General features: G+C 70.1%; 38 protein-coding genes and 2 pseudogenes. 31 read left to right on the top strand and 9 right to left on the bottom strand.

Features of this window, described 5'->3' with window-relative positions:
* Positions 1-35 precede the first annotated feature (35 nt).
* Both AB0958_RS13735 and AB0958_RS13730 read right to left on the bottom strand, forming a co-directional pair.
* A complete protein-coding gene (locus tag AB0958_RS13735; RefSeq protein ID WP_366890586.1) occupies positions 36-464 on the bottom strand; it encodes a hypothetical protein in 429 nt (142 codons plus the stop codon).
* A 59-nt stretch (positions 465-523) separates the two neighbouring features.
* The gene (locus AB0958_RS13730) at positions 524-1,306 is read right to left on the bottom strand and encodes a hypothetical protein (protein ID WP_366890585.1); all 783 of its coding nucleotides are present in this window, start codon (positions 1,304-1,306) and stop codon (positions 524-526) included.
* Between the two features lie 541 nt (positions 1,307-1,847).
* Between AB0958_RS13730 and AB0958_RS13725 the strand changes: the two genes are divergently transcribed.
* The gene (locus AB0958_RS13725) at positions 1,848-2,540 is read left to right on the top strand and encodes a transglycosylase family protein (protein WP_366890584.1); all 693 of its coding nucleotides are present in this window, start codon (positions 1,848-1,850) and stop codon (positions 2,538-2,540) included.
* A 385-nt stretch (positions 2,541-2,925) separates the two neighbouring features.
* The gene (locus AB0958_RS13720; RefSeq protein WP_132889031.1) at positions 2,926-3,141 is read left to right on the top strand and encodes an I78 family peptidase inhibitor; all 216 of its coding nucleotides are present in this window, start codon (positions 2,926-2,928) and stop codon (positions 3,139-3,141) included.
* Between the two features lie 50 nt (positions 3,142-3,191).
* Here AB0958_RS13720 and AB0958_RS13715 read toward each other — a convergent pair whose 3' ends face one another.
* Both AB0958_RS13715 and AB0958_RS13710 read right to left on the bottom strand, forming a co-directional pair.
* Complete coding sequence (locus tag AB0958_RS13715) at positions 3,192-4,211, bottom strand: phosphatase PAP2 family protein (protein WP_366890583.1); 1,020 nt, start codon at positions 4,209-4,211, stop codon at positions 3,192-3,194.
* Between the two features lie 238 nt (positions 4,212-4,449).
* A complete protein-coding gene (locus AB0958_RS13710; protein ID WP_366890582.1) occupies positions 4,450-5,739 on the bottom strand; it encodes a mannosyltransferase family protein in 1,290 nt (429 codons plus the stop codon).
* A gap of 259 nt (positions 5,740-5,998) precedes the next feature.
* Here AB0958_RS13710 and AB0958_RS13705 point away from each other — a divergent pair, with 259 nt between their 5' ends.
* The gene (locus AB0958_RS13705) at positions 5,999-7,609 is read left to right on the top strand and encodes an MFS transporter (protein WP_366890580.1); all 1,611 of its coding nucleotides are present in this window, start codon (positions 5,999-6,001) and stop codon (positions 7,607-7,609) included.
* Positions 7,610-7,681: 72 nt separating this feature from the next.
* Positions 7,682-8,875, top strand: a complete 1,194-nt coding sequence (locus tag AB0958_RS13700; RefSeq protein WP_366890579.1) for an acyl-CoA dehydrogenase family protein — start codon at positions 7,682-7,684, stop codon at positions 8,873-8,875.
* A 37-nt stretch (positions 8,876-8,912) separates the two neighbouring features.
* Here AB0958_RS13700 and AB0958_RS13695 read toward each other — a convergent pair whose 3' ends face one another.
* A complete protein-coding gene (locus AB0958_RS13695; protein WP_366890578.1) occupies positions 8,913-9,350 on the bottom strand; it encodes a cell division protein SepF in 438 nt (145 codons plus the stop codon).
* 255 nt (positions 9,351-9,605) lie between these two features.
* Between AB0958_RS13695 and AB0958_RS13690 the strand changes: the two genes are divergently transcribed.
* From AB0958_RS13690 to AB0958_RS13620, 15 genes and pseudogenes are all read left to right on the top strand, one after another.
* Positions 9,606-10,706, top strand: coding sequence for a DUF5685 family protein (locus AB0958_RS13690; RefSeq protein WP_366890577.1), 1,101 nt, complete (start codon positions 9,606-9,608; stop codon positions 10,704-10,706).
* Positions 10,707-10,931: 225 nt separating this feature from the next.
* Entirely contained in the window at positions 10,932-13,202 is a 2,271-nt protein-coding gene (locus tag AB0958_RS13685; protein ID WP_366890576.1) for a nitrate- and nitrite sensing domain-containing protein, read from the top strand.
* The gene (locus AB0958_RS13680) at positions 13,199-13,627 is read left to right on the top strand and encodes a roadblock/LC7 domain-containing protein (RefSeq protein ID WP_366890575.1); all 429 of its coding nucleotides are present in this window, start codon (positions 13,199-13,201) and stop codon (positions 13,625-13,627) included. Before AB0958_RS13685 ends, AB0958_RS13680 begins: the two co-directional genes overlap by 4 nt.
* The gene (locus AB0958_RS13675; protein WP_366890574.1) at positions 13,624-13,980 is read left to right on the top strand and encodes a DUF742 domain-containing protein; all 357 of its coding nucleotides are present in this window, start codon (positions 13,624-13,626) and stop codon (positions 13,978-13,980) included. The genes AB0958_RS13680 and AB0958_RS13675 overlap by 4 nt, the downstream gene beginning before the upstream one ends.
* Positions 13,964-14,614: an ATP/GTP-binding protein gene (locus AB0958_RS13670; RefSeq protein WP_366890573.1), complete on the top strand. Its 651-nt coding sequence runs from the start codon at positions 13,964-13,966 to the stop codon at positions 14,612-14,614. The genes AB0958_RS13675 and AB0958_RS13670 overlap by 17 nt, the downstream gene beginning before the upstream one ends.
* A gap of 428 nt (positions 14,615-15,042) precedes the next feature.
* Positions 15,043-16,800, top strand: coding sequence for an FAD/NAD(P)-binding protein (locus AB0958_RS13665; protein WP_366890572.1), 1,758 nt, complete (start codon positions 15,043-15,045; stop codon positions 16,798-16,800).
* A gap of 84 nt (positions 16,801-16,884) precedes the next feature.
* On the top strand, positions 16,885-17,715 hold the full coding sequence (locus tag AB0958_RS13660; protein WP_366890571.1) for an LLM class flavin-dependent oxidoreductase: 831 nt from the start codon (positions 16,885-16,887) through the stop codon (positions 17,713-17,715).
* A pseudogene (locus AB0958_RS13655) lies at positions 17,712-18,523 on the top strand (DUF1684 domain-containing protein). The gene AB0958_RS13660 and the pseudogene AB0958_RS13655 overlap by 4 nt, the downstream one beginning before the upstream one ends.
* 229 nt (positions 18,524-18,752) lie before the next feature.
* The gene (locus AB0958_RS13650; protein ID WP_366890570.1) at positions 18,753-19,652 is read left to right on the top strand and encodes a S1 family peptidase; all 900 of its coding nucleotides are present in this window, start codon (positions 18,753-18,755) and stop codon (positions 19,650-19,652) included.
* 349 nt (positions 19,653-20,001) lie between these two features.
* Positions 20,002-20,679 carry a hypothetical protein gene (locus AB0958_RS13645; protein WP_366890569.1) on the top strand — a complete coding sequence of 226 codons (678 nt, stop codon included), beginning with the start codon at positions 20,002-20,004 and terminating at the stop codon, positions 20,677-20,679.
* A 56-nt stretch (positions 20,680-20,735) separates the two neighbouring features.
* Entirely contained in the window at positions 20,736-21,566 is an 831-nt protein-coding gene (locus AB0958_RS13640) for a restriction endonuclease subunit S (RefSeq protein WP_366890568.1), read from the top strand.
* 163 nt (positions 21,567-21,729) lie between these two features.
* On the top strand, positions 21,730-24,213 hold the full coding sequence (locus AB0958_RS13635; RefSeq protein WP_366890567.1) for a class I SAM-dependent DNA methyltransferase: 2,484 nt from the start codon (positions 21,730-21,732) through the stop codon (positions 24,211-24,213).
* 52 nt (positions 24,214-24,265) lie between these two features.
* A complete protein-coding gene (locus AB0958_RS13630) occupies positions 24,266-25,456 on the top strand; it encodes a restriction endonuclease subunit S (protein WP_366890566.1) in 1,191 nt (396 codons plus the stop codon).
* Between the two features lie 56 nt (positions 25,457-25,512).
* A complete protein-coding gene (locus AB0958_RS13625) occupies positions 25,513-28,875 on the top strand; it encodes an HsdR family type I site-specific deoxyribonuclease (protein ID WP_366890565.1) in 3,363 nt (1,120 codons plus the stop codon).
* 44 nt (positions 28,876-28,919) lie between these two features.
* Positions 28,920-29,660, top strand: coding sequence for a SprT family zinc-dependent metalloprotease (locus AB0958_RS13620; protein WP_366890564.1), 741 nt, complete (start codon positions 28,920-28,922; stop codon positions 29,658-29,660).
* Here the strand turns inward: AB0958_RS13620 and AB0958_RS13615 are convergent.
* Complete coding sequence (locus AB0958_RS13615; RefSeq protein WP_366890563.1) at positions 29,581-30,150, bottom strand: ATP-binding protein; 570 nt, start codon at positions 30,148-30,150, stop codon at positions 29,581-29,583. The two genes, AB0958_RS13620 and AB0958_RS13615, sit on opposite strands and share 80 nt — an antisense overlap.
* A gap of 159 nt (positions 30,151-30,309) precedes the next feature.
* On the opposite strand from AB0958_RS13615, the gene AB0958_RS13610 reads away from it, so the two are divergent.
* From AB0958_RS13610 to AB0958_RS13565, 10 genes and pseudogenes are all read left to right on the top strand, one after another.
* The gene (locus AB0958_RS13610; protein ID WP_366890562.1) at positions 30,310-31,176 is read left to right on the top strand and encodes a helix-turn-helix transcriptional regulator; all 867 of its coding nucleotides are present in this window, start codon (positions 30,310-30,312) and stop codon (positions 31,174-31,176) included.
* Positions 31,173-31,379 carry a DUF397 domain-containing protein gene (locus AB0958_RS13605; protein WP_366890561.1) on the top strand — a complete coding sequence of 69 codons (207 nt, stop codon included), beginning with the start codon at positions 31,173-31,175 and terminating at the stop codon, positions 31,377-31,379. Before AB0958_RS13610 ends, AB0958_RS13605 begins: the two co-directional genes overlap by 4 nt.
* 200 nt (positions 31,380-31,579) lie before the next feature.
* Positions 31,580-34,345, top strand: coding sequence for a cyclophane-containing RiPP biosynthesis TPR protein HaaT (gene haaT / locus AB0958_RS13600; protein ID WP_366890560.1), 2,766 nt, complete (start codon positions 31,580-31,582; stop codon positions 34,343-34,345).
* A gap of 127 nt (positions 34,346-34,472) precedes the next feature.
* Positions 34,473-34,676, top strand: coding sequence for a HaaA family cyclophane-containing RiPP peptide (haaA, locus tag AB0958_RS13595; RefSeq protein ID WP_366890559.1), 204 nt, complete (start codon positions 34,473-34,475; stop codon positions 34,674-34,676).
* 12 nt (positions 34,677-34,688) lie between these two features.
* A complete protein-coding gene (locus AB0958_RS13590) occupies positions 34,689-35,849 on the top strand; it encodes an FxsB family cyclophane-forming radical SAM/SPASM peptide maturase (protein ID WP_366890558.1) in 1,161 nt (386 codons plus the stop codon).
* A gap of 92 nt (positions 35,850-35,941) precedes the next feature.
* Positions 35,942-36,421, top strand: a complete 480-nt coding sequence (haaN, locus tag AB0958_RS13585; RefSeq protein ID WP_366890557.1) for a cyclophane-containing RiPP N-acetyltransferase HaaN — start codon at positions 35,942-35,944, stop codon at positions 36,419-36,421.
* 558 nt (positions 36,422-36,979) lie between these two features.
* A complete protein-coding gene (dnaE, locus tag AB0958_RS13580; protein ID WP_366890556.1) occupies positions 36,980-40,432 on the top strand; it encodes a DNA polymerase III subunit alpha in 3,453 nt (1,150 codons plus the stop codon).
* Positions 40,429-41,454, top strand: a complete 1,026-nt coding sequence (locus tag AB0958_RS13575; RefSeq protein WP_366890555.1) for an ImpB/MucB/SamB family protein — start codon at positions 40,429-40,431, stop codon at positions 41,452-41,454. The genes dnaE and AB0958_RS13575 overlap by 4 nt, the downstream gene beginning before the upstream one ends.
* 119 nt (positions 41,455-41,573) lie before the next feature.
* Entirely contained in the window at positions 41,574-42,434 is an 861-nt protein-coding gene (locus AB0958_RS13570; RefSeq protein WP_366890554.1) for an alpha/beta fold hydrolase, read from the top strand.
* Positions 42,435-42,634: 200 nt separating this feature from the next.
* Positions 42,635-42,819 (top strand): annotated as a pseudogene (locus tag AB0958_RS13565) (GNAT family N-acetyltransferase); the annotation flags it as partial.
* Positions 42,820-42,841: 22 nt separating this feature from the next.
* Here the strand turns inward: AB0958_RS13565 and AB0958_RS13560 are convergent.
* Entirely contained in the window at positions 42,842-42,976 is a 135-nt protein-coding gene (locus AB0958_RS13560; protein WP_366890553.1) for a hypothetical protein, read from the bottom strand.
* 140 nt (positions 42,977-43,116) lie between these two features.
* On the opposite strand from AB0958_RS13560, the gene AB0958_RS13555 reads away from it, so the two are divergent.
* On the top strand, positions 43,117-43,731 hold the full coding sequence (locus AB0958_RS13555; RefSeq protein WP_366890552.1) for a class I SAM-dependent methyltransferase: 615 nt from the start codon (positions 43,117-43,119) through the stop codon (positions 43,729-43,731).
* Positions 43,732-43,735: 4 nt separating this feature from the next.
* Here AB0958_RS13555 and AB0958_RS13550 read toward each other — a convergent pair whose 3' ends face one another.
* Positions 43,736-44,239, bottom strand: a complete 504-nt coding sequence (locus tag AB0958_RS13550) for a DUF402 domain-containing protein (RefSeq protein WP_366890551.1) — start codon at positions 44,237-44,239, stop codon at positions 43,736-43,738.
* The gene (locus AB0958_RS13545) at positions 44,220-45,149 is read right to left on the bottom strand and encodes a GNAT family N-acetyltransferase (RefSeq protein WP_366890550.1); all 930 of its coding nucleotides are present in this window, start codon (positions 45,147-45,149) and stop codon (positions 44,220-44,222) included. The genes AB0958_RS13550 and AB0958_RS13545 overlap by 20 nt, the downstream gene beginning before the upstream one ends.
* 70 nt (positions 45,150-45,219) lie before the next feature.
* Between AB0958_RS13545 and AB0958_RS13540 the strand changes: the two genes are divergently transcribed.
* Positions 45,220-45,588, top strand: coding sequence for a GntR family transcriptional regulator (locus AB0958_RS13540; protein WP_366890549.1), 369 nt, complete (start codon positions 45,220-45,222; stop codon positions 45,586-45,588).
* Positions 45,589-45,819: the final 231 nt, after the last annotated feature.

Genomic DNA, 45,819 nt, shown 5'->3' with positions numbered 1-45,819 from the left:
GCCACCGATGACGGTGGCCGCCCCTCACGCATGGGTCACATGCCCCGGCGCGGGCCCGGCGGAAGCGCCGCCGGCACCGGCGTCATCCCGGGGTTGTGGGAGCGGCCGAGCGGCCCGATCCGCTGCCACTGCGGTGGCTGCGGTGGCTGCGGTGGCTGCGGCGGCTGGTCGACGCCGTGCCGGGCGCTGTAGGCACCCGCGCTGTACGCGCCGTACGAGTTCCCCTGGTACAGCCCCGGGGCGTGGACGCCGGTGCTGAACGGGGCGGTCCCGAAGGCGGTGAACCCCATCGCCTCCTCTCCGCTGCGGTCACCCGGCAGCGTGCGGAAGCTCTTGACCCACTCCGCGTAGAGCGAGTCGTAGATCGGCGTGGCCGAGTGCCCGCGTGAGGCCTCCTGAGCCACCCGGGCGGACGGAACGGTGGAGAAGGACGGCCGGCGAGGCGGAAGGTCGTATGCGTGCACGTATGTCCAAACGACCGGATGAGCGAAGGGATGCGGCTCGTCTTCGCCCGGGGCGGCCCTCAGACCCCCGCGAGCGGCAGCGCGGCCGCCACCAGCTTCCCGTTCGCCGCGGCCTTGTCGATCGCGTCGCGCAGCAGGTCCTCCCGGGGCTGCCGCCCGATCGACCCCACCGGCGCCGCGAACATCAGCACCTGCTGGTGCTTGTTGGCCGCCGCCCGCCACCCGTCCGTCACCTGCAACGGCTGATGCGCCTGCCACCAGGCCACCGGCTGCCCGCCGTTCGCCCCCGGCTGGAGCACCGCGTGCAGCTGACCCACCGCCAGCAGCACCGACCACCCGTGCAGCACCGGCGGCACCGCGGTGAGCTGCGGCACCGGCATGAAGCCCTGCTCGATGAGCAGCGGCAGGAAGTCGTCGCCCACCCCGTCCGTGCCGGGCCGCACGATCGGCGAGGTCGGCTCGACGACGAGCGCGGGGTGCAGCTCCCCGGCGATCAGCACGAGCCCGCTGGTCACCCCGAGCACCGCCTGCTCGGGCATCGACCGCTGCTGTCCGCCGGGCGCGCTGTCACCGCTGATCGAGCGGACCGCGCCCTGCAACTGCTCCTCGGTGACCTGGACGACCTGCGAGGGCAGGCAGGTGGCGTGGGCGAAGGCGAGGACGGCGGTCTCGTCCCCGACGAACAGGACGGTGCTGGTGCGCTCCTGTTCGGAGTCGCCCGGGGTGCGGCAGGACGTGCAGTCGTAACTGCCCGGGGCGTTGTCTCCGGCGAGCAGCCGGTCGGCTTCTTCGTCGCCGATCTCGGCGCGTACCTCGTTGCTGACGTCGAGCATGCGCGGCACGGTGGCTCCCTCGGGATGCGGTGCGTGAAGGGCCGGGTGGCCCCCGGTCCGTGAGCCCCTCGGGGTTGCGGGCTCATGAAGAAGACAACGGGCGATCTGTGGTGGGGGTCACGCATCAGGGGGATCGGGATCGAACCAACCACTGCGCACGGTCACCCTTCGTCCGGAATGGCCTACTCAAAGTCAACTCTTCGCAAGCCAAAGGGGTTTGACGCGGTGAACTGAATCACAGATCCGTCGAACCCGTGGTCGACAAATCCGGAAATCAAGGAATGTAGTGGGTGGCCGAAAATCGCCGCTACCTGCGGTAACGCCGAACTGGCCTGGCCCGACGGGGAGTTGGTTGATTTCGGGCGTTCCCCGTCTCTAGATTCCTCCGCCGTGTGCAACGAGCACCGCTCGGGTACGTCCGCCGGCCGAAGCAGGCAGAGCACCACCGCAGCACCGGCCGCGGCGGACGGGGCGAGTGCGGGGACCGCGTCCATCGCGCGGGGACCGCGCCTCGCCCAGGGGGAGCCCGGGTACGTGGAGAGGGAAATACATGTCCGAGTGTGCCGATACCACCCGTGAGACCGCCGCGAAGAACGGCTCCCGCAAGGGCCGTACCACCGCCACCCTGGCCGGAGCGGCGCTGCTCGCCCCGCTGGGCCTGCTGGCGGCGACCGGCAACGCCGCGGCGGCGGACAACGGAGTGTGGGACCGCATCGCGCAGTGCGAGAGCGGCGGCAACTGGCACATCAACACCGGCAACGGCTACTACGGCGGACTCCAGTTCTCCGCCTCCACCTGGCGCGCGTACGGCGGCACCGCCTACGCGTCGACGGCCGACCAGGCATCCAGGGAAGCGCAGATCGCCGTCGCCACCAAGGTTCAGCAGGCCCAGGGCTGGGGCGCGTGGCCGGTCTGTTCGGGACGGGCCGGGGCGAGCGGCTCGGCGCCCGAGAACGCCTCGGCGACCACGAGAAGCGGCACGGAGTCGGCGACGAGGTCGACGCCCACCCACACGTCGAAGCCCGCCTGGAAGCCGGCCCCCGCGGCGAAGGCTCCGCAGCGCTCGACCGGCCACAGCGGCCGCAGCTCGGCCCGGGGCGACTACACCGTCCGCGCGGGCGACACCCTGAGCCGGATCGCCGAGCGGCACGGCACCACCTGGCAGCGCCTCTACGCCGCCAACAAGGCCGTCATCGGCGACGACCCGAACCTCATCGTGCCCGGGCAGCGCCTCGCGCTCTGACGCGCGCCCCCGCCTCGCACACCTCGCCCCGCCCGGTCCGAACCGGGCGGGGCGAGGCGTGTTCCAGAGCCGACATGTGCATGTTCCAAAACAGCCGTCCCCTCAGGGGGGTTCTGTGTCGGGGGCGTGAAACTCTTATGCGGTGTCAGCTGCCCCGGCGGCCCGTGGATTCGCACTGAATTGGACCGAGGGAGAGCCCTGATCGTCGGTCCCGGTCCTTTCCGGCGGTTTTTCGTAAGACCGCGTGGACGGGAGGGAATTACGTTCGAATCCGCCAGGAAGGCGTACGGAACCCCTCGTACGGGTGACGCGGCACGACACAAACGCGTGGTGTGATTCTGTGACAGAAGTGTGACCGGCCCCGGACTCGGGATAGCGTGGCCGCATGGCACCGAATCCCGCTCCGAGCGAGGAGCCCCAGGACAGCCCGCAGGAGTACGTAGGCCTCGACGCGGGCGAAGCGGAACAACGGGCCCGGCGGCGGGGCTGGTCCACGGTGCGCTCGCTCCCGCCCGGCGCGATCATCACCATGGAGTACCGGGCGGGACGGCTCAACTTCGAGGTGCGGGACGGGGTCGTGGCACGGGCCTGGAAGGGCTGACCGTACGGCGGGGACGGGTCTGTGCGTACCGGGCCCCCGCCGCGGTGCGGTCAGCCGCCCGTCAGCGGGCGGGCCGTCTGCGCCGGAGTGCCGCGCGGCGGACGCTCGGGGTGCTGCGGGCGGCGGCTGCCCGCCGGGGTCACCGGGGTGCGCTCCGAGCGGGCCGTGTGCGGGCCCGGCGCCAGATGGATCGGGGTCCTGGGCGCGCGGGCCGAGGCGACCGGCTCGCGCTCCGGCGCCGTCTGCTCGACGGGCGCCGGACGCGGCTTGAGGACCACGGGGACCGGCACGGGCGCGGGCGCCGGGACGCCGCGGCGGGAGCGCCACCGGTCGCGCAGGTCGAGGATCCAGGTCTCCGCGCGGGCGATGAACGGCTCGCACCACGGCAGCGCCAGCAGGATCAGCAGTCCGGCGGCCCAGCCCAGCAACACGTCGCTCAGCCAGTGCGTACCGAGGTAGACGGTCGACATGCCGACGCCGAGGGAGGTCACCGCGGAGGCCGCGGAAAGCCAGCGGCGGGCTCTCGGGGTGGAGGCCAGATACGCCAGAATTCCCCACGTCACCACCGCGTTGGCGGTGTGGCCGCTGGGAAATATATCGCCGCCCAGGCCCATCTCGTTCGAGCCGATGACGGTCGCGTAGTGCGGACCGAGGCGCCCCATGCCGAGTTTGGCGGCGCCCACCGTGATGTTGAGCAGCAGCAGTGAGGCACCGAGTGTCAGCAGCGGGCGGATCGTGTGCTGCCGCCAGGAGCGCCAGCCGAGCCAGGCCGCGACCATCACGGCGGTGGGGCCGCGCTGGCCGAGGACCACGTAGTAGTCGACGAACCAGTGGATGGCCGCCCACTGCTGGTACGGCCGGAAGAACATGACCTGCCAGTCGAGCCGGACCAGCCACGAGGTGATCACGACGGCCCACACGATCGCCAGGTAGAAGGCCAGGGTCGCGGTGAACAACACGACCCGGTGCCGGCTCATCTTCGGCACATCAATGTGGGCCGGCCGTTCCGGCTCACGGTCCAGCCTGGCGAACACCCGGTCCAGACGGGTGAGGTTTCGTTCGGTACGCACCCAATCGACGTTACAGCGAGTGGCCTCTGTTCCCGGTCGAAACAGGGGCTTTGTGATGACGATGTGATGTGGGAAACCTCTCAGGAGGTCACCGAATTCCAAGGATTCGGTAATCCTCGGCGGGTCCGCCCTTCAATTCCTTTGATCATTCCGGGTCGTCGTTATATGGCGCTTATGAATTCGTTAACCGAAGCATGGGGTGGAATTCTCCGGCTGCTCATCGGGCCGAAGGAAATGATCATGGAGGCCCCGAGCCGTTCAGCCAGAACGCGCCATACACCGCCGTGGCCACCGCGACACCCGCCGTGACCAGGGCGGATCTGTTCGTGGGCAGCCGCGCGAGGGACCGGGCGAGCGGCAGCAGCAGCGGGAAGGCCGGCATCAGCAGTCGCGGCTTGGACCCGAAGTAGCTCGACGCGCACAGCGCCAGCGCGAGGACGACACCCGTGTAGACCAGCAGTGCGAGCGGCTGCCGCTGGCGGACGCCGGTCAGGTACAGCCACAGCAGCAGGCACACGCCGACAAGCAGACCCACTCCCGCCGGAGCGGACGCAATTGACGTGAACTTGTCGGCCACGAAGCGGGCGAACGCGTAGCCGCCGTCGAACCCGTTGCGCCAGCCCGCCTGGACGTCCAGGTAGCCGAGTGGACCCTTGCCGGTGCGACGGCCCACCCACAGGACATAGGAGGCGGCGCCCAGGGGAGCGAGAAGCATGCCGAGGGCGCGGCGCCAGGGAGAAGCGCCCGTCATCCGCGGGACGCGCCGGGCGTGCGCGGCGCTGGACGCCTCGGGGGCGCGTTCCCCCTCCTGTACGCCGTACGCACCTCCCACGCCCTGGTCCCGCGCGCCCCCGCTCCGTTCCCACCCGGACGAGTCCCGCACCCGCGGGTCCCGTCTGAAGGAGAGCACCCCCACCGTCCACACCGCCGCCACCACGGCGAGCCCCACCGGCCGGGTCAGGCCCGCCAGCGCGGCCAGGACGCCCGCGGTCGGCCAGCGGCCGGTCAGCACGGCGTACAGCGACCACGCCGCCAGGGCCGTGAACAGCGACTCGCTGTACGCCATCGACTGGACGATCCCGACGGGCAGCACCGCCCACAGCAGCACCGCGCAGACCCCCACCCGCCGCCCGTACACCAGGTCCGTCACCGCGAAGACCCCCCAGGCCGCCGCGAGCGAGGCGAGCAGGCTGACCGCGAAGCCGGCGCCGGCGTACGAGAGGGGGGTGAGCGCGTGCAGCGCCCGCTCCAGCCAGGGCAGCAGCGGGAAGAACGCCAGGTTCGAGTGGACGTCGCCGTTCGGCAGCCGCACCTCGTAGCCGTAACCCAGTTCGGCGACCCGTGTGTACCACAGCGAGTCCCAGCGCGCCGTCAACAACGTGTACGCGTTCTTGCCGCGCGCCGCGCTCCACACGGCGAGCGTGAGCAGGCCCAGGGCGCGCACGGCCGCGTACCCGAGCAGGGCGGGGGCCGCCCGCCGCAGTGCCGGGACGCTCGGTGCCGCCCCGGGCCTCTCAAGATCGGTCACGGACTCGATTATCGACGCGGCGGGGAACCGCGGAGCCCGGCGGGGCGTGGTGTGCGGGAGGACCCGTGGCGTACGCCACACAGTTCGGCGCGGAGTGTGAGAGGTCCGCCACGTGCCCGGGGAACGAACTCGCGTACGCTGACATGTCACTCGCGTTCGTCCGCGCGGGCCGGAGACCCCGCTCCTCTCCGGCCGTACGACGGGGAGTCCCCGCCCCGCCGATCCGCCCCACGCGAGGGACCATCTGGGAGGTACGCACATGTCCGGGACGACCACGGCTGCTGCCGTACGGCCGCGCCGGCGGGCGCCCGGATCCGCGGCCGGCGCCAACCGCTGGGTCGTCCTCGTCGTCCTGTGCGTCAGTCTGCTCCTCGTCGCGCTCGACGCGACCGTGCTGCACGTCGCGGTGCCCGCCGTCACCGAGGACCTCAGGCCCGGTGCGATGCAGCTGCTCTGGATCGTCGACGTCTACCCGCTGGTCTGCGCCTCGCTGCTGATCCTGTTCGGCACGCTCGGCGACCGCGTGGGCCGGCGCCGCGTGCTCCTCCTCGGCTACGCCCTGTTCGGCGTCGCCTCCGCGGCGGCGGCCCTGGCGCCCAGCGCCGGGACCCTGATCCTCGCGCGGGCGCTGCTCGGCGCGGGCGGCGCGATGATCATGCCCGCGACGCTGTCGATCCTCCGGCAGGTCTTCCCGGACCGCCGGGAACGGGCCCTGGCCATCGGCGTCTGGAGCGCGGTGGCGGCGGTCGGCGCGGCCGTCGGCCCGCTCCTCGGCGGCTTCCTCCTCGAACACTTCTGGTGGGGCTCCGTCTTCCTGGTCAACATCCCGTTGATGCTGGTCAGCCTCCCGGTGGGACGGATTCTGCTCCCGGAGTCCCGCGGCGACCGCGAGGGCCCCTGGGACGTGATCGGCGCGCTGATGGCGGCGGCCGGCCTGTTCGGCGTGGTGTTCTCGGTCAAGCGCCTGGGCGGCGGCGAACCGGCGGGCAGCGCGCTCACGCTGGCGCCGCTCCTGCTCGGCGCGCTCCTGCTGGCTCTCTTCGTACGTCGGCAGCGGCGCCGCGCCTTCCCGCTGGTGGACCTGAAAATGTTCGCGCGGCCCGCGTTCAGCACGGCCGTGTGCTGCATCGTGCTGGCGATGCTCGCGCTGGTGGGCCTTGAACTCATCGCCGCCCAGTACCTGCAACTGGTCCTCGGCCTGTCCCCGCTGCGGACGGGGCTGCGCCTGCTGCCGCTGACGCTCGCCGCGATGGCGGCGGGGCTGGCCGGGGCACGGATGCTGCGGCGCTTCGGGCCGCGCCGGATGGTGTGCTTCGGGTTCTTCCTGACCGCGGCCGCGGTGCTGACGCTGACGGCGATGGGCGGGGTCGACAACGCCGGCCTGCTGCTGCTCGGCTTCGTGCTCCTCGGCTTCGGCCTGGAGACCACGCTCTTCGGCGCGTACGAGTCGATGCTGAGCGAGGCCCCGGCCGCCCAGGCGGGCGGCGCGGCGGCGATCGGCGAGACGTCGTACCAGCTGGGGGCGGGTATCGGGATCGCGCTCCTCGGCAGCGTGATGAACGCGGCGTACGCGCCCGGCCTCGCCGGGGTGCCGGGCGTGCCGGAGCCGGCCTCGGCCGCGGCGGGGCATTCGCTGGGCGAGGCGTACGACGTCGCCGGGCGCCTCGGCGGCCCTGCGGGCGCGGCCCTGCGCCGGGCGGCCCGCGACTCCTTCGTGCACGGTCTGCACGTGACCCTCCTGGTCAGCGCGGGCCTGCTGCTCCTGGGCGCGGTGATGGCCCTGCGGCTGCCCCAGGTCATGCAGTGCGAGCAGGCTCCGGTGGAGGTCCCGGCCCCCAGGGAATCGGCCCGCTCGCGCGTCTCCGCGTAGGGCACCGCCCGAGAGGGCGGCCGGCGGGGTAGCCTGTCGTAACTAGCGGTGCTAGTTTTCGGGAGGGTTCTCATGTCCGCGTCCGTGAAGTTGCCTCCGTTCGACGCCGGAGATCCGCTCGGGCTCGACGATCTTCTGGAGCCGGAGGATCTCGCCGTGCGGGAGACCGTGCGGAGGTGGGCGGCGGATCGGGTGCTGCCCTTCGTCGCCGAGTGGTACGAGAGCGGGGAACTGCCCGGGATCAGGGAGCTCGCCAAGGAGCTGGGGTCCATCGGGGCGCTCGGGATGTCGCTCAGCGGGTACGGCTGTGCCGGCGCCTCCGCCGTGCAGTACGGGCTCGCCTGTCTGGAGCTGGAGGCCGCCGACTCGGGGATCCGGTCGCTCGTGTCCGTGCAGGGTTCGCTCGCCATGTACGCCGTCCACCGGTTCGGGAGCGAGGCGCAGAAGCAGCGGTGGCTGCCGGGCATGGCGGCCGGCGACGTCATCGGCTGCTTCGGGCTCACCGAGCCGGATCACGGGTCCGACCCGGCCGCCATGCGGACGTACGCGAGGCGCGACGCCGGCGGCGACTGGGTGCTCAACGGCCGCAAGATGTGGATCACCAACGGGTCGGTGGCCGGGGTGGCCGTCGTATGGGCGCAGAGCGACCACGGGATCCGGGGGTTCGTCGTGCCCACGGACACGCCCGGGTTCTCGGCGCCCGAGATCAAGCACAAGTGGTCGCTGCGGGCCAGTGTCACCAGTGAGCTGGTCCTCGACGACGTACGGCTGCCGGCGGACGCGGTGCTGCCGGAGGTCACCGGGCTCAAGGGGCCGCTCAGCTGCCTGTCGCACGCCCGGTACGGGATCGTGTGGGGAGCCATGGGCGCGGCGCGCAGCTGCTTCGAGGCCGCCCTCGGCTACGCGAGGTCGCGGGAGCAGTTCGGCCGGCCCATCGGCGGCTTCCAGCTCACCCAGGCCAAGCTCGCCGACATGGCGGTCGAACTGCACAAGGGGATCCTGCTCGCCCATCATCTGGGGCGGCGGATGGACGCCGGCCGCCTGCGTCCCGAGCAGGTCAGCTTCGGCAAACTCAACAACGTACGGGAGGCGATCGAGATCTGCCGTACGGCGCGGACGATTCTCGGGGCGAACGGGATCTCGCTGGAGTATCCCGTGATGCGGCACGCGACCAACCTGGAGTCCGTGCTCACCTACGAGGGCACGGTCGAGATGCACCAGCTGGTGCTGGGCAAGGCGCTCACCGGACTCGACGCCTTCCGGTGAACCCCGCGCGGGGGCAGGGCCGGTGAGCGGCCCTGCCTCAGCTCTGGTTGTAGAAGCCGTCCTCGCGGCGCGCGGGCTCGCCGCTGACGATCTCCGTGTGGGCGGGGGTCAGCAGGAAGACCCGGTTGGAGACCCGCTCGATCGAGCCGCGCAGGCCGAAGATCAGCCCGGCCGCGAAGTCGACGACCCGCTTGGCGTCGCCGGACTCCATGGCCGTGAGGTTCACGATGACCGGCACGCCGTCACGGAACAGCTCGCCGATCGCGCGGGCGTCCCGGAAGCTGTCCGGGGTGACCGTGCCGATCCGGCGGCCCTTCTCCTCGGCGGTGTCCGAGGCCACCTTGACCCGGGGGTCGGTGACCCAGGCGTCCCCGGGCTGCTCGGTCCCTTCGGAGTAGTCGTCGTCGTAGTAGCGCTCGTCATCGTTGTCGTCGACGAGGCCAAGCCAGGCACTCGCCTTGCGTACCGATCCCATGGACGCCTCCTCTCACAGCGGTCTTGCTTGCTTCCGCATCCCTATGGTCGTCCATGATGCGGATGGTGCGCCAAGTGGATAGACGCCGCACGGGGGGTTTGTGACGGTACTGGTGCAGAGCCAATCCGTCGAGAGCCCAGGTGCCCCAAGGCCCGCGACTCACACCTCTGCTGACTGAGAGTGAAATATGATTGTTCGCGGCGTACGGGTGATGAACAGTGCGTCAGGGTGAAGGGGCACGGGGGGAATTCGCGCATGTTCGGGATGGTCAGACCATGTGGTCATCGACTCGGGGACAGGTTCCGCGCGCAGTGGCTGGCGCACCTGTGCGGGCTGTGTCTCGCGATCCGCGGCGACCACGGACAGCTCGCACGCGTCGTCACGAACTACGACGGGCTGCTGATATCCGTTCTGACGGAAGCTCAGGCCGAGCGGCCGGCCGACGGCCGGCGCACGGCCGGACCGTGCCCGCTGCGCGGGATGCGGACCGCCTCGGTGGCGCACGGCGAGGGCGCGCGGCTCGCCGCCGCGGTCTCCCTGGTGCTCGCCTCGGCCAAGGTGCGCGACCATGTCGCCGACCGGGACGGGCTGCTGGGCCGCCGGCCGGTCGCGGCGGTCGCCCGCCGGGTCGCCGCCGACTGGGGGCGGGCCGGGGCCCGGAGCGGCGCGGCCGTCGGGTTCGACACCGGGATCCTGGTCGACGCCGTCGACCGGCAACTCGCCGTCGAGGCGCTCGCAGGGCCGGGCACGCCGCTGCTGACGGTCACCGAACCGACCGAGACCGCCACCGCCGCGGCCTTCGCGCACACCGCCGTCCTGGCCGGCCGGCCCAGCAACGCCGCGCCGCTCGCCGAGGCCGGCCGGCTCTTCGGCCGGCTCGCGCATCTGCTGGACGCCGTCGAGGACCGGGCGGCCGACGCCGCGGCGGGCGCCTGGAACCCGCTCGCCGCGACCGGCACCCCCCTGCCCGAGGCGCGGCGGCTCGCCGACGACGCGCTGCACGGGATCCGGCTGGCGCTGCGGGACGCGGAGTTCGCCGACGGCGGCCTGGCCCATCTGCTGCTCGTGCACGAACTGGGGCGTTCGGTGGACCGGGCGTTCGGGACCGTACCGGCCTGCTCGGCCCACGGGCCGGAGCCGAAGGCCCCGCCGGAGAAACGGGATCTTCTCGCGGGCTGCGGGATGTTCGCGCTGCTGTGCTGCAGCTGCCAGATGTGCTGCGCGGAGGAGTACGAGGGGCCCTGGTCGCGCAGGAAGCGCGAGGGCTGCTGCCGGGACTGCGACTGCGACTGCCCGTGCGAGGGATGCGACGGCTGCGACTGCTGCGACTGCTGCTGCCCGTGCGACGGTTGCTGAGCACACCGGTCGGCCGTCAATCCGGCGACCCGCCGGTCACCGTATACGGGGAGCGGCGGGTGCGGCCGTTCACCTAGGAATTCACCGAGATCATGTTTCCGGGACGTAAAACAAAAACATGATCGGGTGACCGCTGCCCGGAGAGGGTCGTTGGCCGGGGCGCAGAACCATTTCTCCGTCGGTTCCGCGCAACGACCGACCCGCCCCCCTGATGAAGGCACCTCCGTGTACACAGCCACCATCCGAACACGGCTCCTGAGGATCCTGGTCCTCGCCCTCGCCGTGCTGCTGACCCTGCTGGGCGCCGCCGCCGTCGAGCAGGTCTCCGCCTACCGCAACGCCTCCGCCACCGCGGACGACGCCCGCCTGGAGATCACCCTCCAGGGCCTGATCCACGAACTGCAGAAGGAGCGCGGTCTCACCACCGGATACGTCGGCGGCGTCCAGGAGTTCGGCGCCAGGCTGCCCGCCCAGCGCAAGGCCACCGACACCGCAAGGGACCGGCTCGACAGGGCGCTCCACGGACGCGACGACACGGCCGCCGACTCGGTGCGCGAGTCCCTCGGGCGGCTCGACGGGCTCGCCGGGATCCGCCGCCACGCCGACGACCGCACCGGCCTGGTGAAGGACACCTTCGACTGGTTCACCACCACCATCACCGTCCTCGACCGGCTCGACCTCGGCCTCGGCGACGTCCACGACGCCACCCTGCGCGACGCCTACCAGGCGCTGCAGATCCTCGGAAACGCCAAGGAGTACACGGGGGAGGAGCGCGCCATCGTGCTCGGCTCGGTACGCGCCGGGACGTTCCGCGGCGACGACTACAGCAGGTTCATGGAGATCCGGGCCGGCCGTCTGGCCGCCCTCGCCTCCTTCCCCCGCTCGGCCACCGACGCCCAGCGGCGCCGCCTGGACGCGGCCATGACCACCCCGGACGCGGAGCGCACCCTGGCCTACGAGAGCACCGCCGTGCGGGACGCCGGCAAGCTGAGGGGGCGCGACATCCCACCCATGCGGTGGTGGGAGGCGACCACCGCCACCATCAACGGGCTGCGCGGTGTCCAGGTCTCGCTCGGCGCCGACGTCGAGAACCGGGCCGGCGCCCTGGAGGGCACCGCCCAGCGGGATCTGCTCCTCTTCCTGCTGCTCGCCCTCGGCACCGTCGCGGCGCTCGGCGCACTCGCCCTCGACTGCGTACGGTCCGTCTCCGGACCCCTTGCCGAACTCGCCCAGCAGGCCCGGGAGACGGCCGGCCGGCGACTGCCCGAGGCCGTCGCCGCCGTCCAGCACGGCGGCTCCGGCGAGACCCCGGAGCCGCCCGCCCCGCTCGCCGTGTCCGCCCGGGCCGGAGCCGAGGTCAAGGAGGTCGCCGAGGCCTTCGACCGGGTGCAGCGGGCCGCCTACGACCTCGCCACCGAGCAGGCCGTACTGCGCCGCAACGCCACCGACTCGCTGGTCAGCCTCGGCCGCCGCAACCAGAACCTGGTGCGCCGTCAGATCGGCTTCATCAACAAGCTGGAGCACGAGGACGCCGACCCCGCGACCCTCGCCAACCTCTTCGAACTGGACCACCTCGCCACCCGTATGCGCCGTAACGCCGAGAGCCTCCTCGTCCTCGCCGGGGAGTCCAGCCCCCGCCCCTGGTCCACCCCGCTGGCCATCACCGACGTGCTGCGCGCCTCCCTCGCCGAGGTCGAGGAGTACCGCCGGGTCACCCTGCGCCGGGTCGAACCCGCCCACCTCACCGGTTCGGTGGTCGCCGAGATCGCCCACCTGCTCGCCGAACTGGTCGAGAACGCGCTGAGCTTCTCGCCGCCGGACTCGGACGTGGAGATCGAGGGCCGCCGCACCAGCGCCGGCTACCTGGTCGCCATCGTCGACCACGGCCTGGGCATGCCCGCACCGGCGATCGCCGAGGCCAACGTACGGCTCTCCGGCACCGCCAGCTTCATGGCCGAACCCACCCGGTTCCTCGGCCACTTCGTGGTCGGCGCGCTCGCCCGCAAGTGCGGGATCGAGGTACGGCTGGGCGAGGCGCCGGCCGCCGGAGTGGTCGCCCGGGTGCTCATCCCGGTCAACCTGCTCACGGAGGCGACGGCGACCCCGAAGCAGGCCGCCGCCGAGCCCGCCGTGGTACCGGCGCCGCGCAGGGAGCCCGAGGCGAGTCAGCCCGTCCCGGTCGCCGCCGAGGCCGCCGGGCCGGGGCCGCAGCCGTGGAAGAAGGGCGCCTCGGCCGCCCGCACCCGCAACGGACTCGTCAAGCGCCCGCAGCGCAGCGCGATCCCGGACGCCGTCAGCGAGACCGACCGCGCCGACCGCGCCGACCGGCCGGCGCCCGCCGAGCCCACGCCCCGGCGCAGCCCCGAGGAGATCTCGGGCATGCTCGCCACGCTGCGCAGCGCGCACATGCGGGGCGGGATCAGCGTGGAGAAGGAGAAACGGGAGAAGCAGGCGGACCAGGAGGGCGCTGTGCAGGGGCAGGGTGACGCCAAGTGACCACCGTGGACACTCCCAACGACTCGCGGACCTTCAACTGGCTGCTCGCGAACTTCGTCCGGTCCACCGACGGGGTGCGGGACGCGGTCGCCGTCTCCTCCGACGGACTGCTCATCGCCGTCTCCGACGGGCTCGGGCGCACCGAGGCCGACCACCTCGCGGCGATCGTGTCCGGCCTGTCGTCCCTCGCGCGCAGCGCGTCCAAGCGGTACGGCTTCGACGGGGTCAAGCTCATCATGATCGAGATGGGCCGCGGCTTCCTGCTGGTCTCCGCGATCCGGGACGGCAGTTGCATGGGCGTGCTCGCCGACTCCAGCGGCGAACTCGGCCTCGTCGGCTACGAGATGGCGGTGCTCGCGGAACGGGCGGGTGACCTGCTGACCCCGACGCTCATCGCCGACCTGCGGCAGGTGTTGCCCCGGTGAACGGGGAGCGGCCCACGGACGTGGAACCGGCCGACGACACGTCCTTCGTACGACCGTTCATCATCACCGGCGGCCGGGCCGAGCCGCTCCAGGCCGATCTGCGGCTGGAGACGCTCGTCGTGGCCGTCGGCGCGCCGGACGAGTCGCTGGCGTTCGAACGGCGGCACATCGTCGCGGTGTGCGCACAGCCGACCACGGTCGCCGAGGTGGCACACCGGGTCGGCGTTCCCCTCGGCGTCGCCAAGGTGCTGATCTCCGACCTCGTCGCCGCCGGCCGGCTCGCCTGCCGGCAACCCGCGGAGCTGCCGCTCCAGATGCTCGAAAGGATCAGGGACCATGTCCGGGCGCTCTGACAGGGTCGTGCCGCTCGCCGTGAAGATCGTGGTGAGCGGCGGACTAGGGGTCGGCAAGACGACGTTCATCGGCGCGATCTCGGAGATCGAACCGCTGGACACCGAGGCGGCGATCACCCAGGTGTCGGTCGGCGTCGACTCGCTCGCCGGAGTCGAGTCCAAGACCACGACCACGGTGGCCCTCGACTTCGGGCGGATCACCCTGGACCCGTCCGTCGCGCTGTACCTGTTCGGGACGCCCGGACAGGACCGGTTCTCGTTCCTGTGGGACGACCTGGTGGAGGGCGCCATCGGCACGGTCGTGCTCGCCGACACCCGGCGCATCGAGGACTGCTTCCCGGCCGTCGACTACTTCGAGGCGCACGGCGCGCCCTTCGTCCTCGCCGTGAACCGCTTCGTCGGCGCCGAGCGGTTCGAACTGGAGGAGATCCGGGAGGCGTTGGGGCTGGGGGCCGACGTTCCCGTGCTGGAGTGCGACGCGCGGGAACGGGCGTCGGTCCGGGACGTCCTGGGCGCACTGATGGACCGGGTGATCGGGCAGCGGGTCGGGCCCGCCAGGAGGAGGGCGGCGGTTGAGGGCGGTCTCCTGGGGGCGGCAGGGGCAGGGAACGCGAGGGGAGGGGTGCGCGTGTGAAGGCGAAGGGCGGTACGCGATAGAGGACGCGCGAGACCCCCGCCGACGGCGGGGCGCGCAGTGGGTCAGCTCAACAGGAACAGGACCACACGCGACCGAAGTCGATGTGGGAGCGGGTGACCAGCCACTGCTGCGGATGCATGGGCCAAGTGGAACAGGTCTCCGGTTTTCCGTCAACTGACGTGAGACGCACCGCCCACACTCTGGACAGCCTTGACAACGAGGGGAAACACCGCCGTAGAGTCGACGGACGGCCCTGCTGAGGGGCTAGGCCGTAGGGCACCGCACAGCGGTGTTCCCGTGTGAAGGCAATCACCGTGTTCTCGCTGTCCGTCACGGAGCCTTCCCATGCCATACGACTCTCTGCCGCACGCCCCCGCCGGCCCCCGTACATCCGAGCGCCACGCGCACCGCACGGGAGCGGCCCGATGAGACCCCAGCTCGTGATCGTGGGGGCCGGGCCGCGGGGGACCGGTCTCCTGGAGCGCATCGCTGCCAACGCGCCCGAGCTGTACGCCGGTTCGGGCCTCGACATCCATCTGGTCGATCCGCACCCGCCGGGCGCGGGCCGCATCTGGCGGGCCGCCCAGTCGCCGCTGCTGTGGATGAACTCGCACGCCGAGGACGTCACCATGTTCACCGACGAGACGGTGCGGATGACCGGCCCGGTGAAGGAGGGGCCCACCCTGCACGAGTGGGCGGGCCTGGACGGCCGTACCTTCGCCGACCGGCAGATCCAGGGCCGCTACCTGCGCCACGTCCACGACCGCGCCGTCGCCGACCTGCCCGACGGCGTGACCGTCCACCACCACCGCCGCCGGGCCCTGCGGGTGAGCGGGCCGCGCGAGGGCCGCCAGCAGGTGTGGCTGGAGGGCCGCCCGCGCCCCCTCCTCGCCGACCTCGTCGTCCTCGCCCTCGGCCACCTCGACGCGGAACTGGACGCGGAGCAGGCGGAGTTGGCCGCGTACGCCGAAGCCCACCACCTGGTCCACCTGCCGCCCGACTTCACCGCCGACAGCGACCTGTCCGCTCTGCGGCCCGGCGAGCCGGTGCTGGTGCGCGGATTCGGGCTCGCCTTCGTCGACCTCATGGTGCTGCTCACCGAGGGACGGGGCGGCCGCTACGACGGGGACACCTACCTGCCCTCCGGGCAGGAGCCGGTCCTCTACGTGGGATCGCGGCGCGGAGTGCCGTACCACTCGAAGATCGGGTACGACTGGACCGGCGAACGCCCGCCGCTGCCGCGCTTCCTCGGGCCCGCCGAGATCGCCGGACTGCTCGCCTGGCCGGGCGGCTTCGACTTCCGGCGGGACGTGTGGCCGCTGGTGGCGAAGGAGCTGGGGTTCGCCCACTACCACCGTCTCTTCACCGTCCACCCCGAACGGACGGCCGTCGCCTGGCCGGACTTCGAGGAGAAGTACGCCGCCGCCGACGAGGACGCCGAGATACGGGCGCTGGTCGCCGCCGCCGTACCGGACCCCGCCGACCGGCTCGACCTGACGGCGCTCGACCACCCGCTGGACGGAGTGCGCTACGGGTCGCACGAGGAGTTCCAGGACGGGCTGCGCGGATACATCGAGGCGGACCTGGACCGCCGGCACGACCCGGCGTACAGCCCCGACCTCGCCATGTTCCTCGGACTGCTCTCCGTCTACGGGCAGTTGGTGCAGCTCGGGAACATCGGCTCCTGGTGGCACGGGTTCTTCAGCTACCTCGCCTCCGGGCCGCCGGGACCCCGGCTGCGCCAGATGCTCGCGCTGTCCCGGGCGGGTGTGCTGAGGTTCGTCGGCGCCGGGATGACGGTGACCGCGGCGGACGGGGTGTTCCGGGCCGCCGCCGACACCGTGCCCGGTTTCACCGTCGAGGCACGGGCGCTCGTCGAGGCGCGGCTGCCCGAACCCACCCTCGGCCGCGCCCGGGACCCGCTGCTGCGCACCCTGCACGCCGACGGCGCCGTGGAGACGCCCGGCGGGCTGCTCGCGGTCGACCCCGCCGACGGGCGGATCCTCGACGGGGACGGGCGACCGCATCCCCGGCGGTTCGCCCTCGGCCCCTTCACCGACAGCCGCACCCCCGGCGCCTTCACCCGGCCCCGCACCGGAGGACCCGCGTTCCGGCAGAACGACGCCACGGCCCGCGCGGCCCTGGCCTTCCTGCGCGGCCTGTCCGAACAGGCCGCCGCGTAGAGCCCGTTGCGAAGTCCCGTCGCGAGTTGCGCCGTCCGGCGAGAAGGAGGAGTTTTCCGTGGTTCTCGGAGAGGTTGGTGTCCTGTGACCGGCTCGTACGGCCGGGGGCTGCTGCATCTGGCCGCCGCGGTGGACCAGGTCGGCGTGTTCGACGCCGAGCGTTACGTCGAGCTGGTGCGGCTGGCCGAGAGCGGCGGGCTGGACTTCGTGACGCTCGACGGCCGGTTCGGGTGGGCGGAGAGCGACCCGGTGACCGTGCTGGCGCGGGTGGCCCCGGCCACCCGGCGGATCGGGCTGGTGCCCCTGGTGACCGCCCCGCCGGGGGCCGCTGTCCACCTCGACCGGGTCAGCGGGGGCCGGGCCGGCTGGTGGAGCGGGCAGCCGGAGCCGGGACCCGCCGGGGCGTTCCCGGTGCGGGTGGCCGACGCCACCGAGGAGGCCGCCCGGCGCCCGGCCGCCCGGTACGCCGATGTGGCCCTGGTGCGGGCCGCGAGCTCCGCGCAGGCCGCCCTCGTACGGGACGAGCTGCGCTCCCAGGCGCAGGAGTTCGGGCGGGACCCGGAAGCGCTGCGGGTGCTGGTGAGTCTGATGGTGGATCTGGGGGACGGGGAGCGGGCGGCCGAGCCGGGGCACGGCGGCGGCGGGCCCCGGCAGACCGTGCAGGGCCCGCTGTACCGGGGCGGTCCGGTGGACCTGGCGGAGCTGATCGCGAGCTGGCACGGCGAGGGCGCCACCGACGGCTTCCACCTCGTCCCCGCCGAACCCCGCCGGGACCTGGAGCGGCTGGTCAACGGGACCGTGGCCCTCCTCCAGCACCGCGGTCTGTTCCGCACCTTCTATCCGGGCAGCACCCTGCGCGAGCACCTGGGCCTCGCCCGAAGCATGGCCAACGAAGGGAAAGGGTTGTTCATATGACGATCGACGACGCGTCCGGCGACTGGAAGCGCTGGCACGAGCAGCGCGCGGAGCAGGTGTCGGCGCCCTACGGGCCGCTCGCCCTCGTCGGCACGCTCCCCCAGTGCCTGAACGGCCTGGGGGTACCCCCATGATCGAGGACCATCCGGACGGCCGTCTTCCGAACGTTCCCGGGATCTGGACGGCCGACGGTGACGGAGTGGTCCTCACCGCGGCCGAGGACGACGGCCTGGCCCTGGACGGCGAGCCCTTCGCCGGGCAGATCAGGCTCGCCGCCGACCGCGAACCGGCGGCCCGCGTCACGCTCGGCGAGCGCCACCTGGTCGTGCTGGTCCGCGAAGACGTCTGGGGGATGCGGGACTACGACCCGGCCGCCGAGGCGCGCCGTGCGTTCCGGGGCATCGACGCCACCCCCTACGACCCGCGCTGGTCGGTACCGGGCCGCTTCACGCCGTACGACGACCGGCGCTCCGTCCGGGTCGGCAACGCGGACGGCCGGGAGCGCGTGCTGGTGCTCGCCGGTGAACTCGCCTTCACCCTGGCGGGTGAGGAACGGGCGCTCCAGGTCGCCGAGCAGGCCGACGGGCGGCTGTGGGCGGTGTTCGCCGACCGCACCAGCGGCCACAGCAGTTTCCGGTTCAGGTTCCTCTATTCGGCCGCCCCGGCCGCCGACGGCTCCACCACCGTCGACCTCAACCGGGCCCAACTGCCGCCGTGCGCCTTCGCGGACCACTTCATCTGCCCCTTCCCGCCCCCGGGGAACACCCTGGGCGTCGCCGTCGAGGCGGGGGAGCGCCGGCTGGGCTGAGGGAGACGACGGGGGGGCTACCGGGTCAATATCGCACAAATGCACCACAGTTCACTCACGTCCGCACGGCCGAAAGGCGCCCTTGCGGCTACCGGCCGATCGCCCGAATACTCCCCCACAGCGCTTGTCAGGGGCATTGCGTGTCCGGAATCCGGACGTCCCCCCTGGCTGCGCCTCACGGGCCCCGACCCCACGCGGGCCCCCGACTTCCCCTGGGAGGGAACGACAAGTGAGGATCAAGCGCACGACCCCCCGCAGCGGCATCTCGAGACGGACCCGGCTGATCGCCGTGGGCACCGGCTTCCTGGCCGCGGCAGCGTTCGCCGTCCCCACCGCGAGCGCGAGCGACGTCCACACCTTCAGCGCCACCCAGTTGAAGGCCGTGAACAGCTCCGTCCTGAAGGCCGACGTGCCCGGCACCGCCTGGTCCGTCGACAGCAAGACCGGCCGTGTCGTCGTCACCGCCGACTCCACGGTCTCCAGCGCCGAGATCGCCAGGATCAAGCGGCAGGCGGGCGCCAACTCCGGTGCGCTCACCATCAAGCGCACCCCCGGCACCTTCAAGAAGCTGATCAGCGGCGGCGACGCCATCTACGGCGGCGCCTACCGCTGCTCGCTCGGCTTCAACGTGCACAGCGGCAGCACGTACTACTTCCTGACCGCCGGGCACTGCGGTCAGGTGGCCTCCACCTGGTACAGCAACTCCAGTCACAGCACGGTCCTGGGCACCAACGTCGGTTACAGCTTCCCGGGCAACGACTTCGCGCTGGTGAGGTACACCAACAGCTCGATCGCGCACCCGAGCGCGGTCGGCAGCCAGACCATCTCCAGCGCGGCCACGCCGAGCGTCGGGACCACGGTGTACCGCCGCGGTTCGACCACCGGCACGCACAGCGGCCGCGTCACCGCGCTCAACGCCACCGTCAACTACGGCAGCGGTGACATCGTCTCCGGTCTGATCCAGACCACGGTCTGCGCCGAGGGCGGCGACAGCGGCGGCCCGCTCTACGGCGGTTCCGTGGCCTACGGTCTGACCTCCGGCGGCAGCGGCGACTGCACCTCCGGCGGTACGACCTTCTTCCAGCCGGTCACCGAGGCGCTGAGCTACTACGGCGTGAGCATCGGCTGACGATCCGCCCGGGATCGGCTCCCGGCGCCGGCCCCCGTACGCGCCCGCGTGCGGGGGCTTTCTCTTGTAAGAACCCGGATTGACTGCACTGCGTCGACCACTTCAGATTGCTTCGTTGTGTATGTGTATACCCGTGGCGGCGCTAAGTGTTTGATAGTTGAGGCCAAAGCAGCTACGTTTCTCCATGGGCTCACGCGTGCGATGAGACGCCCGAACCTGGTGCGGTGAGGGCTGCCCGGGCATAGTTGCGCCCCGGGGCGCTTGCATGCAGAGGCACACACCGGGGCTTACAGTCGCCATCGTAGGTCCCGCCGCTTGGAAGGGCAACACGGACCTTCGGGGGACTGCCATGCACTGCGCCACGGACGACGACCTGCACCTCATCCGCGTTCTCGACGCACTGCGGTACACGCCGCATGGCGTCACTTGCTCCGCTACTTGTCGCCAGCCGCTGGAGTGGCACGACTGGGAGACGTCCACCGCAAAGGCTATGTACGAGTTGCTGCGAGGCCTGGAGAACGTCTTGCGCGGTGCGATCTCTGTGCGACTGTCTGTCCACTACCGCCGCGCGGACTGGTGGGAGGCGCCTGAGCTGCGGCTCACTTACGGCACCCGCCAGAAGATCGAGCGCGCGGCGGAGAGGCTCCGGCGGGCTGGGCTTCCTGTGACGCCCGAGGCGGTGGTGCGGGAGCTGACCCTTGGGTTCTGGGTTGCGCTACTTGGCAGTGGACAGGACTACGAGACGCAGCTGTGGCGTCCCATGGCAGCCGGTTTCCCCGGTTACCGGGGCAGGCGTCGGCCCTTGTGGGAGCGGCTCGACGACCTGCGCTCGCTCCGCAACATGGTGGCGCACCAGGAGCCCGTAGGCGATCGCGAGCTGGCGGAAGACCGGGACTCGGTCCTCACCGCCGTCGGGTACGTCTCGACGGTCGTGGCGCGGCGGATGGAGGCGGCTGATACGGCTCTACCGCACCTCTTGGCGAACCGGCCGGGTGTCTGTCCTCGCGTCGTAGGAGGTGCGGCGTGACGCCTCGGACCTCGCTGGGCTCGAAGGGTGGCGAGTCCATTCGGAAGGGAGAGGGCATGGCTCTCGGCGGTGCGATGCGTAGGTCCGACACGAAGGGCAAAGCGGGCGCGCGCGCCACGGATGGCGGGGGCATGGCGGGTGTCTTGCTGGGCGACGTCTGCGAGGTCGCGCCCAGCCCGTCGAGCGATCTACTCCCGCCGCTCACCTTGGACGGCAAGGGACCGGCAGTGGTCACCCCGGCGGACATCACCGATGCCGGGGGAGTGGCCGTACCGGGGCTACGACGATTGCCCGGGACGCCAGGGGACGAGTTCCTGGCGCGTTTCCGGCTGCTGCCGGGGGACATTGTCGTCGTACGTCTCGGCGCGGTCGGCCGCGTCGGGCTCGTCGACGGCGCCGCACGCGGCGGATGGGTCTCCGCCCCGCCCGGCATGTTGGTGTACCACTCGTCGTGCATCAGGTTGCGCCCGGACTCGGAGCGCGTAGAACCCAGTTTCCTCGCGGCATACCTGGCGCATCCGCCTGTGGCGGACCATATGGTATCTCGGGCCCATCTGGGTACGGTGCCGATGTTGACGGCGGGCGTGCTCAGGGACCTGCCAGTGTTCCTGCCACCTATGCACCGGCAGAAGCTGATGGCGAAGGCGCTGCGGGAGGTGGGGGAACAGATGGATCTCTATCACCGCATGATCGGCAAGCTCGGGGCCCAGAAAGAGGGGATGCTCGGACGGATGCTTGCGGACGAGTTCGAGGAGCTGGATACGAGCGGGGTTCCGAGGGGCTGGGCGTTCGGCGGCGCTTCGGCGTCGCGGGCGTCGGGTGTTCCGGCAGTGCCGCCCAACAGGGTGAGGCTGGTACGGACTCGTCGTACCAGCCGCTTGTCGTAGAGTCGTGGTTTTCCCGGCACGGTGATCGGCAGGGCGTCCCGACCTCGACTGTCAGCGGGCGCCTCTAGGCTGGGGCCGGACCGTCCACGCGTGGACGGAGGCTCGGGGACTGCACAGGGTTTCATGTGTCCTGTGGCATGCGACACAAGGAGAGAGGGCATCAGTGGCACAGCTCACGTTGCCGCAGCTGGAGCGGCATCTTTATGCCGCCGCGGACATTCTGCGCGGGAAGATGGACGCCGCGCAGTACCAGGACTACATCTTCGGGCTGCTGTTTCTGAAGAGGGCGTCCGACCAGTTTGATGTGGCGCGAGCTGCCAAGATCAAGCAGTTGGTGGCGGAGGGGCGGACCGAGGAGCAGGCTACGCGTCTGGCCGAGGCCCGCGCGGCGTACAAGGCGCACGAGTTCTACGTTCCTCACGTCTCGCGTTGGTCAACGATCGCGGCGAAGGAGTCCCGCACTGACCCCGCGAACGCGCTGAATGTGGCCCTTGCTGAACTGGAGGCCACAAACCACCAGGCCCTCGACGGAGTCCTGTCGTACATCAGCTTCACCGAGGCCCGAAGCGGCAATACCCGCCTGACCAAGCCAGTCATCCAGCAGCTGATCGACCACTTCAGCCAGTACCGGCTCAGCAACGACGACTTTGAGTTCCCGGACCTGCTTGGGCACGCCTACGAGTATCTGATCGGGGAGTTCGCTGACGAGGGTGGCAAGAAGGGCGGCCAGTTCTACACGCCTCGATCCGTCATCCGCATGATGAACCAGTTGGTCAAGCCGCAGGCTGGCATGTCCGTCTACGACCCGTGCTGCGGCTCGGCGGGCATGCTGATCCTCGCCAAGGAGTATGTCCAGGAGCACGGCGGTGACGAGTCCCACTTGTCGGTGTACGGGCAGGAGGACAATGGCAGCGCCTGGGCGATGGCCCGTATGAACCTGCTCATGCACGGTGTGGCTGACGGCGTCATCCATCACGGGGACACGCTCGCCGAACCGAAGCATGCGGTGGATGGTCGCCTCCAGCGGTTCGACAGGGTCCTCACGAACCCCCCCTTCGCGCAGAACTACCGCAGGGAGGGGATGCGGTTCCCTGAGCGGATGTCCTACGGCTGGACGCCCGAGTCGGGTAAGAAGGCCGACCTGATGTTCGTCCAGCACGTGCTGGCCGTGCTGGAGACCGACGGCATCGCCGCGTGTGTCATGCCGCACGGCGTGCTTTTCCGGGGCGGCGAGGAGGAGAGGATCCGGCAGCGGATCGTGGACGCCGGCCGTCTGGAGGCCGTCATCGGTATCGGCCCTAACGTCTTCTACGGCACCGGAATCCCGGCGTGCATCCTGGTGCTGCGCGGCCGGGACGGCACACCGGAGGGCCGGCGTGACGGAGTGCTGTTCATCAACGCCGACCGGGAGATGACCGCGGGTCGAACTCAGAACCTTCTAGAGGCGCAGCACGCCGAGAAGATCGTCTCCGCGTACGAGGCGTGGAAGACCATCCCCGGTTTCGCCCGTGTCGTCCCCTTCGAGGAACTAGCCGACAACGGCTACAACCTCAACATCCGGCGGTACGTCGACAACACACCAGCGCCGGAACCACAGGACGTACGGGCGCACCTATACGGGGGCGTGCCGAGGAGCGAGATCAAAGAGCGGGCGGAGCTGTTCGCGGCCTTCGGGATCGACGCGGAGGGCTCGCTTTTTCAAAAGCGGGCAGGAGACGCCGACTACGTTGACTTCCTGGAAGAAGGGTACGAGGCGACGGCGGCGCGGATTCCGGGGCTTGCGGAGGAACGGGAGAGGATCCTCGCCGAGGCGTTCGACGAGTGGTGGGAGGAGCACCAGGCGCGACTCGTGGAGTTGCCGATGCGGAAACAGCGGGCGAAGGCCCGTGAGGAGCTGCTCACTACCTTCACCGAAGCTCTGGAGCCGGCCGGGGTTTTGGACAGGCATCAGTTGGCGGGCACAGTCGCAGCATGGTGGTTCGACACCCGTAACGACGTGAGCGTACTGATGGAGAAGGGCTTCAAGGGTTTGGTGGACGGCTGGGTCCGCAGCATCGAGTCCGCTTTCGAGGAGCCTCCGGGTAAGGCTGACGCGAAGACAAAGGCCCGGGCGCGGGCCGCCGCACGCAAGGCTCGGGAACACCGGCTGGTCCCGGAGCTGATTCCTGAGTATGTGGAACGGCTGGAGACGGCTGAGGCGCTGGTTGCCAAACTCGACGCCGAGGTGAAGGCGGGGTCGCCGCCGAAGAAGTCTCCGAAGGCAGGGGGCGATGGCGACGCGGAGGACGAGGAGCAAGAGCTGGACCTGTCCAACGTGCTTTCCGCTAAGGAACTTGCCGCGCTGAAGAAGAAGTTGAAGGACGCGAAGCTCGAACTCGCCGAGATCAAGGCGTCGTTTGTCAGTGAGCTGAGGCGGGCGGCGGGGGCACTGACGGGTGACCAAGCGCGGGAGGTCGTCCTCGGATTCCTGCGGGCTGATCTGCGAGCGCGCATGGACAGATTCGTCGCCGTGGACCGGCGGGCGCTGGTGGCTGTGTTCCGCACGTGGGGGGAGAAGTACGCGGTGACGCTTGAGCAGTTGGAGGAGGAACGGGAGGCTTCAGCTCGGCGGCTTAAGGGGTACCTGAAGGAGCTGGGGTATGCGTGAAGGATGGAGGCGGGTCGCGCTTGGTGACGTGACGCGAGAGGAGAGCGTTCGGGTGGGTGATCTCGCCGACCGTGCCGTCGTTCTTTCGTCAACGAAGTACCACGGTCTTGTCCGATCGGACGAGTACTTCAAAAACCGGCAGATCTACAGCGACGACATCTCCGGCTACAAACTGGTACGCAGAGGATGGTTTGCGTACGCGACGAATCACCTGGCCGAAGGCTCCATCGGGCTGCAAAAGCTGGTCGACATGGGGTGCGTCAGTCCTGTGTACACGGTCTTCTCATGCGGCCCTGAAGTAGACGTCGACTTCATGTACCGCGTTCTAAAAAGCGACGAGATGGTCAATGTCTACGGCGCTCATGACCAGGCGTCGGTGGACCGGCGAGGGGCGGTGCGATACGGCGATTTCCAAAAGATCGAGGTCATGCTTCCGCCGCTGGCGGAGCAGCGGAAGATCGCGGAAATTCTTGACGAGGTCGATTCGCGGATCAAGGCTCTGAGCGCGGAGACGGCGAAGCTTCGAGTCACTGGCAATGCACTGCTGGAGGCGGCATTGGCTGATGCGCTGCGTCCTCTTCGAGAGACTGAGGTCTCCAGACTGGATCGAAGGGTCGGGGAGGAGGCCGGGGGATTCCGTATCACCACTGTCGGATCCTTGCTTGAGTCGATTGAGGCTGGACACAGCCCAGACCTAGAAGACAAGCCGGCAGGCGAGGGACAGTGGGGCGTCCTCAAGGTCAGCGCAGTCGGACGTGAAGGATTTCGACCGCGCGAGAACAAGCGAGTTGATGATCCATCGCTGATCGATTCGTCAACCGAGGTACGGCCTGGGGACTTGCTGATGACCCGCGCGAACACGCCTGAACTTGTGGGCACGGCGTGCGTAGTTGAGCGGGTACGTTCTGGCCTGATGCTGAGTGACAAAACGCTCCGACTCGTTATGTGCGATGCAGGCGACCCGGGATTTCTGGCGTTGCTTCTACGGCAACCTGAATTGCGAAAGCAGATCGAGATTGCCGCCACAGGAACGAGTAATAGCATGAAGAACATTAGCCAGGAGTCGATCAGGAACCTGGTTGTCCCATGGCCGTCAAAGGCCTTGCAGGCTGATGTGCTGAGCAAGTCAGCTGCGGTGAGTGAGGAACGCGGCAGACGGCATACGGAGATCGGCAAGCTGGGGTTGTTGAAGAAGTCCCTCATGACCGACCTTCTGAGCGGCGACACCCGAGTCGGAGTGTAACCCCCTTGCGTTCCCAAGCCCACGTTCCCTAATCATCAAAGGAGACCGCACCACCGATGTCCGGCCCCGAGTACAAGTACGTAGAGGCCCCCCTCATCGCCCAGCTCACGCACCCCACCATGGGCTGGCGGCACGTCGTCGGGATCAAGGGCGCGGAGTTGCAGGAGCCGGGGGCGGATGAGCCGTACGTTCGGCCGAACACGGATGAGGCCATCCTCAGCGGCATCCTCAGGCGCAAGCTAGAACAGCTCAACAAGACCCCAGATGGAGCCAGTTGGGTGGACGATGCCCGGGCTGCTGTAGCTATCTCGAGGCTCGCCAGAGGCGGGGAGGTCGGCGGGGGGCTCGTCGCTGCGAATGAGGCGGCCACGCAGGCGTTGACCGAAGGTGCCGAGGTCGAAGGGGTACCGGGGTGGGACGGAGGCCGGGCGCGCAAGGTGCGGTTCATCGACTGGGAGACGCCGGACAACAATGACTTCCTCGTCGTCTCCCAGTTCCCCATGACGGTTCCCGGTGCCCGGAACGAGGACGGCAGCCCGAAGCGGATCGTTGCCGACCTCGTGCTGTTCGTGAACGGCATCCCTCTTGTCGTCGTCGAGTGCAAGAAGCTGAAGGCGGGGGACGGGGACCTTTTCAAAGCGGTCGGGCAGTTGCGACGGTACGCCAACCAACACCGTGAGTCCGCTGTCCCGGAGGGGAGTGAACAGCTCTTCCGTACTGTGCAGTTGACCGTGGCGACCACAGGGGACACCGCCCTGCTCGGGACATTCACAGCACGGCGCCAGGACTACGTGGTGTGGAAGGACTGTTACCCGCTTGACCCGAAAAAGATCGCCAAGACCGAGTACCAGGAGGACGACGCTTTCGCCTCCGCCCAGAAGGTGCTCGCTGCCGGGGCCCTGCACCCGCACAGACTGCTCGACATAGTCCGCAACTTCGTCGTCTTCAAGGATGTCGAGGTTGCCCGGGGGGTGACCCGGCGTGTCAAGATTGGGCCGCGCTATCAGCAGTATCGGGCCGTCCATAAGGCGGTTGAGCGGCTACTCAAGGGTGAGACAAAGGCCGTACACGGCAAGGACGACAAACGCGGCGGCATCATCTGGCACACCCAAGGATCGGGAAAGTCGCTGACCATGGTCTTTCTGGTGCGGAAGCTGCGCTCCACCCCCGGGCTCGGGCACTTCAAGGTGGTCGTCGTGACCGACCGCCGGCAGTTGCAGAAGCAGTTGTCGGAGACGGCGCTGCTTGCGGGGGAGAAGCCGGACATCATCACCCGTGCCTCTGACGTGCCGAAGACGCTTGGGCTGGAGAACGCCGGTCTGGTCTTCGTCATGATCCAGAAGCAGCGGGACGCGGAGAAGGCTAGGCAGAACACGGCCGACTCGATCACCCATGACAAAACCCCAGGCTGGGGTCTGATAAACGATCGGGACGGCATCCTCATCCTCGTCGATGAAGCGCACCGCTCGCACAGTTCGGCACTCCATCAGAACTTGGTCGACTCTCTCCCGAACGCCGCTCGCATCGGCTTTACCGGCACTCCGATCCTCATGAACGAGCGGAAACTGACCGCCACCACCTTCGGTGAGTTCATCGACATCTACCGACTGAAGGACGCCGAGGACGACGAGGCCATCGTCCCCATCTATTACGAGGGACACATCGCCAAGGGTGTGGTGGCCGACGGCGAAGACCTCGACGAGGCGGTCCGGGAAGAGTTCGAGTACCTCAGCGACGAGCAGTACGACGAGATCGCGAAGCGGTACGCGAAGGCGTCGGCCGTACTCGGTGCCGACGACATGATCCGCCGCAAGGCCCGACATATGCTACGCCACTACGTGGAAGGCGCCTTCAAGGACGGCTTCAAGGCGCAGGTCGTCGCCCACTCGCGCGGCATCGCCGTACGGTACCGGGAGGCCCTTGACGACGCGCGGAACGAACTGGTTGCCGAGGTCGAGAAGGCCGCCAAGTCACCGGCCCGCGTGCTTGAAAAGGCTCAGGACACCCCGCCGGAGGATCGCACACCCCGGCAGAGACTGATGGTTGCCGCGTACCGCAAGCTGGCCCTGCTCAAGGTGATCGACTTCGTGCCGGTGATCTCCCCTGGAGAGGGAGATGACCCGGAGTGGGCTGCCTGGTCCGACGGCGGGGCGCATGAGAAGGCGATCGAGGCGTTCCTCGCGCCGTTCCCCGACCCGGCCGACCTCACTCCGGACTCCCGGCCCGTCGCCGTCCTCATCGTCCGTACCATGCTTCTCACCGGCTTCGACGCCCCGATCGAACAGGTCATGTACCTGGATCGGCGGATGCGTGAGGCGGAACTCCTCCAGGCCGTCGCGCGCGTCAATCGCACCTACGGCGAGACGAAGAAGGCCGGGTACGTCGTCGACTATGCGGGCGTCGCCAAGGCTCTCAGGGAGGCCATGGAGAGGTACGCCGAGGACGAGGCGGAGGGCAAGCCGCTTGACTTCGGGCCGCTGGAGAAGCTGCTGGAAAGCCAGTATCACGCTGTACGGCACCACCTGGGCCTCAACGACGGCGACAAACTGGTCGACTCAAAGGACACGGCCGCCGTCCATCGGCTCGTGGACACGTTGGAGGACGAGGAACGGCGGATTGACTACCGCAAACTACTGCGAAAGTTCCTGCACACCCTTGACATCCTCATGCCCCGCCCGGTCACGCGCCGTTACCAGGCGGCGGCCAGGTTGTTCACGTTTGTCGCCCAGGCCGCTGCCCAGCGCTTCAGCGAGGCGGACGACGGCTTCGACCCCCGGGCCTACGGCGAACGCGTCGCCGAACTGATCGACGAGCACGTCCGGTCCCTGGGCGTGGAACGGACGATAAAGCCGACCCGCCTCACCTCCGGCGAGTTCGGCGCGGTTGTCGGCCGGATGCCGGGCGACCGTGCCAAGGCGTCCGCGATGCACCACGCCCTTCTCCACCACATCGACCTGCACCTCGGTGAGAACCCTGTCGCCTATGACAAGCTGCGCCGCAGCTTGGAGAGGGTGCTGGAGGATCACGCCGACAACTGGGCGAAGCAGGTCGAGGCCTTCGACGGACTTACCCAGGAGGCCCGAGACATCGCCGAGGGCCGGGACGCCGGACTGCCCGAGGATGTGCGCGTCCTCACCCGGGCTGAACAGGCCGTCTACCAGCAGCTCACCACGGTCCTCACGGACGGCGTCATCGCCGACGGAGTTAGGGCGAAGCTGGTCGGTTTGGCCCGGGAGGTTAGGACGATCGCGGTGCGCCACAGTGTCCGTAAGGATCTTTTCCACAACCCGGCCGCCATGCACGATCTCCAGAGCGACATCTGGATGGCCCTCGCCGTCAGTGAACTTACCAGCGCGTTCGCCGACAGCCTCGCCCCGGCGGTGCGGGAGATCATCCAACATAACAGGAGAGACCTGTAGCTTTTCAGCTATGCACGTCCCCTCGCACCACAGCCGCGACTGCCATGCGTGACACCCCGGCCGAGCACTCGGAACCGCTCCACGTCGGCGGCCTCGTCGTCGTGGTCTGTCCCGTCCCTGGGCGCCGGAGCGTCCGGGTGACGGTCGACCGCGACGCCCGGATCGTCGCGGCTGTACCGCCAGACGCGGACCGTACGAAGCTGGAGAAACTGCTCCGAGGCAGGCTGCCCTGGTTGTACGAGAAGGCCGGCGCGCGGACCGAACAGGCTGCGAAGCGTCCCAACCGTACCTTCGCCAACGGCGACGGCTTCCATTACCTGGGGCGCAGCCACCGACTGCGGATCGTGGCCGAGGCACCTCGCCCAGTGGCCCTGACGAACGGCTGGTTCCAGCTGCGAGAGGACCGCAGGGCAGCTGGTACGGCCGCTGCCGATCTAGTCGCCTGGTACATCGAGCGGGGGCAGCAGCGGCTGCCCGCCCGTGTGGCCCACTGGGCCGCGATCTTGGCCGCCCCGCCCGCCGACCTCGTCGTCCGTCCCCTTGGCTACCGCTGGGGCTCCTGCTCGCATCGGGACTCGGACCGCGGGATCGTCAACATCCACTGGGCAGTGATGCAGCTTCCCGTCCCGCTCGTCGACTACGTGATTGTCCACGAGCTGTCCCATTTGCGAGAGCCTCACCACTCCCCGGCCTTCTGGCGTTTGGTCACCCGTGCCCTGCCCGACTACGGTACCCGCCGAGCCGCTGTGGACGAGTGGGGGGCGTCGGTGTGGCTCCCGGAGTAAGGGCATCAGGCCGCTTGTCGAGGGTGACTTCGCACCAGACCGTCTTCGTGTAGGGGTCTCCACATGTCGTCCCCCAGCGGGTGGCCAGTGCCTCGACGAGGAGAAGACCGCGCCCTGATTCCACCTCCGGTGGGGGCGGTTGGACTGGGTCTACGGTCGGCGGGCGACGGTCGATGCGGGGGTCCGTGAGTTCGATACGGAGTGTGGCATTTTCTGGATACAGGGTGAGCCGCAGGCGGAAGTCTCGGCCCCGCACCCGGCCGTGCTGTACCGCATTCGTGGCGAGTTCGGCCACGAGCAGCGCGGCCGTCCGGTTTCCCTCAGTGTCGTACGGCCAGCCCCAGCCGTCGATCTGCCCAGCGGCCAGATGACGCGCGAGGCGGGCGCCTCTCGGTGTGGTCGAGAGCTGGATGCTGAAGTTCTCTGTGAGGCTGGTGCTTTGACTGAGGTCGGGACGGGCGGCGGTCGGGTGGGCAATGTCGTCGTTCATGTCACTCAGCGTGGCCATCTGTGACTACCGTGAACAGTGACGTCGGGGGTACGCGGCGTCGCTGTCCGGGTCGCTGTCCGGGGCTGTCCGGGCGGTGATGCGTGACACCGTACGCCGGTGCGGAGTTGGGAACGGGCGGTACAAGGAGGTGTCGACAGCGTGGGCGCGACGGAGCAGGGAGCGCGAGGCAGTGACGGGACGGAGGCGTACGGTGGTGACGATGAGGAAGCGGCGGCCGCACTGCGGACGATCGGACGGGTCATCAAGAAATCCCGGGAGCGGAGGGGGCTGACTCAGGCTGAGTTGGCGGCGGCAATCGGCTACAGCGAGGAGCAGGTGTCCTCGGTGGAACGGGGGCGGCGGGCGCCGAGCGAGCAGTTCCTGGAGGCGGCCGACCATGCACTCGACGCGGGTGGGGTGATCGTTGGGCTGAAGGAGGACGTCGAGGAGGCTCGGTATCCGAAGAAGGTCCGGGATCTGGCCAAGCTGGAGGCGGAGGCCGTCGAGATCTGCGCCTACGACAACTCCGTCGTCAACGGGCTCCTACAGACGGAGGAGTACCAGCTGGCCGTGTTCGGCTCGCGGCGGCCTGCGTTCACTGAATGTGAGGTAGAACGCTTGGTCACTGCTCGGCTCGCCCGGCAGAGGATTATCGACGGAAAGCAGACGACTCCGGCGTTCAACTTCGTTCATGATGAGGCTGCCTTGCGACGGCCGGTCGGAGGCAGAATGGTGTTGCGTCAGCAGCTCGAACGGCTGTTGGAGGTAGGGCAGATGCGGAACGTGGAGATCCAGGTGCTGCCCCTCGACCGCGAGGACAACGCCGGTCTCGACGGCCCCTTCCATCTGCTGAGACTGAATAAGGGCGCTACCGTGGCGCACAGCGACATTCAGCTCGTCAGCCGCTTGACCTCAGACCGAAAGGAGGTCCAGATCCTTGAGCTACGTTATGGGATCATCCGAGCACAGGCCCTCCCACCACGAGAGTCGCTGGCCTTCATTGAGAAACTGCTTGGAGAGACATGAGTCTGAAGCGCTTGGCCGGTGACGGCATCGAGTTGGAGTGGTTCAAGAGTAGCCACAGCAATCCCGACGGCGCTGCCTGCGTCGAAGTCGCCTCCACCCCTGGCATTGTCCACGTACGTGACTCGAAGCATACCCAGGGCTCCCGACTGGCCTTCGACCCGCAGGGGTGGGCTGCCTTCATCTCATATGCCGTCGACCACTGACGTACGCCTCGCCCGCTTTCATCAGCACCCCGCGCTCGTCCGTAGCGGCGCGGGGTGCGGACACCAGGATTTTGTACGACGATGAAGTCGGGCGATGACTCACAGTGCAAGCACTGCCGCGGCGCGATTGTGCTCTTGACCATGGTTCACGAGGGCTGTTCCGCTAGGAACGTCGGGGCGTCGGACTCGGGGGCCTTCGTATGAGGATCTGGCGCGGGACCGCAATCGCCGTCGTCGCCGGAGGCGGCGCTGTGATCACCCTGCTGGTCGGACTTGTCACGAACGCCGTGTCCAACGAGTCGCGTTGGCCCGGCTGGCTGGGGTGGTTACAGGAGCATCCCTGGTTCTCGTTTGTCGTGTTGGGCGTGACGATGGCGGGGCTGGCGGCCCTGCTTGCCTGGCTCTCCGAGCGGACTCCCATCCCGCCAGGGCGACCGGAGGATGGAGGGGGGCCTCCAGGAGCAGCCCAGGTGCTGCGTTCGCTGCCACGCGACACCGCAGCGTTCACCGACCGTACCGCGGAGCTGGAGCTGCTGGTGGGCTCGGTGCGGGCCTCACAGGAGCATGGCGAGGGTCTGCCCGTTCACGTGATCGACGGGATGCCGGGGGTCGGGAAGACTACTTTCGCCGTACACGCCGGCCATCTGCTCTCGGAGCGGTTCCCCGACGGGCAGCTCTTCGTGAATCTCAACGGGTACACGCCGGGGCGTACTCCCGTGCAGGCCAGCGAGGCGCTCGCCTCTCTTCTCGCGGCCGCCGGCGTGTCGACGCAGCAGATCCCTGTCGGGGACGACGTCGGAGCGGTCACGGAGGCCCGGGCCGCCATGTGGCGGAGCAGACTCGCGGACAAGAAGGCGCTGCTGATTCTCGATAACGCGGCCAGCTACCGGCAGCTGGAGCCGCTGCTCCCTGGTGGGAGCGGGTGCCTGGTGTTGGTGACCAGCCGCAGGCGACTGGTGGCGAACGAGGAGGTGGTCATGTCGGTGGACGCGCTGCCGCCGGATCACGCGGTCGGCCTCTTCGTACGGCTCAGTGGGCGGCCGGCCGATGCGCTGGACCGGGATGTGGTGGACGAGTTGGTCCGGCTGTGCGGGTGCCTGCCTCTGGGGGTGTCTCTGCTCGCGGCACGGCTGCGGCATCATCCGTCCTGGACCGCCGAGGACCTGCGCGGGCGGCTGCTGGCGGCGCGGGACCGGCTGGGAGAGCTGCAGGCTGGGGAGCGCGCCGTCACCGCGACGTTCGATCTCTCTTACCGGGACCTGGCACCGGAGCGTCAACGCTTCTTCCATCGGCTCGGCTTCTTCCTCGGCAGCGATCTCGACCCGCACGTCGGCGCGGCTCTTGGTGAGGTCTCCGCCGTGGTGGCTCGTGGGCACCTCGAAGCGCTCTACGACGACCACCTGATCGACGAGCAACCTGGGAGTCGCTACCGGCTGCACGATCTCCTGCGTGACTACGCTCGCGGTCTCGCCGCCGAGGGGGACAGCATGGACCACGTACAGGCCGTACAGCGCGTGTGCACTTACTACCTGGCCGCTCTCGCCGTCGTAAACGGGCACATCGGGCGCAGTGGTGCGGTAGTGCCGCCAGCACCGGACGGCGCCTCACGGGTAGAGACGCCGGCCATGGAGTCGCGGGCGGACGCTATGAGCTGGCTGGAGACAGAGCGGGCCAACATCCTCGCCTGTGTCCGGCAGGCAAACGGCCTTGCTCTATACGACCTCGTCGTCAGGCTCGCTGCGGCCATGGCGCCCTTCCTGCGCCAGGCCGGTCCCTGGGACCAGGCCGTCGGGCTCCACCGGACCGCCGCCGAGGCCGCCCGCCACGCCGGCGACCAGCGGGCCCGCGGCGACGCTCTCGCCGAACTCGGTGTCGTGCGCCGCTTCATGGCTGCCTACCCGCAGGCGATCGAGTCCCTCGGCGACGCCGTGACGGCGTACGAAGCGGTCGACGAACGGCGCGGCAAGGCGGACGCACTCAACCAACTGGGCATCGTCTGGTACCTGACCGCCGACAACGAGGACGCGGCCCGCGCCCAGACCGAGGCCCTTGCCCTATACCGAGAGCTGGGCTACCGGCTCGGACAGGCGAACGCACTCGCCGACCTCGGCATGACGCACCGGCAGATGAGCCGGTTCGACGCCGCCGTGGAGGCACAGAGCGAGGCCCTGACGATCTACCGAGAGCTTGGGGACCGGTACGGGGAGGCCAACTCCCTACGAGACCTGGGCGTCGTGCACTGCCTCATGGGCTCATACGACCTGGCCGCACGGCATCACCAGGAAGCGTTCAACATCTACCTGGAGCTGGACGACCGTACACACCAGGCTTACGCGCTGAACGAGCTGGGCATCGTCCGACGGCAGACCGGAGACATTGAAGGAGCGCGGACGGCACACAGCCAGGCACTGGCGCACTTCATCGAGCTCGGTGAACGGTTCGGCCAAGCGACCAGCGTCCGCCACCTTGGGGTCGTGGACCGCGTTTCCGGGGATGCGACAGAGGCGATCCGGCATCTGGAGGAGGCCTTGGACGCCTACCGCGAACTCGGCAGCCGCGGGGGTGAGGCCGCCTCGCTGAGCGAGCTGGGCGCGGCGCTCGGCGTCGTCGGTGAACGCGACGGCGCGATCGAGGCGTTCCAACGCGGTCTGGAGATCATGCGGGGCCTAGGCGACCGGTACGGCGAGACAGAGGTACTGAACCACTGGGGGATGCTGCTGCTCACCTCCGATGAACCGACAGCCGCCCGCCGGCACTTCGATCAGGCCCTCACACTCACGCAGGACATCCGCTGCCCGCTGGAGGAGGCGCGGGCGCTGGAGGGCATCGGCCGCTGCGACTGGACGGTTGACGGACCTGGTCACGGTGTGGGCTCGCTGCGAGCCGCCCTGACGGTGTACCGGCGGCTGGGCGTGAGCGCGGCCGCCGACGACCTCGAACGTTTGCTGGTGCCGCGGTCTGGCTGACACCGACCATGTGGCCGAATTCCCCGTGCCGGGTGTGTGGTTGAGGATGCTACGTTTCCGGCTGATCTGTCGCTTCAACCCCATCGCACCGTGCCGCCTCCGGCACGTACCTTACGAGGAGCGTTGAATGCCGTCACTCACGTCCGCCACCGAGCCACGCACCATTCCGTCCGTCGGCCAAGCGTCCGCAGTTCCGACGGTAGCCGGCGCCGCCGTCCTGGACCGTGTGGCCGCCCGTGTCCGGCAACGGCTGGAGGCAGAGGAGGGCGCGACGGGCCGGTTCGGCGACGGTGCTCACGCGGCTTCGCTCACCTGGCCCTGGCCGCTGTAGGCGCATTGCTCGATGACGGAACCCGAAGGCCCCGTTCCTTTCAGGACGTTCATCCTCAAGGTCGCCAACCGCTGCAACATCGACTGCGACTATTGCTTCGTCTTCAACTCCAGGGACCAGGCGGCGCGGCACCTGCCCGCCCGGATGGACCTCGCTGTGGCCCGGGCCGCAGCCCGGAGGATCGGTGAGCACGCCTCCACACACGGCCTTCGGACCATTCACGTCGTCCTGCACGGCGGAGAGCCGCTCCTCGTCGGCGTCCAGCACATGGCTGAGCTACTGGAAGTCGTTAGGGAGAGTCTGCCGAACGGGACGCGGGTACTTTTCGAGCTCCAGACCAACGGGACTCTTCTGTCCGGGGCCTGGCTGGACCTCTTCGAGCGGTACGAGGTCGCCGTGGGTGTCAGCCTCGACGGACCGCCGCATGCGAACGACCGGCACCGGCTGACCCCCACAGGGCGATCGAGCGCCGCCTCTGCCGTGCACGGCATCGCACTCCTGCGGTCGCGGCCTCACCTGTTCGCAGGGCTTCTTGCCGTCGTGGACCTGGCCAACGACCCGGTGGAGGTTCACGACTACCTGGCGGCGTTCGAACCGCCCGTGATCGACTTCGGTCTGCCGCACGCGACCCATGACGACCCGCCGCACCGCGCCGACCCTAGCGTGCCCGAGTACGGGCTTTGGCTGAGCAGGGTGTACGACGCCTGGCTCGCCCGGCCCGAGTACCGGCACAGCGTCCGGATGCTGGAGGACATCGTGGCCCTCAGCTCTGGTGTGCGCGGCTCGGTGGAGACGCTCGGCCTGGCCCCGCCGACGAGCGTCGTGCTCGAGTCCGACGGCTCCATTGAAGCGGTGGACACCCTGCGGTCGGTTGAGGAGGGCGCCTCCTGGCTCGGGCTCGACGTCCTCCGCCACTCATTCGATGAAGCTCTGTCGCATCCGAAGCTGCTGCACCGGCAGCACGGCAAGGATGCGCTTGCCGAACAGTGCCGTGCCTGCCCACTCGTGGACGTGTGCGGTGGTGGCTACCTCCCACACCGCTTCAGCGAGGCACAGGACTACCGGAATCCATCTGTCTACTGCGCGGACCTGGAGTACCTCATCCGACACGTGCAGGGCTCCTTGCGGCAGCACGGCTGGAACCCCTACGCGCGGGCTGCGGCGTCGCCGTAGGCGCGTGTGCCGTACCGCGGGGAGAGGGCCACGCGTTGGAAAGAGCGAATGCAGCAGACATCGAAGCAATCGAGGAAGGACAGGAGGCGCCGATGACCGTGACGATCCGTCCCGCGGAGAAGCGGGACGTCCCGGCCTTGGCCGAGCTGATCGAAGAGATCGAGCGGTACTACGGAGCTGCCGATACCGATATCCAGCCGATCGAGGAGCGTCGCCTCCAGGTGGAAGAAGCCCTCTTCGGTGCGCCACCACTCGCATCCGCCCTGCTCGTCGAGGACGAGGCCGGGGACATCGTGGGTCTCGCCGCTTATTCCTACCTATGGCCAGCCGCCGGCTCCTCGCACTCCCTGTTCCTGAAGGAGCTCTACGTCCGCGGCACCCTGCGCCGACAGGGCATCGGTGCCCGCCTCATGGGTGAACTCCGCTCCTTGGCCGCCGCGCGCGCCGGGTGCAGCCGGGTGGAGTGGATGGCTGACCGTGACAACCCAGGCGCACCGGCCTTCTACGAGGCACTCGGGTTCACCAAAGCCGACGGAAAGATCGTCTACCGGGTCGACTCCGGCACCGCATGAGGGTTGGGCGAGAATGCCCTCTCTGTCAAAGCCGACGACCGCCACGTCCTCGTGATGGACCGGATCGCGTGTGAGTGCGGATACATCTGGTGGTGGTTCTCTCCGCGCTCGGTCGATGGGGGGATTCCTTGCCTCGTGGAGTGGGGCCTTGCCTCGGGGGATCTGGGCTGGGAAGTGGAGGCGAAGGGTATCGAGGCGGCGGGCCGACAGTAGATTCGGCGCCGCCTTGGAGGCGCGGCTGACGCGGCGGATCCGGGGTCTATTCCGTCATGGAAAGTGCGGGGCAGGTGGCAAGCCCTTGCTCGTCCGTCTGGCACGTGCTGCTGAGGCCGGTGGTCTGGCGCGTGCTGCAGGGGCGGCCTATCCCAACTGCGATGCCTGAGCGGGGAGGTGGCGGTGTGGCATCCCCGAGCCGCAGCTACCTCCGCCATGGTGTCGCTTACATGTTCGAGTGCGGACTCGCTGACCGGGGCTGATGGGGTTAGAGTAATCGAACGCGAGTACGATGAACATATCGGGTGAATGACCGAAAAGGGGTGGAGTGGATGGAGGTGCGGCATGACGGGCTTCGCTCATCTGCACGTCGCGTCCGGTTACTCCATCCGCTACGGCGCCTCCCATCCCGAGCACCTCGCCCGGCGGGCGGCCGAACGCGGCATGCCCGCGCTCGCGCTCACCGACCGGGACACGGTCACCGGTGCTGTTCGATTCGCGCAGGCCTGTGCGAAAGAGGGGGTCCGGCCGCTCTTCGGCGTCGACCTGGCGGTGCGGGCCCTCGCGCCCCCGCCGCCCGGCCGGCGTGGCCGTACCCCGGCGCGCGGTGGCGCGCACGTGATCGAGCCGCCGCTGCGGTTCGTGCTGCTCGCGCAGAGCCGGGAGGGCTGGGCGCGGCTGTGCCGGATCACGTCGGCCGCCCACGTCGGCGCCGTGTCCGGGGTGCCGCCGGTGGTGCCGTGGGAGGCGTTGCGGGAGTACGGAGGTCCGGGTCTGGCCGTGCTGCTCGGACCGCTCTCGGAGCCGGTGAGGGCACTGTCGGTGGGCCGGGAGGACGTCGCGGTGCGGCTGCTGGAGCCCTGGAAGGAGATCTTCGGGGGTGGCGTCCAGCTGGAAGCCGTTGCGCAGAAACGTTCCGGCACCGGCCCGGGATCCCTGCGTCTGGCGGCCCGCACCCTCGCGCTGGCCGACCGCACCGGCACCACCGCCGTGCTCTCCAACGCCGTCCGCTACGCCGACCCCGACCAGCACCGCCTCGCCGACGTCCTGGACGCCGCCCGGCTGCTGCGGCCGATCGACCGGAACCGGCTGGACAGCGGGCAGCGCTGGCTCAAGGACGACAGGGCGATGGCGGCCGTCGCGAGACTGGTCGCCGAGTGCGCGGGAGCGGACCTTGGGCGGGCCCGCCGACTGGTGGCGGACACCGCCGCCACGGCGGCCGCGTGCACCGTCGACCCCCGGGCCGACCTGGGCCTGGGAGTCCACCACTTCCCGGAGGCTGCGCTCTTCGGCGCGGAGCCCGGGCCGGGCGGAGCCGCCCAACTGCTGCGCGGGCAGTGCGAGGCCGGCCTGGTCCGGCGCGGACTCGACCGGGACCGGGCGGCGCTCGACCGGCTGGACGAAGAGCTCGAGGTGATCTCCACGCTGCGCTACGACTCGTACTTCCTCGCCGTCGGCCAGGTCGTCGCCGACATCCGGGCCAGGGGCATCCGGGTCGCGGCCCGCGGCTCGGGCGCCGGCTCGATGGTCTGCCACGCGCTGGGCATCGCCACCGCCAACCCGCTCGACCACCGCCTGCTGTTCGAACGGTTTCTGAGCGTGCGCCGGGCCTCGCTGCCCGACATCGACATCGACGTGGAGTCCGCCCGCCGCCTGGAGTGCTACGACACGATCTTCGAACGGTTCGGCAAGGAACGGGTGGCGGTCACCGCGATGCCCGAGACCTACCGGGCGCGCAGGGCGCTGCGCGACACCGGCCTCGCCCTCGGCATCGCACCGGCCGATGTCGACCGCATCGCCAAGAGCTTCCCGCACCTGCGCGCCTGCGACATCACCGGCGCCCTCGCCGAACTGCCCGAACTGCGCCGGCTCGCCGCTGAGGCGCACCGGTACGGACCGCTGTGGGAGCTCGCCGAAGGCCTCGACTCGCTGGTGCACGGCATGGCCATGCACCCCTGCGGCGTGGTCATCAGCGACGCCACCCTGCTGGACCGGCTGCCGGTGCAGCCCACCCCGCAGGGCGACTACCCCATGGCCATGGCCGCCAAGGAGGAGATCGAGGACCTCGGCAACATCAAACTCGACGTCCTGGGCGTCCGCATGCAGTCCGCCATGGCCCACGCCGTCGCGGAGATCGAACGGACCACCGGGAACCGCGTCGACCTGGACGACCCCGGGCAGGTTCCGCTGGACGACGTCTTCGCGTTCAAGCTCATCCAGGAGAGCCAGACCCTGGGCCTGTTCCAGCTGGAGTCGCCCGGCCAGCAGGACCTGCTGTCCCGGTTGCAGCCCCGCGATCCGCAGGACGTCATCGCCGACATCAGCCTCTTCCGCCCCGGACCGGTCGCCGGCGGCATGCCCGAGCGCTACATCGCCGCCCGCCACGGCGGCGCACCCGCCTACGCCCACCCGGACCTCGAACCGGTCCTCGCCGACACCTACGGCGTGACCATCTGGCACGAGCAGATCATCGACACCCTGCATGTGATGACCGGCTGCGACCGGGCCCTGGCCGAGGTCGCCCGGCGCGCGCTCGGCGACCGGCACCGGCTGCCCGGCATCAGGGACTGGTTCCACCGGCAGGCGCAGGCCCGTGGTTACGGGGCGGCCGTCCGGGACGAGGTCTGGAGGACCGTCGAGGCCTTCGGCGCGTACGGCTTCTGCCGGGCCCACGCGGTCGCCTTCGCCGTACCCGCGCTGCAGAGTGCCTGGCTCAAGGCGCACCACCCGGCGTTCCTGCTGGCGGGCCTGCTCGAACACGACCCCGGGATGTGGCCCAAGCGCGTCCTCGTCTCCGACGCCCGCCGCCGTGGCGTGCCCGTACTGCCCGTCGACGTCAACGACTCGCGGGTGCAGCACACCGTGGAGAAGACCGACGGCGACCGGTGGGGGGTACGCCTCGCCCTCCGCGGGGTGCACGGCATCAGCGAGGACGAGTGCGCCCGGATCGAGGAGGGGCAGCCGTACGGATCGCTGTCGGACTTCTGGCAGCGGGCCCGGCCCAGCCGGCCGGTCGCCGAACGCCTCGCCGAGATCGGCGCCCTGGACCGGCTCCACGACGGCCGGCTCACCCGGCGCGACCTGCTGCTCCAGATCGCCGAACTCCACCGGGCCGCCCGGACCCGGTCCGCGGGCAAGGGCCAGCTGCCCTTTGACGCGGGTGCCCTCGGCGGCGTGGAGCCGAGCGGGCTCCCGGAGATGACCGGCCGCGAGGCCCTGAGCGCCGAGCTGAACACCCTCGGCATCGACGTCTCCCGGCACCTGATGGAGCACCACCACCGGCTGCTCCGCGAGATCGGCGCGACCGACGCGGCCCACCTGGCGGGCCTGCGCGCCGGTCAGCAGGTCCTCGTCGCCGGTGTGCGGGCCTCGACCCAGACCCCGCCGATCGCCAGCGGCAGACGGATCATCTTCGTCACGCTGGAGGACGGGTCCGGCCTGGTCGACCTGGCGTTCTTCGAGGACTCCCACCCGGCCTGCGCGTACACCGTCTTCCACAGCGGGCTGCTGCTGGTGCGCGGCACGGTCCAGGTGCGCGGCACCCGCCGCACCGTCGTCGGCACCATGGCCTGGGACCTGGACGAGATCGCCACCGCCCGCCGCGACAACGGCCCCGAGGCCGCGCTCGCCCTCCTCGGCCGAAGCCGCCCGCACCCGACCCCCGCCCAGCCGCGGCGCACCCTCGCCAACGGCACCACCGGCGCCCGCCTGCACCCGTACGCCGACCTCCAGCCGGCCGGCACCCGCTCGGCGGACCTGAAGAAGTTCGGCCACCGAAGCCCCGGGAGCGCGGGATGAGCGGGACGAGCGGGACCAGCGGGACGAGGCCACGGCAGCGGCACATCGCCCACCTGCACCTGCACGCGGCCCTGACCGAGGAGCAGTACGGCGACATAATCGAACTGGTGTCCGGAATCACGCCGCACGTCCAGGCCGTCCCGCCCGACGCCGTCCAGCTCGACCTGACGTCGGCGCTCCGCTACTTCGACCTGTCCCCCTACGACCTGGTCCAGACGACGATGATGAGGCTGAAGGCCCTCTACGGCATCGACAGCAGCGCCGGGCTCGCGGGCAACCGGATGCTGGCGGCGATGGCGGCCGACGCGTCCGCGCCGGGGGAGGCCACCTGGGTGCCCACCGGGCAGGCGGCCGACTGGCTGTACCCGCGACCGGTCACCGCCCTGCCCGGGATCGGCCGCACCACGGCGGAGACGTTGCGCAGATACGGACTGCACACCATCGGGCAGGTCGTCGACCTGCCCGCCGGAACCCTCCAGCGACTGCTCGGTGCGGGGCCCGCCCGGCTCCTGGCCGAACGCGCCCGTGGCCACGATCCACGCCCGGTCACCCCGGTGGAACCTGCGGCGCGGCTGGTCGCCGACCTGACGCTGGACCGGGACTGCCTCGACCCGGCGCAGCAGCACCGGGCGGTCCTGGGGCTCGCCGACCGGATCGGCCAACGCCTGCGCGCCGAACGCCAGATAGCCGGCCGGCTCACCCTCGCCGTGCGGTACGCCGACCGCAGCTCCAGCACGCGCACGCGCACCCTGCCGGAACCCACCGACCACTCACCCGATCTCGCGACGACCGCCCTGGGCCTGCTGGACTCCCTCGGGCTGCAGCGGGCGAGGGTCCGTGCCTTCGTGCTCCGGGCCGACGGACTGCTGCCGGCGGACAGTGCCTACCGTCAACTCTCCATGGATCCGGGTGACGATCGTGCCCGTGCGGCCGAAGCCGCCGCCGACCGCGCCCGCCGCCGGTTCGGCCCCCTGGCGGTACGGCCGGCCACCCTGGCTGGGGTTACTGGAAAGTTTTACTGACGCGTAACTTCACGGTTGCACTACTCGTCCGTAACTTGATGGATGAACAGCATCCTCGTGATCCGGATCACAGGGCGTAAGGCCGTCGCAACTCCCTTGAGCCGCAAGGAGATCACACGATGCTGCCCTGGAAGCGAGTGCTCAGACCCCTGACCGCGCTGCTCCTCGCCGCCTCCGTCGCCACCGTCCCCGCCGCCACCGCCCATGCGTCCAGCGCCCCCAGCACCGGTTGGAACGACTACTCGTGCCACCCGTCGGCCGCCCACCCCCGACCCGTGATCCTGGTCCACGGCACCCTCGGCAACTCCGTCGACAACTGGCTGTCCCTCGCCCCGTACCTGGAGGACCGCGGCTACTGCGTCTTCTCCCTCGACTACGGCCAACTGAACGGCGTCCCCGTCTTCTACGGCCTCGGCCCCATCGCCGCGTCGGCGCAACAGCTCTCCGCCTTCGTCGACAAGGTGCTCACCGCCACCGGCGCCGCCAAGGCCGACCTCGTCGGCCACTCCCAGGGCGGCCTGATGCCCCGCTACTACCTGAGATTCCTCGGCGGCGCCGCCAAGGTGAACGCCCTCGTCGGCCTCGCCCCCGACAACCACGGCGCCACCCTCAGCGGCCTCACCAACCTGCTGCCGTACTTCCCCGGCGCCTCGGACCTGGTCAACGCCACCACCCCCGGCCTCGCCGACCAGATCCCCGGCTCCGCCTTCCTCACCCAGCTCAACGCGGGCGGCGACACCGTCCCCGGAGTGCACTACACGGTCATCGCCACCAAGTACGACGAGGTGGCCACGCCCTGGCAGAGCCAGTACCTGAGCGGCTCCGGCGTCACCAACGTCCTGCTCCAGGACCTGTGCCCGCTGGACCTCTCAGAACACGTGGCGATCGGCCTCTTCGACCGGATCGCCTTCCACGAGGTGGCCAACGCGCTCGACCCGGCCCACGCCACCGCCACCACCTGCGCGTCGGCGCTGAGCTGAGCCGCAGCCCGGCCGCACCCCGCCGGGGCCTGTCCGACCTGAGCCGCCGGTCAGGCCCCGGAGTCGTGGGCGATCAGTAACCAGCCCTAGAAAACCGTGGAATCGCCTGCTGAGAGCGGGTGACGGAGATCCTTATGGTCGCCTTAAGGGAGTACTCAGACTCCGCTGAGGTAGTCAGCGTCCACGGCATGGTGAACGACCTCGACGGCATCGCCGTCCGCCCCGACGCGCACGGCACGGGCGCGGGACGGCGGCTGCTGGAGTGTGGACGCACGCGCACGCGCGCGTGCGCCAGGAGATCTGACCGAAGTACGGATACGAGGTCGTCGGGCGGCGCCTGGACGGACCGTACGACCGTATCCACTACCGCAAGCGGCTGGAGTGAGGGGCGTGCGGGGACCGCGCGGTCAGCCGTCCGGCCACCAGGTGCGTGCGATGTCCTTCCGCACCTCCGGGCGTCCGGCGGGGCGCTCGTCGGCCTCCTCGGGGATCCGGCGGCTGTCCGTCCTCTTCAGGGGCTTCTGCACGGTAGTGCGGCGCATGGGTGCCTCCTTCAGTGCCTACCGAGTTCCGCGTTGTCACGGAGGTAGACCCTTTTGGCGAGAGTTCCTCATCGGTGCCGGTCTGTCAGTGGTCGCTGTCACACGGATCGAGTGTCAGTGCCGGGTGTCACTCTTGGGGCATGACGAACGAGAGTGACCACACCCTTGCGGTGCGTGTCGACTGGGATGCCGAAGCCGCCCGGTTCGACGACGAGCCTGATCACGGCCTGAGGGCGCCCGAGGTGCGGGCGGCCTGGGCCGAGCGGCTGCGTACCTGGCTGCCCGGACGTCCCGTCGACGTCCTCGACCTCGGCTGCGGCACCGGCAGCCTCTCCCTCCTCGCCGCCGAGCAGGGACACCGGGTCACCGGCGTGGACAGCTCCCCGGAGATGGTGGCGCGGGCCCGCGCCAAGCTCGCCGGCCGTGACGCGGCGTTCCTGCTGGGTGACGCCGCGGCACCACCGGTGGGCGAGCGGCTCTTCGACACCGTGCTCGTACGCCATGTGCTCTGGGCGCTGCCCGACCCCGCACGGGTCCTGCGGCACTGGCGTGCGCTGCTGCGCCCCGCGGGGCGCTTCGTGCTGGTGGAGGGCGTGTGGGGGAGTGTGACCCCGGTCGGCATACCCGCCGACCGGCTCACCGCCCTCCTCGCGCCGCTGGCCGCGGACGTACGCGTGGAGCGGCTGTCGGAGGCGGCGGTGCTGTGGGGCAAGGAGGTCAGCGACGAGCGGTACGCGGTGGTGGCGACGGTGTGACGGGTCACGGTGACAGCAGGGCGGTGAAGTCCGGACCCTGGGCCAGGGCCTCCAGCGCGTCGAGCGCGGCCGCGGCCGCCGACGCGGCCGCGGGGTCCCGCTCCGCCAGCCCGCTCTCGGCGAACTCGTCCTCGTCCAGGCGGCGCACGTCCGTGCCGTCGGCGGAGCGCCACAGGTCCAGGTCGAGGTCCTCGACGACCAGCCGGCCGCCGCCGAGGGTCGCCGGCCGGGTGACGTCGCAGTACCAGCCCTTCAGCGTGCCGTCGGCGGCGCGGACCTCCTTCACCGCGTACCAGCGGTCGCGCCAGTAGAACTCGGTGAAGACGTCGCCCTGTTCGAAGCGGACGAAGCCGAAGTCGCGGGCCGTGTCACCGGCCCAGGGGGCGCGCACGGTGATCCGGGTGCCGTCGTCGTGGAGCAGCTCCGCCGGATAACGGATCTTCGTGCGGCCCGCCTTGACCAGCACGACGTCCACCACCGCCGTCGGCTCAGCCGAGTTCCCTGACATACCTGACCTCCGTCGCGCAGATGTCGTACCCGAACCACTTGTTGATCGCGAGCATCGGCCCGTTGCCGCTGTCGTTGCCCGTGAACGCCTCGGTGCAGCCGGCCGCGCGGGCCCGGTGCAGGGAGGCGTTCTTGGCGAGCTTGGCGAGGCCCCGGCCACGGAACGCCCGGGCCGTACCCGTCATGACCGTGCCGTACCGGGTGCCGCCGTCGGTGCGGGCCGCACTGAACGCCGCCGGGCGGCCGTCCACCAGGACGACCGAGGTCAGCTCCCGGCTGAACAGCGGGTGCCGCCAGGTCTCGTCCAGCCAGGCCTCGTAGTCGTCGAACTCGGTCCCGATGTCGCTCGGTTCGTCCCGCATCGTCTCCGCGTCGAGGTCGAACAGCGGGCGCGGGTCGTCGGCGAAGTCGGCGCCGGTGCGCAGTTCGACACCCGGGGGCGGGGTCCGCAGCGGGGGGAGCGCGCCGTGCGCGAGGTCCAGCCGGAGGAAGTGCGCGGAGCGGCTCCGGGTGTAGCCGCGTCGCTCGGCGAAGGCGCGGTGGGACGGGGCGTCCAGCACCCAGGCGTACGAGGTGGTCGCGCCCGCCGCCGACAGGTGTTCCTCCGTCGCACGGGCGAGGAGGGTGCCGGCGCCCCGGCCGGTGCGCTCCGGATGCACGTACACGTTGGCATAGCCCTGGCCGGGCTCCGTGCTCTCGTGGGCGAGGCCGACCTGGGCCGTACCGATGATCTCGCCGTCCTGCTCGGCGAGCAGCTGCCGGAAGCGGGCGTCCGGGTGCGTGTGCGTCAGGTCGTGCATCACGGACTCGGGGGTGAACAGCATGAAGGGAAGGGCCAGCCGCCGGACCCGGACGAAACCCTCGGCGTCGGAGCGGACCTCGGGGCGCAGGTCGCGCACGATCACTGTCATGAACCGCACGCTATGCCGGACGGGTGCGGGGCGCCTCTTGTTTTCCCGGCGGGTGCGGGAGAATCGGGCCGTGACCTTGAAGATCCGCATCGATGACAGCGCGCCGCCGTACGAGCAGGTGCGGGCGCAGATTTCCGAGCAGGCGCGGGGTGGGGTACTGCCGGTGGGGTACCGGCTGCCGACGGTGCGGGGGCTGGCCGAGTCGCTGGGGCTGGCGGTGAACACCGTGGCCAAGGCGTACCGGGCGCTGGAGACGGACGGGGTGATCGAGACCCGGGGGCGCAACGGGACGTTCGTAGCGGCGGCGGGGTCGGCGGCGCAACGCGAGGCGTCGGCCGCCGCCCAGGCCTACGCCGACCGGGCCCGGCGGCTGGGGCTGGCCGAGGCGGAGGCGCTGTCCGCGGTGCGGGACGCCCTGCGGGCGACTTACGGGCGTTAGGGGATGCCGGGTTCGGCTGAGCAGGGCTCGACACCGCCGGATCGCGCCGCGGTGGCTGAACGCCGTTGCGGCGGGAAGAAGCATGCGGCGGAAGTCCCTCTCCGCCACCCACGGGTCCCTTCCCGAGCCGCAACGGCGTTCAGCCATCGATGGAATCCGGCGGTGCCGTACCCTGCTCGGCCACCGAGGCGTGCTCCGGCGGTGCCGTACCCTGCTCGGCCACCGAGGCGT

This window comes from Streptomyces sp. NPDC006655, assembly GCF_040703965.1.
Taxonomy (GTDB): Bacteria; Actinomycetota; Actinomycetes; order Streptomycetales; family Streptomycetaceae; genus Streptomyces.
This window is presented reverse-complemented; position numbering and strand designations above follow the sequence as displayed.

Coding starts and splice junctions, on each gene's coding strand:
- AB0958_RS13725 (WP_366890584.1), top strand. CDS start 1,848: ATGTCCGAGTGTGCCGATACCACCCGTGAGACCGCCGCGAAGAACGGC.
- AB0958_RS13720 (WP_132889031.1), top strand. CDS start 2,926: ATGGCACCGAATCCCGCTCCGAGCGAGGAGCCCCAGGACAGCCCGCAG.
- AB0958_RS13705 (WP_366890580.1), top strand. CDS start 5,999: ATGTCCGGGACGACCACGGCTGCTGCCGTACGGCCGCGCCGGCGGGCG.
- AB0958_RS13700 (WP_366890579.1), top strand. CDS start 7,682: ATGTCCGCGTCCGTGAAGTTGCCTCCGTTCGACGCCGGAGATCCGCTC.
- AB0958_RS13695 (WP_366890578.1), bottom strand. CDS start 9,350: ATGGGATCGGTACGCAAGGCGAGTGCCTGGCTTGGCCTCGTCGACGAC.
- AB0958_RS13690 (WP_366890577.1), top strand. CDS start 9,606: ATGTTCGGGATGGTCAGACCATGTGGTCATCGACTCGGGGACAGGTTC.
- AB0958_RS13670 (WP_366890573.1), top strand. CDS start 13,964: ATGTCCGGGCGCTCTGACAGGGTCGTGCCGCTCGCCGTGAAGATCGTG.
- AB0958_RS13665 (WP_366890572.1), top strand. CDS start 15,043: ATGAGACCCCAGCTCGTGATCGTGGGGGCCGGGCCGCGGGGGACCGGT.
- AB0958_RS13645 (WP_366890569.1), top strand. CDS start 20,002: ATGCACTGCGCCACGGACGACGACCTGCACCTCATCCGCGTTCTCGAC.
- AB0958_RS13640 (WP_366890568.1), top strand. CDS start 20,736: ATGGCTCTCGGCGGTGCGATGCGTAGGTCCGACACGAAGGGCAAAGCG.
- AB0958_RS13625 (WP_366890565.1), top strand. CDS start 25,513: ATGTCCGGCCCCGAGTACAAGTACGTAGAGGCCCCCCTCATCGCCCAG.
- AB0958_RS13620 (WP_366890564.1), top strand. CDS start 28,920: ATGCGTGACACCCCGGCCGAGCACTCGGAACCGCTCCACGTCGGCGGC.
- AB0958_RS13615 (WP_366890563.1), bottom strand. CDS start 30,150: ATGAACGACGACATTGCCCACCCGACCGCCGCCCGTCCCGACCTCAGT.
- AB0958_RS13605 (WP_366890561.1), top strand. CDS start 31,173: ATGAGTCTGAAGCGCTTGGCCGGTGACGGCATCGAGTTGGAGTGGTTC.
- haaT (WP_366890560.1), top strand. CDS start 31,580: ATGAGGATCTGGCGCGGGACCGCAATCGCCGTCGTCGCCGGAGGCGGC.
- haaA (WP_366890559.1), top strand. CDS start 34,473: ATGCCGTCACTCACGTCCGCCACCGAGCCACGCACCATTCCGTCCGTC.
- AB0958_RS13590 (WP_366890558.1), top strand. CDS start 34,689: ATGACGGAACCCGAAGGCCCCGTTCCTTTCAGGACGTTCATCCTCAAG.
- haaN (WP_366890557.1), top strand. CDS start 35,942: ATGACCGTGACGATCCGTCCCGCGGAGAAGCGGGACGTCCCGGCCTTG.
- dnaE (WP_366890556.1), top strand. CDS start 36,980: ATGACGGGCTTCGCTCATCTGCACGTCGCGTCCGGTTACTCCATCCGC.
- AB0958_RS13575 (WP_366890555.1), top strand. CDS start 40,429: ATGAGCGGGACGAGCGGGACCAGCGGGACGAGGCCACGGCAGCGGCAC.
- AB0958_RS13570 (WP_366890554.1), top strand. CDS start 41,574: ATGCTGCCCTGGAAGCGAGTGCTCAGACCCCTGACCGCGCTGCTCCTC.
- AB0958_RS13560 (WP_366890553.1), bottom strand. CDS start 42,976: ATGCGCCGCACTACCGTGCAGAAGCCCCTGAAGAGGACGGACAGCCGC.
- AB0958_RS13555 (WP_366890552.1), top strand. CDS start 43,117: ATGACGAACGAGAGTGACCACACCCTTGCGGTGCGTGTCGACTGGGAT.
- AB0958_RS13550 (WP_366890551.1), bottom strand. CDS start 44,239: ATGTCAGGGAACTCGGCTGAGCCGACGGCGGTGGTGGACGTCGTGCTG.
- AB0958_RS13545 (WP_366890550.1), bottom strand. CDS start 45,149: ATGACAGTGATCGTGCGCGACCTGCGCCCCGAGGTCCGCTCCGACGCC.